At 64.3% G+C, this 40574-nt stretch carries 34 protein-coding genes and 3 pseudogenes; 11 read left to right on the forward strand and 26 right to left on the reverse strand.

The features are described 5' to 3' along the window. Both VOI29_RS02210 and VOI29_RS02215 read left to right on the forward strand, forming a co-directional pair. A partial coding sequence (locus tag VOI29_RS02210; RefSeq protein WP_323775813.1) for an AAA family ATPase occupies positions 1-1196 on the forward strand: 1196 nt, incomplete at its 5' end. Further along, on the forward strand, positions 1196-2185 hold the full coding sequence (locus tag VOI29_RS02215) for a M23 family metallopeptidase (RefSeq protein WP_323775814.1): 990 nt from the start codon (positions 1196-1198) through the stop codon (positions 2183-2185). The genes VOI29_RS02210 and VOI29_RS02215, both read left to right, overlap by 1 nt. Positions 2186-2613: 428 nt before the next feature. Here the strand turns inward: VOI29_RS02215 and VOI29_RS02220 are convergent, their stop codons facing one another. The 3 genes from VOI29_RS02220 to VOI29_RS02230 form a co-directional block, all read right to left on the reverse strand. After that, complete coding sequence (locus VOI29_RS02220; RefSeq protein ID WP_323775815.1) at positions 2614-4455, reverse strand: peptidoglycan -binding protein; 1842 nt, start codon at positions 4453-4455, stop codon at positions 2614-2616. A 3-nt stretch (positions 4456-4458) separates the two neighbouring features. Continuing rightward, a complete protein-coding gene (locus VOI29_RS02225) occupies positions 4459-5649 on the reverse strand; it encodes a biopolymer transporter ExbB (protein ID WP_323775816.1) in 1191 nt (396 codons plus the stop codon). A gap of 76 nt (positions 5650-5725) precedes the next feature. Further along, positions 5726-6256: a gamma-glutamylcyclotransferase gene (locus tag VOI29_RS02230; RefSeq protein WP_323775817.1), complete on the reverse strand. Its 531-nt coding sequence runs from the start codon at positions 6254-6256 to the stop codon at positions 5726-5728. 67 nt (positions 6257-6323) lie between these two features. Here VOI29_RS02230 and VOI29_RS02235 point away from each other — a divergent pair, with 67 nt between their 5' ends. Beyond that, positions 6324-7322, forward strand: coding sequence for a DUF2125 domain-containing protein (locus VOI29_RS02235; protein ID WP_323775818.1), 999 nt, complete (start codon positions 6324-6326; stop codon positions 7320-7322). Between the two features lie 191 nt (positions 7323-7513). Here VOI29_RS02235 and VOI29_RS02240 read toward each other — a convergent pair whose 3' ends face one another. From VOI29_RS02240 to VOI29_RS02260, 5 genes are all read right to left on the reverse strand, one after another. Next, on the reverse strand, positions 7514-8335 hold the full coding sequence (locus VOI29_RS02240; RefSeq protein WP_323775819.1) for an extensin family protein: 822 nt from the start codon (positions 8333-8335) through the stop codon (positions 7514-7516). Continuing rightward, positions 8332-9264, reverse strand: coding sequence for a prephenate/arogenate dehydrogenase family protein (locus VOI29_RS02245; protein ID WP_323775820.1), 933 nt, complete (start codon positions 9262-9264; stop codon positions 8332-8334). Before VOI29_RS02245 ends, VOI29_RS02240 begins: the two co-directional genes overlap by 4 nt. Next, positions 9261-10346 (reverse strand): histidinol-phosphate transaminase, encoded by a 1086-nt coding sequence (gene hisC / locus VOI29_RS02250; protein ID WP_323775821.1) that lies wholly within the window; start codon positions 10344-10346, stop codon positions 9261-9263. The genes VOI29_RS02245 and hisC overlap by 4 nt, the downstream gene beginning before the upstream one ends. 126 nt (positions 10347-10472) lie before the next feature. Beyond that, positions 10473-12119, reverse strand: a complete 1647-nt coding sequence (locus VOI29_RS02255) for a peptidoglycan-binding protein (protein WP_323775822.1) — start codon at positions 12117-12119, stop codon at positions 10473-10475. Positions 12120-12316: 197 nt separating this feature from the next. Next, complete coding sequence (locus tag VOI29_RS02260; RefSeq protein WP_323775823.1) at positions 12317-13741, reverse strand: aminotransferase class V-fold PLP-dependent enzyme; 1425 nt, start codon at positions 13739-13741, stop codon at positions 12317-12319. 104 nt (positions 13742-13845) lie between these two features. Between VOI29_RS02260 and VOI29_RS02265 the strand changes: the two genes are divergently transcribed. Further along, a complete protein-coding gene (locus tag VOI29_RS02265; protein WP_323775824.1) occupies positions 13846-14307 on the forward strand; it encodes an Lrp/AsnC family transcriptional regulator in 462 nt (153 codons plus the stop codon). A gap of 85 nt (positions 14308-14392) precedes the next feature. Here the strand turns inward: VOI29_RS02265 and VOI29_RS02270 are convergent, their stop codons facing one another. The 4 genes from VOI29_RS02270 to VOI29_RS02285 all read right to left on the reverse strand — a co-directional run bounded on the left by VOI29_RS02270 (position 14393) and on the right by VOI29_RS02285 (position 18125). Next, positions 14393-14962 carry a PA14 domain-containing protein gene (locus VOI29_RS02270; protein WP_323775825.1) on the reverse strand — a complete coding sequence of 190 codons (570 nt, stop codon included), beginning with the start codon at positions 14960-14962 and terminating at the stop codon, positions 14393-14395. A 150-nt stretch (positions 14963-15112) separates the two neighbouring features. Then, positions 15113-15733, reverse strand: a complete 621-nt coding sequence (gene rpsD, locus VOI29_RS02275) for a 30S ribosomal protein S4 (protein WP_024089222.1) — start codon at positions 15731-15733, stop codon at positions 15113-15115. 216 nt (positions 15734-15949) lie between these two features. Continuing rightward, positions 15950-17011 carry a Hint domain-containing protein gene (locus VOI29_RS02280; RefSeq protein WP_323775826.1) on the reverse strand — a complete coding sequence of 354 codons (1062 nt, stop codon included), beginning with the start codon at positions 17009-17011 and terminating at the stop codon, positions 15950-15952. Between the two features lie 196 nt (positions 17012-17207). Beyond that, entirely contained in the window at positions 17208-18125 is a 918-nt protein-coding gene (locus VOI29_RS02285) for a LysR substrate-binding domain-containing protein (protein WP_323775827.1), read from the reverse strand. 208 nt (positions 18126-18333) lie between these two features. Between VOI29_RS02285 and katG the strand changes: the two genes are divergently transcribed. Next, on the forward strand, positions 18334-20541 hold the full coding sequence (gene katG, locus VOI29_RS02290; RefSeq protein WP_323775828.1) for a catalase/peroxidase HPI: 2208 nt from the start codon (positions 18334-18336) through the stop codon (positions 20539-20541). A gap of 112 nt (positions 20542-20653) precedes the next feature. Here katG and VOI29_RS02295 read toward each other — a convergent pair whose 3' ends face one another. The 6 genes from VOI29_RS02295 to VOI29_RS02320 all read right to left on the reverse strand — a co-directional run bounded on the left by VOI29_RS02295 (position 20654) and on the right by VOI29_RS02320 (position 27946). Then, the gene (locus VOI29_RS02295) at positions 20654-21031 is read right to left on the reverse strand and encodes a cytochrome C oxidase subunit IV family protein (RefSeq protein ID WP_323775829.1); all 378 of its coding nucleotides are present in this window, start codon (positions 21029-21031) and stop codon (positions 20654-20656) included. Between the two features lie 9 nt (positions 21032-21040). Next, positions 21041-21757 (reverse strand): heme-copper oxidase subunit III family protein, encoded by a 717-nt coding sequence (locus VOI29_RS02300; RefSeq protein WP_323775830.1) that lies wholly within the window; start codon positions 21755-21757, stop codon positions 21041-21043. A gap of 12 nt (positions 21758-21769) precedes the next feature. Continuing rightward, the gene (locus VOI29_RS02305; RefSeq protein ID WP_323775831.1) at positions 21770-22468 is read right to left on the reverse strand and encodes a cytochrome c oxidase subunit 3; all 699 of its coding nucleotides are present in this window, start codon (positions 22466-22468) and stop codon (positions 21770-21772) included. Continuing rightward, positions 22465-24237, reverse strand: a complete 1773-nt coding sequence (locus VOI29_RS02310) for a cytochrome c oxidase subunit I (RefSeq protein ID WP_323775832.1) — start codon at positions 24235-24237, stop codon at positions 22465-22467. The genes VOI29_RS02305 and VOI29_RS02310 overlap by 4 nt, the downstream gene beginning before the upstream one ends. Before the next feature lie 191 nt (positions 24238-24428). Further along, positions 24429-25262, reverse strand: a complete 834-nt coding sequence (locus VOI29_RS02315; RefSeq protein WP_323775833.1) for a cytochrome c oxidase subunit II — start codon at positions 25260-25262, stop codon at positions 24429-24431. Between the two features lie 218 nt (positions 25263-25480). Further along, positions 25481-27946 carry a CoA transferase gene (locus VOI29_RS02320; protein WP_323775834.1) on the reverse strand — a complete coding sequence of 822 codons (2466 nt, stop codon included), beginning with the start codon at positions 27944-27946 and terminating at the stop codon, positions 25481-25483. Positions 27947-28054: 108 nt separating this feature from the next. Here VOI29_RS02320 and VOI29_RS02325 point away from each other — a divergent pair, with 108 nt between their 5' ends. Continuing rightward, entirely contained in the window at positions 28055-28990 is a 936-nt protein-coding gene (locus VOI29_RS02325) for a LysR family transcriptional regulator (protein ID WP_323775835.1), read from the forward strand. Positions 28991-29051: 61 nt separating this feature from the next. On the opposite strand, the gene VOI29_RS02330 is transcribed toward VOI29_RS02325, so the two are convergent. From VOI29_RS02330 to VOI29_RS02355, 6 genes are all read right to left on the reverse strand, one after another. Further along, positions 29052-30881 carry a BCCT family transporter gene (locus VOI29_RS02330; RefSeq protein ID WP_323775836.1) on the reverse strand — a complete coding sequence of 610 codons (1830 nt, stop codon included), beginning with the start codon at positions 30879-30881 and terminating at the stop codon, positions 29052-29054. A 77-nt stretch (positions 30882-30958) separates the two neighbouring features. Then, positions 30959-31969 (reverse strand): Ldh family oxidoreductase, encoded by a 1011-nt coding sequence (locus tag VOI29_RS02335; RefSeq protein ID WP_323775837.1) that lies wholly within the window; start codon positions 31967-31969, stop codon positions 30959-30961. A 12-nt stretch (positions 31970-31981) separates the two neighbouring features. Then, the gene (locus VOI29_RS02340; protein WP_323775838.1) at positions 31982-32629 is read right to left on the reverse strand and encodes a DUF3726 domain-containing protein; all 648 of its coding nucleotides are present in this window, start codon (positions 32627-32629) and stop codon (positions 31982-31984) included. Next, positions 32626-34338, reverse strand: coding sequence for a hypothetical protein (locus VOI29_RS02345; protein ID WP_323775839.1), 1713 nt, complete (start codon positions 34336-34338; stop codon positions 32626-32628). Before VOI29_RS02345 ends, VOI29_RS02340 begins: the two co-directional genes overlap by 4 nt. 5 nt (positions 34339-34343) lie before the next feature. Next, positions 34344-35327 carry a membrane dipeptidase gene (locus VOI29_RS02350; protein ID WP_323775840.1) on the reverse strand — a complete coding sequence of 328 codons (984 nt, stop codon included), beginning with the start codon at positions 35325-35327 and terminating at the stop codon, positions 34344-34346. Between the two features lie 103 nt (positions 35328-35430). Further along, a complete protein-coding gene (locus tag VOI29_RS02355) occupies positions 35431-36876 on the reverse strand; it encodes an aldehyde dehydrogenase family protein (RefSeq protein ID WP_323775841.1) in 1446 nt (481 codons plus the stop codon). Positions 36877-36981: 105 nt separating this feature from the next. Here VOI29_RS02355 and VOI29_RS02360 point away from each other — a divergent pair, with 105 nt between their 5' ends. Beyond that, positions 36982-37869 carry a LysR family transcriptional regulator gene (locus tag VOI29_RS02360; RefSeq protein ID WP_323775842.1) on the forward strand — a complete coding sequence of 296 codons (888 nt, stop codon included), beginning with the start codon at positions 36982-36984 and terminating at the stop codon, positions 37867-37869. Positions 37870-37879: 10 nt separating this feature from the next. On the opposite strand, the gene VOI29_RS02365 is transcribed toward VOI29_RS02360, so the two are convergent. Continuing rightward, positions 37880-38170 carry a hypothetical protein gene (locus VOI29_RS02365; protein ID WP_323775845.1) on the reverse strand — a complete coding sequence of 97 codons (291 nt, stop codon included), beginning with the start codon at positions 38168-38170 and terminating at the stop codon, positions 37880-37882. A 220-nt stretch (positions 38171-38390) separates the two neighbouring features. Between VOI29_RS02365 and VOI29_RS02375 the strand changes: the two are divergent. From VOI29_RS02375 to VOI29_RS24530, 4 genes and pseudogenes are all read left to right on the forward strand, one after another. Beyond that, positions 38391-38847, forward strand: a pseudogene (locus VOI29_RS02375) (tripartite tricarboxylate transporter TctB family protein). Between the two features lie 8 nt (positions 38848-38855). Then, on the forward strand, positions 38856-38993 hold the full coding sequence (locus VOI29_RS02380; RefSeq protein ID WP_323775843.1) for a hypothetical protein: 138 nt from the start codon (positions 38856-38858) through the stop codon (positions 38991-38993). Between the two features lie 224 nt (positions 38994-39217). Continuing rightward, positions 39218-39463, forward strand: a pseudogene (locus VOI29_RS02385) (hypothetical protein); the annotation flags it as partial. Beyond that, on the forward strand, positions 39427-39750 hold the full coding sequence (locus VOI29_RS24530) for an AMP-binding enzyme (protein ID WP_416361471.1): 324 nt from the start codon (positions 39427-39429) through the stop codon (positions 39748-39750). The pseudogene VOI29_RS02385 and the gene VOI29_RS24530, both read left to right, overlap by 37 nt. A 440-nt stretch (positions 39751-40190) precedes the next feature. On the opposite strand, the pseudogene VOI29_RS24535 reads toward VOI29_RS24530, so the two are convergent. Then, positions 40191-40569: pseudogene (locus VOI29_RS24535) on the reverse strand (ABC transporter ATP-binding protein); the annotation flags it as partial. Between the last annotated feature and the right edge of the window lie 5 nt (positions 40570-40574).

Below are 40574 nucleotides of genomic sequence, written 5' to 3' on the forward strand. Positions count from 1 at the left end.
AGGAACATCACGGCATCAAGTTCACCGGCGATGCGATCAAGACCGCGGTGGAGCTGTCGGCCCGCTACATCAACGACCGCAAACTGCCCGACAAAGCCATCGACGTGATTGACGAGGCCGGCGCCGCGCAGCATCTGATCATCGAGAGCAAGCGGCGCAAGACCATCGGCGTCAAGGAGATCGAGGCGGTGGTCGCCAAGATCGCCCGCATCCCGCCGAAAAGCGTTTCCAAGGATGACGCCGAGGTGCTGAAGGACCTGGAGAAATCGCTGAAACGCGTGGTGTTCGGCCAGGATGATGCCATCTCCGCGCTGTCCAGCGCCATCAAACTGGCCCGCGCCGGCCTGCGCGAGCCGGAAAAACCGATCGGCAACTACCTGTTTGCAGGCCCTACCGGCGTCGGCAAGACCGAGGTGGCGAAACAGCTGGCAGACCAGCTGGGGGTGGAGCTGCTGCGGTTTGACATGTCGGAATACATGGAGAAACACGCGGTCTCCCGGCTGATCGGCGCGCCTCCGGGCTATGTCGGCTTTGACCAGGGCGGCCTGCTGACCGACGGCGTCGACCAGCACCCGCACTGCGTGCTGCTGCTTGACGAGATGGAAAAGGCGCATCCGGACGTCTACAACATCCTGCTGCAGGTGATGGACAACGGCCAGCTGACCGACCACAACGGCCGCACGGTGAATTTCCGCAACGTGGTGCTGATCATGACCTCCAACGCCGGCGCGTCGGAACAGGCAAAGGCCGCCATCGGCTTTGGCCGCGACCGCCGCGAGGGTGAGGATACCGCCGCGATCGAGCGCACCTTCACGCCGGAATTCCGCAACCGTCTGGATGCGGTGATCTCCTTCGCGCCGCTGGGCAAAGAGGTGATCCTGCAGGTGGTGGAGAAGTTCGTTCTGCAGCTGGAAGCCCAGCTGATGGACCGCAATGTCTCGATCGAACTGACCCGCAAGGCGGCGGAATGGCTCGCCGACAAAGGCTATGACGACCGTATGGGCGCGCGGCCTTTGGGCCGGGTGATCCAGGAGCACATCAAGAAGCCGCTCGCCGAAGAGCTGCTGTTCGGCAAGCTGACCAAGGGCGGCATCGTCAAGGTCGGCATCAAGGACGGCAAACTGGAGCTGCGCCTGGAAGGGCCAAGCAAGCCGCGGATCTCCGGCGACAAGCCGCCGCTGCTGACCGCAGACTGATGCGCCTTGCCGCGCTGGCAATCGCAATTCCGCTCGCCGCGCCCGCCGCGGCGGGCGATTTTCTTTTGCAGTTCCCGCTGGACTGCACCCTGGGCAGCAGCTGCCATATCCAGCAGTTCGTAGACCATGATCCCGGCCCCGGCGCCACGGATTTCACCTGCGGCGCGCTGAGTTATGATGGCCACAAGGGCACAGATATCGCCCTGCCGTACCTGTCGGACATGCAGGCAGGCGTATTGGTGCGTGCTGCGGCAGGCGGTGTTGTCCTTGGCACCCGCAACGGCATGGCGGACCAATATGCCACCGGCGGCAATGCCGCGGAAATCGACGGCAAGGAATGCGGCAACGGGGTGGTCTTGCGCCACGGCAACGGATGGGAAACCCAGTATTGCCACATGAAGCGCGGCTCGGTCCGGGTGGAAAGCGGCATGAAGGTCAAGCCTGGCGATATCCTGGGCGAGGCCGGTCTCTCCGGCAAGACCCAGTTCCCGCATTTGCATCTGTCTGTGCGCAAGGATGGCGCGGTGGTGGATCCCTTCGCCCCGGACAGCCTGGGCACCTGCGGCGGCCCTGCGGCCAGGACACTCTGGGCGGATCCGCCGGCCTATCAGCCGGGCGGGCTGCTGGGGGCCGGTTTCAGCGCCGCAGTCCCCCAGTACAGTGCGATCAAGGCGGGCAGTGCGGACGCCGCACCGCTGGCTGCGGATGCGCCTGCGTTTGTGTTCTGGGCCTTTGCCTTTGGCGGCCTGGCAGGCGACCAGCTTGACCTGACGGTGACCGGACCAGACGGCGAACTTTTCTCCCGCCGCGAAAGGCTCGATAAAAACCAGGCACAGTTTTTCCGTGCCGCCGGGCGCCGCCTGCGCGGCGGGCAATGGCCGCAGGGCAGCTATACCGGTACCGCCCGCCTGTTGCGGGATGGCCGGCAGGTAGACAGTTTCACCCGCAGCATGGTGATCGCACCGCCGGAAAACCCTGCCTCCCAGTAGCCCGCCTCAACATGCCCGGCCACGCCGCCTCCCGCCTCCCCGTTTCCCGCCCCGCGGTGGCCGGTCTCAAAGGAGCAGGCCCTGTGAAGCTGCGCCGCCGCAGCGGCCGGGGCGCAAGCTCTGGCCGCTGCCGGGCCCAACGGGTGCGGCTGCCCTTGCGGCGGCCGGCGCCGGGCGGGAGCCGCCGCCTGCGGTTTCCCAGGCCGGGCCCGTGCCGCATGTTCCGGGGCCGGAATTTGATAACTCCCGAATTTGCAATAGATTTAAAGGGGCCCTGCTGCCCGGCGGGGCCGCAACCCGTGCGTAGCTAGTAGCTTGTCTCCATTGGTGAAGCGGGTTGCACCCTGCCGGGAGCGGTTTTGCCGGCAACGACGCGCAGATGACCGGCCGCAGCCGCCGCGGCGCATGCCCCGCAACCGCAGTCCCGCTTATTTTTCCGTGAACTTCAGCTCAATCCGCCGGTTCTGGGCACGCGCCGCGGGGGTGTCCGCAGGGTTCACCGGCTGATACTCGCCAAACCCATTCGCCGCCAGCCGCGACGGCGGCACGCCAAGCGCCTCCACCATATAACGCACCACCGACAGCGCCCGGCCCTGGCTGAGCTCCCAGTTGTCGGAGAATTTCGAGTGTCGCAGCAGCGGCGAGGTATCGGTGTGGCCATCCACCCGGATGATCCAGTTGATCTCCTGCGGGATCGCTGCCACCACGCTTTGCAAAATTGAAACCACCTTGGCAATTTCCACCTGCCCCGCAGGTGACAGGGTTGCACTGCCCGGTGCAAACAGCACCTCGGAGGCAAAGACAAAGCGGTCGCCCTGGATGCGCACACCCTCCTGATTGCCCAGCAGATCCCGCAACCGGCCAAAGAACTCCGAGCGGTAGCGCTCCAGATCCTGCGCCTTGCTGGCCAGCTCCGCAGCCTCTGCTTCCAGCCTCTTGCGCTCCTGCTCTTCCAGCAAGCGGCGCTTGCGCTCCTCCGAGGCCGCACGCGCCAGTGCCGCATTCAGATCCTGGCCCAGGTTTTGCAACTGCACCTGCTGGGCGGTGTCGCGGGACTGATAGTCATCCAGAATGGCCTGCAGCCCGCCGAGCTGTTCGCGCAGCGCCGCAACCTGCTGGTTCAGCAGAGCGGTTTCGCGGCGGGCCTCTTCGGAAATGGCCTGTTCCTGCGACAGGGAGGCCCGCGCCTGCGCCAGCAGAGCCGCGCGTTCTTCGGCGAGGCTCAGCCGGTCCGCGGCGCTGGCCTCGGCGGTTTCCTGTGCCGTCACCGCAGCCAGCAGCCGCTGGCGCAGCACGTCCAGCTCGCCTGCCTGGATCTTCGCTGCTGCCAGGGCGGCCCTGGCTTCGGCCAGCTCTGCCGCCAGCTTGCCGGCCTCCGCATCGGATCCGGCGCGGGCGGCCTCCAGTTCTGACAGCTGCGCATCCAGCTGCTTTTTCGCAGCCTTGGCTGCCGCCAGCAGGGTCAGCGTATCCTCCGCCTCCTGGCGCTGCGCCTCCAGGGCCAGTGTCATAGCGGTGAGTTCGGCATCGGCATTCTGCAGTTTGTTTCGCAGGGCTTCGGCTGCCGCGGCCTCGGCCAGGCGGGCGGATTCCTCGGCGCTAAGCTGCTCTTGCAGTTCGGAAATCCGGGCGGTCCGTTCGCTGCCTTCCGCCTCCAGACCTGCGATCAGCGCCTCCATTGCTTCGCGCTGTGCCGCCGCAAGCCGGGCGGCCTCCATCTGCAGATCAATCTCGCCGCGGGCTTGCGCCAGGGCGAGAGTCAGGGCCTCCTGTTCGCTCAGCAGTTCGGCGCGCGCGGCCTCCAGGCTTTCGCGTTCGGCGCTCAGATCCGCAACCCGCGTCTCGGCGGCATTGCGGCTGGCGATCAGGGCCGCCACCTGCGCCTCAAATCCAGTGATCCGGTCGGCAGCCTCGGCCAGTTCACCTGCCTGCCGGTCGCGCTCTGCGGTCAGGGATGTGATCAGGCTGCGGGCCTGATCCAGATTCTGCTCAGCCGTGTTGAGGGTGGACGTCAGCGCCCCAAGCCGGGCCGTCAGCTGGTTGTTCTCGCGCTCCTCCAGCCCCAGCGCCGAGGCCAGCGCGCTGACCTCTTCCGACAGCTCATCCAGCTGGCTTTCCTGGCCGGTGATCGTCTCGCGCAGCACAAATTGCACCACCATGAAAATGGTCAGCACAAACATCAGCACCAGCAGAAGCCCGGTCATCGCATCGACAAACCCCGGCCAAATCGAGGCCTGGAACCGCTGTCCTGTGCGCCGGGAGAGGGCCATTGGTTATTCCTCCGCCTCGCGGCCGGATCGACCGCCGCGGGACAATCCGCGCGGGCGGGCAAAGGCCCTGACCATAAGGTCGATATCCTTGCGCAGCTCGCTCAGGCTTTCCTGGCGGCCGGCCGAGATTTCCTCGAGAATGCGCAGCATCTGCACGTCGATCGAGCGCAGCCGCATCCGGCTTTCGGCGTCGATGCCGCCCTGTTCGCTATGGGCGCGCAGGATCTCGGTCAGGGCTTCCTGCCCGACGGCCACCCGGTCAAGCGCCGCGATGACGGTGCCGGTCCGCTCCTGGCGGCGGTTCATTTCCTGAATGGTTTCCACCAGGTCGCCCAGCTTTTGATCCACCGCCGCGCGGCCTTCGGAGGTTTCGGCAAACATTGTCTGCAGCGCGTCCATCTGCTCGGCCATATTGTCGAGCACCTGAGAGACCACGCCGCTGTCGCCGGCGCCATCCTCGCCCGAGGAGAAGCTGACGCGGGTGATCGAGGACAGCCATTCCTCCAGCTCGCGGTAGAACCGGTTCTGGCCGTGGCCCGCAAACAGCTCAAGCAAGCCGACAATCAGCGAGCCGGCCAGGCCAAGGAGAGATGAGGCAAACGCCACGCCCATGCCGCCCAGCTGCGCCTCCAGCCCGGTCATCAGGCGGTTGAAAACGGTGATACCTTCCTCGCCCTCCTGCGGGGCCAGGCTGCGGATGGTGTCGACCACAGCGGGAACGGTGGTGGCCAGGCCATAGAATGTACCCAGAAGACCGAGGAAAATCAGCAGGTTGACGATATACCGGGTAATCTCGCGGTCTTCATCGATGCGGTTGGCGACCGAGTCCAGAATGGAGCGGGTGGAGGCCGACCCAAGCTGCATCCGCGCACTGCGCGACCCCAGCAGCGAAGCCAGCGGCGCCAGCATCGACGGCGGGCGGCGGTGCTCCTGGCTGTCGCCGGAGGCAAAGCGTTCGATCCAGCGCACCGAGCCGATCAGCTGCACCACCTGCCAGAAACAGGCCAGCACCCCGATCACAAAGACAAAGACGATAAAGCCGTTCAGCCAGGGGTTGGCCTCGAACACCGGCAGCACCCGCGGCAAGGCCACAAAGGCGCCAAAGGCTGACAGCGCCAATGCGATCAGCATCATGATGATCTGCCGCACCGGCTGGGAAAACTGCGGCCGGGTTTTGCGGTCTGGCTGCGCCATATTGCTTGGCTCCTGACACGTTGACTGCTCTTATTGGGTCGCAGCCTATAAGCAAAGTGTCAAAAGCGCCAAGGCTTTATGCGGTGATTTCCCGCACCCGGCTTGCCAGCCAATCCAGATCCTGGTCATGCAGGCCGATCTCGGCCAGATGGCTGGCAGTGTTATATAGATATTCGCTATTGGGACCGCGCCCGCCCACCGCATGGGCAATCATCTGCGCCTGTTTCTCCAGGCTGAGGCCGCCGCAATACTGCACATGGTGCGGGTCGATCACATAGGTGACGGCGGTGACAATGCTGCCATCCGCCAGTTCCACCTCCAGATCACGCTCAAGATACGCCGAGGAGATCAGCTCGCGCGCGCGCAGTTCAGCCAGGGTCTGTTCTTCGTGGCCGGGCTCAACCGACAGGGCCAGCCCCTTGCAGTGGGCGCCTTCGGTCTCGTCCAGCGCCAGCACCAGGCCGGGGTGGTCCTCGGTGCCGCGGTGATGGATCGAGGTCATGCAGAAGGACCGCGCATAGCGATGCAGCACCGCCACCTCGCGGCGTGCCACCGGGAAACCCGGGTTCCAAAGAAGCGATCCGTATCCGAATACCCACATGGTCATGTCGTCTGGCCCTTTCTGCTGCCCCTCTATAAACAGCAAACCTGATCCGGACAAAAGAGGCTAACCGATGCGCCTGGCAAAACTGGTGATTGCCGCCCTGATGGTCTGGAGCCTTTATTGGGCGGCGGCGGCCTGGGGGCTGCGCAGCGGCGTTGCATCCTGGTTTTCCGAACAGGAGCGCCGGGGCTGGCAGGCTGAATTTTCCGCGCTGGAGACCAGTGGCTATCCGTTCCGCCATATGACCCGGATCCTCCGGCCCGTGCTGGCCGATCCCGGCACCGGCGCAGCCTGGCGGGCGGATTGGCTGGAACTGGCAAGCCCTGCTGCCTGGCCCGGCAAGCTGGACCTGCACTTTCCGGCCACAGCACAAAGGCTGTCCTATTTCGACCGAACGGCGGTGATCACCGCGCGGGGCCAGCAAGCCAGCCTGCATCTGGCGCCAGGAGCGGCGCTGGAGTTGCGGGGGCTGTCGCTGGCTGCGGGGCCCTGGCAGATCGCCCGGAGCGGCGAGACGGTGCTGAGCGGCGCGGCGCTGGATCTGCGCATGGTGCAATCAGACAGGCCCGAGATCTACCGGGTTACGGCAGAAGCTGCCGGGTTTGCCCCGCACGCCGCCTGGCGGCGTCTGCTGGCGGCCAGTTCGGCGCTGCCGGACCGGTTTGACACGCTGGCGCTGGAGCTGACGGTGGCGTTTGATGCGCCCTGGGACCGGGCCGCGCTGGAGCAACGGCGGCCGCAGCCGCGCCGGATCGATCTGAAACTGGCCGAGGCCCGCTGGGGCGATCTGCGGCTGAAGGCCGCCGGAGCGCTGACGGTGGACGCCCAGGGCCTGCCGGAGGGCGAGATTGCGCTGCAGGCGGAAAACTGGCGCGGGCTGGTGCTGATGGCAGAGCGCAGCGGCGTGCTTGCACCCAGCCTGCGCGGCACGGTTGAGCGGGTGCTGGGCCTTTTGGCCGAGACAAGCGGCAATCCGCGGAACCTGGATATCACGCTGGGGTTCTCCGATGGCTACGTGACGCTTGGCCCCCTGCCCCTGGGCCGCGCCCCGCAGCTGGTCATCCGCTGAAACGGCCCGCGCGCGCAGCGCGCCCGGCCCAAGGCTGTAATGTGCCCTTGGGCACCTTCAGGCACGGGAGCACGGCTGCGCATGTGCCCGGCTTCGTTTTCAGCAAGCGGGCTGTGCGAGGCTTTGCCGCGCGCTCCGGGATAATCTCCGGCCTGAAGCAAGGAAGGCGATACCGCATCCGGCTGATGGCTTCAGCGGCAATAAGATCCGCCGCGGTGCCGGGCCACGTCCAGGTGGAAGTGGTCGCGGTGATAGCGGTCCGCCTCCGGCCCCAGCACGGTTCCAAAGGGACCGCAGGCTGCGCGCCAGACTTTTTTCAAGGTCTTGCGGGTCTTGCGGGTCTGCCAGCCTTTCAGCACCGTCACTGTCTCGCCGCTGGCCAGGGTGAAACCGGAGATATCGATGGCCCGCCCCTTGCCATGCTCCGAAATCCTGGCACCGGGGCGGTTGTTGCGGGTGCGGCACGCATAATGCGCGGCCACCCGCAGGGAGACTACCTTGTTGCGGCGGCCGAAAGCGGTTTCCACCTCGCGGTTGATCCATGTCTTCAGCGCGCGGGCCGTGTTGCAGGTCATCAGCGCGGCCTGGCTAAGCCGCACCCCGGCAATTTCGCGCACCCGCACCGCATCCTTGGCGCCGCAGCCGGGCAGCGTGCCGGAGACATGGCCAACGCTGTCGCCCTGGATATCAAGATCGCCGCAGACCGATCCCTTGCGCCGCTTGCGGCGCTTGAACAGGGCCTGCTCTGCCAGGCTGTCCGGCCGCGCAAAAGGCAGCAGCGAGGCGTCCGGCCCCAGCAACGGCAGACCTGAGGGGCGCACCGCTGCCGCCAGGATCTGTTCGGATTGCGGACGCGCGGCCGGGCGGCTGCCGGGCGCGGGGGCAGTGGCGGAAATCCCGGCGCCTGGCGCTGCCGCCGGACGCGCGGCGGGGTGCAGCGATGTTTCCGGTGCTGCGGCCGGCGCGGCCCCGCCCAGCAGTGTTGCCAGCAGCAGGGTGCCCGCGCGGATCATTTCTTCTGGCCCCGGCCGAAGTCCGGCGCATCGGTATCCTGGCCGGCCTCGATGATGCCGCGCCGGATGGCGCGGGTGCGGGTGAAGTAATCGTGCAGATGCGCGCCATCGCCGGTGCGGATGGCGCGCTGCAGGGCAAACAGCTCCTCGGTGAAGCGGCCGAGGATTTCCAGCGTGGCGTCCTTGTTGGTCAGGAATACGTCGCGCCACATGGTCGGGTCCGAGGCGGCAATCCGGGTGAAGTCGCGGAAACCGGCAGCCGAATACTTGATCACCTCGCTGTCGGTCACCCGGCGCAGGTCATCGGCCACGCCCACCATGGTATAGGCAATCAGGTGCGGCGTGTGCGAGGTGACGGCCAGCACCAGGTCGTGGTGATCGGCGTCCATCTCGTCCACATTGGCGCCCATGCCTTCCCACAGCGCGCGCAGTCGGGCGGTGGCATCCGGGTCGGTGCCCTCAACCGGCACCAGCAGCGACCAGCGGTTGTCGAACAGCTCGGCAAAGCCGGATTCCGGGCCGGAATGCTCGGTGCCGGCCAGCGGGTGGGCGGGCACGAAATGCACGCCTTTGGGGATATGCGGCTGCACGGCGTCGATCACATGGCGCTTGACCGAACCGACGTCCGACACCGTGGCGCCGGGTTTCAGCAGCGGCGCGATGTCTTTCATCACCGGGCCCATGGCGCCGACCGGCACGCAAAGCACCACCAGATCGGCGTCCTGCACCGCCTCCTGCGCGCTGTCGCAGACGCGGTCGCACAGACCGATGCGGCGGGCGGTTGTGCGGGTTTCTGCGCTGCGGGCATAGCCGGTGACCTCAGCTGCCAGCCCAGCGCGTTTCATTGCCCAGAACATCGAGGAGGCAATCAGGCCCAGCCCGATCAGCGCCACGCGGCCATAGACCGGCCCGTTATTCTGGCCGCTCATGCCTGCCGCTCTTTGAATGCTTTGACCGCCTGCGCCAGGCGGCGGCAGGCGTCTTCGTCGCCGATGGTGATGCGCAGTGCGTTCGGCAGGTTGTAGCCCGCCACCCGGCGCACGATCAGACCCTGCGACTGCAGGTAGCTGTCGCAGGCTTCGGCCTCGGCCTGGCTGGCAAAGCGCGCGAGGATGAAATTGGTGCTGGAGACATCCGAAGGCACGCCCAATTCACCCAGCGCATTGGCCAGCCATGTGCGCCATTTGGCGTTTTCTGCCCGGCACTGTGCGACGTAATCCGTATCCCGCACCGAGGCTTCCGCGCCGGCCAGCGCGGTGCTGGAGACGTTGAACGGCCCGCGCACCCGGTTCAGAACGCTGATGATCTCTTTGGGGCCATACCCCCAGCCGATCCGCGCACCGCCCAGACCGTAGATCTTGGAGAAGGTGCGGGTCATGAAGACGTTGCTGCGCGCGCCTGCCGCTGCAGCGCCGGCATCAAACCCTTCGACATATTCCGCATAAGCGCCATCCAGCACCAACAACGCGCCTGCCGGAATGCCTTCGGCCAGCCGGGCCACCTCAGCCTCGCTGATCATGGTGCCGGTGGGGTTGTTCGGATTGGCGATGAACACCAGCTTGGTCCTGGCGGTGCAGCCTGCCAGCAGCGCGTCCACATCGGTCACCCGCTCGCGTTCTTTGACCTCTACCGGTGTGGCCCCGGCTGCCAGCGCGCTGATGCGGTACATGGCAAAACCGTGTTCGGTATAGAGCACCTCGTCGCCCGGACCGGCATAGGCCTGGCACAGGAAGGCGATGATCTCGTCACTGCCTGCGCCGCAGATGATCTGCTCCGGCGCCAGCCCGTGCACCTCGCCGATTGCCTGCCGCAGTGCCGCGTGATCCGAGCTGGGATAGCGGTGCATGCCGGCCGCCGCGTCCTGCATCGCCTGGATGGCGCGCGGGCTGGGGCCAAAGGGATTCTCGTTCGAGGAGAGCTTCACAACATTGCTCACCCCTTTCACATGGGCAGCCCCGCCCTGATAAAGAGCAATGTCCATGATACCGGGCTGCGGTGTGAGTTGGGTCATAATACGGGCTCCTTAATTCCTGCCCGTTCTAGCGGCCCAAAGGCTTGTGGGGAAGCGCCAAGATGACGCTTCCCCCGTGCTGCCGTCCCCCCCGGGCAGCAGCCCCCAATGACGGAGCAGCCGGCGTTAATGCGCCGCTGCCGACTTGGGCATCTTGCGTTTGGCTTCGGCCATGATGATTTTCTGGATCTTCTTGCGCAGCTCCATGTCCTTGCGCATCGCCTCATTGGCCTGCTTCTGCATGGTCGAGGCCGATTGCGAGCCGTCCGAGCTGGTCAGCACCTCGCCTGCGTATTTGCTGAATGACTTGCCGGAGATCTGCTTGGCAATCTCGCCATAGATCGCGTCGCCGTGCAGCTTGATGAAATCCTCGGTCGCCTTGGTGCCGTATTTGGCGATCAGATCCTTCTTGACCGCGCCCTCCATGGCAGCGGGTGCCAGTTTGGTCTTGAGGAATTTTTCGGCCGCACCGGTGAAGCCCGAGGAGAATTTGTCCAATGCCTTGCCTGCACCTGCCGACATGATGCCCGCGGTCAGGATCTTGGCAACGCTTTCCTTGATCTCCTTGGTGTTCGGCGGACGGCCCTTTTCGATCAAGGGCTTGGCCAGGCCGATGGTTTCCTTCAGCGCCTCGGTCACCATGGCCTCGCCGGCCTTGGATTTCAGGAACTTCTCGAAGAAAACCTTTACCGCCTTTTTCGGGAATTCGCGCGAGAGTTTCGAGGCTGCGGCCTTGGCCAGATCGTCGGCAAGCCCTGCCGACAGCTTGGCGGTCAGCTTGCCGCCGGCAGCCCCCGCAAGACCGGCAATGAAACTGTCGATGAAGACTTTCTTGGCCGCCCCGTCCCAGGTCACCTTGTTGCCCGCCAGATGCTCGCCCAGCTGGCCGGCGCTGGATTTCAGTCCCTCGGTGCTGGCCGCGGCGATGGCGTGGGCCTTGGCCGGGGACATGCCCTTGGTCGCCACCAGACGGGCCGTCATATAGGTTTCGACGACGGCAAAGGAGACCTCGCGCACCACCTCCAGCTTCCAGACGATGCCGCCGGCCGTGGCGATCCGCTGATCGATGAATTTCTTGAAGGCCTTGCCGCCGGTGTTATAGGCTTTGGAAGCCTTAACATCCTGTTTATAGACTTTTTTCCAGTCCGGCTTCTTTTTGCTTACAAATGTTTTCAGCAGGCTGGATTCAGACCGCGCGTTCAAGATCGGCGTCCAGGGCGGGTCGGTCTTGTCGTTGACCACGCTGACCGCGAATTCCGTCAGCGCGTTCAGGAAGGTATCGTTGCCCTGGCGGGTGCTTTCGACCTCGTTGCAGAAATCAACCCAGGATTCCGCCTGGCCGTACATCATGTTGGCCTTGGCCAGCAGCTTGCGCCGCAGCTCCTCCTGCCCGGCTTCGAACTCGGCCACGGTGATCAGCTTGGTCTTGCCGTTCTCGACAACTTCAATCCGCTCCACCTTGGTGTCGGCGGAATGCTGCGCCGCCAGTTTTGGCAGGCCCGCATTCCAGGTGCGCATGCCGGGGTCGACAATGCCGTCGGGCTTTTTGAAACCCAGCTTCTTTTTCTGAAAATCCTTGATCGTGCTGATCAGCCCGGCGTCGCATTTGGTGCTGACTTCAATGGAATAGCCGTTTGCCTTAAGCATCAGGCGGACCAGCTCGACATCTGCGGGGGCGTTTTTGACCGGCTTGAATTTGCTCTCGCCGGTCTTGGGGTCTGGTTTGGTGATCCGTTTCTTGTCACCAACCGGGGCGGAAAGCTTAAGGGCCATAACAGTGCTCCAATCAATAAAGTACGGTTTCAGCGTGCCACGCATCCGTCCGCGCCGTCGCGGGGGATTTGACCTGCATATTCCCCTTTAATAACTGCGAGTCGATACCTACGTATTAACGGCATGCGAGGAGCTTTCCTGACCCGGGAAAGCACCCCGTTTGTTCGGGCCCAGGCGGCCAGCCCGTGTGTTTGAACCTAGGCGACCAGCGCCTGGAACCGCGCGGTTTCCGGATCGGCATCGTAGCGGGCGGCAAGCGCCCCTGCCCTTTGGGTCAGATCGTTGACGCAATCAATAACGTATTGCGCGGTCTCCTCCTCCATCAGATATGAGAAGTTGAGCCGGACCCAGCCGGGTTTCTTCATTTCCTCGCCGGCCTTCAGATCAGCAAACAGCCTTTCCGATTCCGGCCGGCCAATGCCCAGCAACCGGTGTGCATAGGGTCCTGCACAGGCGCAGCCGCCGCGGGCCTGGATGCCGTAGACGTCGCTCAGCATCCGGGTGAACAGCTGCTGGTGCAGCGGCCTGCCCGCCCCGTCCGAAACCAGGAAGGAGAAGATCGGCAGCCGGTGCGCATCGCGGTGGCCCAGGATTTGCAGCTGCGGATTGCCGGACCAGCCCGCCCAGGCCATGTCAGCGAACTTGGCTTCACGGGCTTCGATCTGCTCCTGGCCGACGGCCTCTTTCACCAGAAAGGCCAGCGCTGCGCGGATGTCGCCGATCACATTCGGCGTGCCGGCCTCTTCGCGGGTCGCCAGGTCCAGGCTGTATTCATGCTGCCACGGCGACACAAAGCTGACGGTGCCGCCGCCCGGCCAGGACGGGCAGCGGCGGCGCACTGCGCCTGCGTTGACCACCAGCACACCCGAGGCACCGGGGCCGCCCGGAAACTTGTGCGGCGAGACCACAACGGCGTCTTTGCGCGCCGCCCCGCCCTGCCCCATGTCGATTGGCAGATACGGCCCGCCGCCGGCATAGTCCCAGACCGCCAGTGCGCCATGCGCGTGCAGCAGGCGGCTGATGGGATCGGGATCGGTCAGGATGCCGGTGACGTTGGAGGCAGCCGAGAAACTGCCGATTTTGAGGTCGCTGTCCGCGTGCTGTTTCAGGGCGCGTTCCAGAGCTGCCAGATCCGCGCCGCCCGCGGCGGCCTCGGGGATTTCCACCACCTCCGCCTTGCTTTCGCGCCAGGGCAGGATGTTGGAATGGTGTTCATAGGGGCCGATGAAGACAACCGGGCGGACGGCCTCGTTCACGCCGAACAGGCTGACCAGCCGGTTGAGCCCCGCGGTGGCGCCCGATCCGGTGAAAATCACCGCATCCTCCGCGGTGGCACCGGTCATGCGGGCGATCTCGCTGCGGGCCTCGCGGCGCAGGCGGGTCATCCGGGTGCCGCAATAAGACGCCTCGGTATGGGAATTGGCATAAAAGGGCAGCACCTGGCCTGCCACATATTCCTCGACCTGGCGCAGCGCCCGGCCGGAGGCGACATAGTCGGCATAGACCAGCGGCACCTCGCCATCGAGACCGGAAATCATCACCCCGTCGCCGATCACGCTGCGGCCCAGGGCGCCGCTTTGGGCCGCCTGCCGGATGGTGGTTTTGAATGCTGCCAGGGTCATATCGCGCCTCCGTAATCTGTTGAGGCATAATGAACTGGCTTTAGCGGATAAACTTAATCATTCACTGAATTGCTTTCGTAATTTTTGTGTCATATGATCACCATATGAGAAAAAAATCAGATCAGATTGACATCGCCATCCTGCGCGCGCTGCAGCAGGACGCCAGCCTGTCGCAGCGGGAATTGGCCGACCGGGTGGGGCTGTCGCAGAACGCCTGCTGGCGGCGGCTGAAGGCCCTGAACGACAGCGGGCTGCTGAAGGGGTCCACCGCGCGGCTGGACCGCAAGCAGCTGGGGCTGGATCTGGTGGTCTTCGTTCTGCTGCGCACCCGGCATCATTCGGCGGACTGGCTGCAAAAGTTCCGCCGCCATGTGCTGACGATTCCCGAGGTGGTGGATTTTCACCGTATCGGCGGCGACTACGACTACCAGCTGAAAGTGGTGACCGAGGATATGGCCAGTTATGACAGGGTGTATCAGCAGCTGATTTCAGGGGTCGAACTGGACAGCGTGACCTCTTATTTTGCTATGGAGGCGATTGCCGAAGGGCGGCCGCTGCCGCTTTAGCCCGCGGGCCGGACAAGGGGGCGCTGCCCCCCTCAGCCTGCGGCTTCCCCCGGAGCATTTCAAACCAGAAAGACGCGGCGGCCGGTCAGTGCCCGAAGGCGCTGTCCTTCATCCATTTCGGCCGCTTGCCGTCCGGCCCCATGCGCATGTGCAGGCAGGCGGTGCCAAGGCGCTGGAAGTAAAGAATGTCCACCGGGTACCAGCCTGCCGAGGGCACCTCCACTTCGGTCAGGATGGTGCTGTCGCAGGACTGGCGGCCATCGAATTCGCCCACCACCTGGCCGCCGACCCTGGCGCGCAGCCCGTCATTGGTGAGAAAGTCGATAGTGTGGATGCCCGGCTGGTCGATCTTCACATAGCCGGTGATCCGGGCCACCACGTTCAGCGCCTGTTTGGAGGTAAGCGTTTTCTGCCCCTCTTGCGTGTCGCGGTTGTCGAGGCCCGCAAGGGGCCGGCCCGGCTCGCTGGAGATTTTCAGTGCCGAGGACGCCTCGGCCAAGGTTTTCACATCGTTCGGATAGGCATAGACGACGGCCAGCCCCGGCGTGACACTGGCGGGCTGCGGCTCTGCCGGCGTCAGCTTCAGCGGTGCAGCGCCTGCGGCGGCGGCGGTCAATACGGCAATCGCAGCGGCGGCTTTCAGATAGGTTTTCATCACTCACTCCCTGTCGCTTCACAGGCAGGATAGTGGCCGGCGGCGCGCAGGGCTACCGGGTTTCACCAAAACGGGCGCCGGGCCGGGGGAAACGGAAAAGGACTGCCCCGCAGGACAGCCCTTCCGCCATGTGCCGTGACGGCAGCAGGCTTAGTTTTTGGCGTAGAATTCGACGACCAGGTTCGGCTCCATCAGAACCGGGTACGGCACGTCGCCCAGGGCGGGGGTGCGCACGAAGGTTGCCTTCAGCTTGGAGTGGTCGGCTTCGATGTAATCGGGAACGTCGCGCTCGGCCAGCTGGGTGGCTTCCAGAACGGCAACCATCTGCTTGGACTTGTCGCGGACTTCGATCACGTCGCCCTCTTTCACCCGGTAGGAGGGGATGTTGACGCGCTTGCCGTTCACGGTCACGTGGCCGTGGTTCACGAACTGGCGGGCCGCAAAGACGGTTGCAACAAACTTGGCACGGTAGACAACGGCGTCCAGGCGGCGCTCGAGCAGGCCGATCAGGTTTTCACCGGTGTCGCCGTTCACACGCACGGCTTCGCCGTAGATGCGGCGGAACTGTTTTTCGGTCAGGTCGCCGTAGTAGCCCTTGAGCTTCTGCTTGGCGCGCAGCTGGATGCCGAAGTCGGACAGTTTGCCCTTGCGGCGCTGGCCGTGCTGGCCGGGGCCGTAGTCGCGGCGGTTGACCGGGGACTTCGGACGGCCCCAGATGTTTTCGCCCATGCGGCGGTCGATCTTGTACTTGGCAGACGTGCGTTTGGTCACGGCTGATCTCCTTCGTTTATAGTTTCGAAGGGCGTTGTCCTCTTGCCTTGCGGCATGACAGGAAACCCCTTGCGGGGTCCACCAACACCAATGAAGCCGCGCTTATATAGGGGGAGGGGGCAGAGTCAACATGGCTTGGGCGGGTCAGGTGTGAAAACTTGCACCCAGAGCGGCTCCAGGCCTGAAATAGCGCTTAGGCCCCCTGCGGCCAAGGGCTCAGGCTGCCTCGCAGCCCAGAATCGCAGCCTCGGAGGCGCTGAGGTTGCGGCGGGCATAAGCGCCGTAGGCGAGCGGGTTGCGTTCCAGCCCGGGGTGCAGATGGAACAGCCGCGCCCGGTCGCTGCTGCTGAGCGCCGTCAGGGCTGCATTGGAGGGGTGGAAGCTTTCGGTTTCGACCCCATTGGCCCAAAGCACCTGGTGGTTCGCCAGCATGATGTGGATATAGGTTGCCTGCCGCACCGAGGCATCGGGCAGGATTGTGCGGCCATTGACCAGATCGCCGGCCGCCACCAGAACTTCGGGGGTGTTGAACAGCGCCCGCACCCGGTCGCCGCGCAAGAGCATCCGGTGATCCGGCGAGACCAGCAGCTCCTGTTCCGGCCGGTCGATGCCCAGGGCGCCGGCATGAATGCGGATCGGGCGCAGCCGCGGCATCACATACAACCGGGCGCCGCTGATCCGGCGGGAGCCGATCCACAGGATTTCCTGAGCGCCGTTGTCGCGGGTCTGCACCTTTTCACCCTCGCGCAGCGCCTCGACCCGTTTCGGGCCGCCAGGCGTTGCAATCAGGGTGCCTGGGGTAAAGCAGACCACACCGGTTTCGCCTTGCGGACGGTCCGCGCCGGCGGTGCTCAGCGAATGATGCACCACCCACAGGTCAGTGCCGCGCGGCGGCAGGGCGCCGACGAACATCAGCAGCGGCGGTTGACCCGGCCCCGCCTCTATCAGTGTCACGGTGAAACTTTGGACCCCGTTGGTCACGGTAAAGCTGCTGTCCATCAGCGGCTCGTCCACCTCGGCCGCATCGGCATCGGTCCGGTTTTGGACCGCCGCACCGACCAGCCGCCGCACCGAGCGCGCTGCCCGGCGGCGCAAATCTGCCTCGCCATCTGCAATCTCCAGCCGCAACAGCTCTGACGCCCCGTCCACCCGCACAGCATCGCCATGCCAGGACCAAACTGCCCCCACATCAAGAGCCTCAACCGGTGCCGCCGGAAGGCCGTCAATCTCGGTTTGCGACCAGGAAACGACAAACGTGCCACCAAAGCCCGTCTTCATCTGCCTGCCTGCCTATGTTCACCTTTATTAACGAAGGATTAACAACGCATCTTCCGGCCTGAAACAGCAGTGCCGTAAAATGGCTGTGAACGTGCCCTTTACGCACCAATCCTCATCCGGGAACGGCGGATTTGACGGTGCTCAATTGTTGGAAAACGGGGCGGATGTTTACCCTCGAACGCGCGACAAAGCGGTTTCAGATCAGCGGGCTATAGCTGGAGCGCAAGGCCTGCGCGGCCTGGCGCACCACCTCTGCCACCTGCTGCAGCTGCCGCGCAAGCGGGTTGCTGCGGCGCCAGATCATGCCAATGCTGCGGGCCGGCTGAGGGTCCTGGAAGCGCGCGACCGAGACAACGGCAGAGCGGGTCTCGACCGGGACGGCCATTTCGGGAATCAGCGTGACGCCGATTCCGGCGCTGACCATCTGCACCAGAGTCGACAGCGAGCTGCCGTCCAGCAGCTCGCGCGGGGCCGCCGATTGCATGTTGCAGAACGACAGCGCCTGATCCCGGAAGCAATGCCCCTCCTCCAGCAGCAGCAGGCGCATTTCGCGCAACCCCTCGGGTCCGGGAACCGGTTTGCCGCTGTCCTCGCCCGGGCGCACCAGCACAAAGTCCTCCTCGAACAGCGCGACTTCCTCAAAGGCGGGTTCGGAAACCGGCAGCGCCACGATCGCGGTATCCAGCCGCCCCTCGCCCAGTTCCTCGAGCAGTTTCGGTGTCACGGTTTCGCGCACACGGATGTCAGCCTCCGGGTACTGGCGGGTCAGGTTGGCGACGATGGACGGCAGCAGATACGGCGCGATGGTGGGAATCACCCCGATCCGCAGCCGCCCCGCCAGCCCGTCGCGGGACGCCCGCGCCAGCTCGCCCAGCTCATCCACCGAGCGCAGGACACCGCGCACCCGCACCGCCAGATCCTCGCCCAGGCTGGTGAGCCGCACCTGGCGGGCGCCGCGCTCGACCAGCTGCACCCCCAGCGCTTCCTCCAATTCCTTGATCTGAACCGACAAAGCGGGCTGCGACACGGCGCAGGCATCTGCCGCGCGGCCGAAATGGCGGTGCTGGGCCAGCGATTCGAAATAACGCATCTGGCGAAGGGTCACGTTTATCATAGGATTTCATTATCACTGCGATGAATAAATGCAACTTAATCCAATGGGATTTCCCTGCTAGCCTCCTCTGCAGGAAGACAGGGAATCCCGGCAACTGCAGACTTGGCGCCAAATGTATTTGCAGGCGGCGCGCCGGCTGCTGGAGCGATCCGGGAACGTTACTGCCGCGAGGCAGTTCAACAATTTGAAGCCACGATCGGAGACACAAATGGACGGAAATACACCTGCAGGAAAATGCCCGGTGTTTCACGGCGCAGCCGCAGCCGGCGGCACCAACAACAAACATTGGTGGCCGAACCTGCTGAATCTGAATGTGCTGCACCAGCATGCGCCCAAGTCGAACCCGATGGGGGCTGATTTCAACTACGCCGAGGAATTCCAGAAGCTGGATCTGAAGGCGGTGAAACAGGATCTTTTCGCGCTGATGACCGACAGCCAGGATTGGTGGCCCGCAGATTACGGCCATTACGGGCCGCTGTTCATCCGCATGGCCTGGCACAGCGCCGGCACCTACCGCAGCGCCGATGGCCGCGGCGGCGGCGGCACCGGCAACCAGCGCTTTGCGCCGCTGAACAGCTGGCCGGACAATGGCAACCTCGACAAGGCCCGCCGCCTGCTGTGGCCGGTGAAGCAGAAATACGGCAACAAGATCTCCTGGGGGGATCTGATGATCCTGGCCGGCAACTGCGCCATTGAATCAATGGGCGGTCCGGTGTTCGGCTTTGGCGGCGGCCGCGAAGACGTTTGGGAGCCGGAGGAAGATGTCTACTGGGGCTCTGAAACTGAATGGCTGGCGACCAGCGATCAGCCGAACAGCCGCTATTCCGGCGAGCGGGATCTGGAAAATCCGCTGGCGGCGGTGCAGATGGGGCTGATCTACGTGAACCCGGAAGGCCCTGACGGCAATCCGGACCCGATCGCCTCGGGCGTGGATGTGCGCGAGACCTTTGCCCGCATGGGGATGAACGACGAGGAAACCGTGGCGCTGGTTGCAGGCGGCCATACCTTCGGCAAGGCGCATGGCGCCGGCGATCCCGAGCTGGTCAGCGTTGAGCCGGAAGGCGCGGATATCGAACACATGGGGCTTGGCTGGCTGAACTCGCACGGCAAGGGCAATGCGGCCGATACCACCACCAGCGGCATCGAAGGCGCCTGGAAGCCGAACCCCACCAGCTGGGATATGGGCTATTTCGACGTGCTGTTCGGCTATGAGTGGAAGCTGGTCAAAAGCCCGGCGGGCGCCAATCAGTGGCAGGCGCAGGACGTGAAGCCCGAGCATATGGTGGCCGACGCCCATGAGCCCGGCAAGACGCACCCGCCGATGATGACCACCGCCGACATGTCACTGCGCATGGACCCGGTCTATGAGAAGATCTCCCGCGGTTTCCACGCCAATCCGGAAAAATTCGCCGACGCCTTTGCCCGGGCCTGGTTCAAGCTGTGCCACCGCGACATGGGGCCGAAATCGCGCTATCTGGGCAGCGAGGTGCCCGCTGAAGACCTGATCTGGCAGGATCCGCTGCCGCCGGTGGATCACGCGCTGGTGGACGAACAGGATACCTCGCAGCTGAAGGCGAATATCCTGGCAACCGGGCTGTCGGTTGCTGAGCTGGTCTCCACCGCCTGGGCCTCGGCCTCGACCTTCCGCAGCTCGGACAAGCGCGGCGGGGCCAATGGCGGCCGCATCCGCCTGGCGCCGCAAAAGGACTGGGAGGTGAACCAGCCGGAGCAGCTGGCCAAGGTGCTGAACACCCTGGAAGGCGTCCAGTCCGAGTTCAACGCAAGCGCAGCCGGCGGCAAAAAGATCTCGATGGCGGATCTGATCGTGCTGGCGGGCGGCGCCGGCGTGGAGGAGGCTGCCAAAGCGGCAGGCCACCCGGTTTCGGTGCCGTTCACACCGGGCCGTACAGACGCATCCCAGGAGCAGACCGACGCCGAGGGCTTTGCCGTGCTGGAGCCGGAGGCCGATGGTTTCCGCAACTACCAGAAGGCCGCCTATAGCGTCCCGGCTGAGAAGATGCTGGTGGACCGGGCGCAGCTTCTGACCCTTGGCGCGCCGGAAATGACCGCGCTGATCGGCGGCCTGCGGGTGCTGGGTGCCAATCACGGCGGCTCCGGGCACGGCGTGTTCACTGACCGGGCCGGCGTGCTCAGCACCGACTTCTTCACCACTATTGTCGATATGGGTGTGGAGTGGAAACCGGCAGAGGACGGCACCTATGAAGGCCGTGATCGCGCCAGCGGGGCGGTGAAATGGACCGGCACCAGGGCCGATCTGGTGTTCGGCTCCAACTCGCAGCTGCGGGCATTGTCGGAGGTTTATGCCCAGGCGGATGGCGAAGCCGCCTTTGTGCAGGACTTTGTGGCGGCCTGGGTCAAGGTGATGAATGCGGACCGGTTTGATCTGGCTGCGTAAGCCGGTTCATGGTTAGGAAATCAGGCGCTCCGGGAAACCGGGGCGCCATTTTCGTTGCCATCTCTTGAACACAGAACGGAGGGCAGCGCCTGAGCTTGGCCGGGCGGTTCAATTACTCTTCTGCAGCAGGGACCGCCCCCTGCCCGAATTCGATCACCCGGGTTTGAGCCGTATAGTCCGACTCGATGATCAATATCGCCAGCAGCCCGATCACCGCCAGCGGCGGCAGCAGGATTGCATAGATCAGCGCCAGACGCTCCCAGGCCATATGCATGAAGACGGCAATGATCAGCCCTGCCTTCAGCGTCATGAAGATCAGGATCAGACTCCAGCGCAGCAACCCCTGCAGCTGGGCATAATCCACCCAGTAGGAGGCGGCGCTGAGGACGAACAGCAGCCCCCAGACAACGAAGTAGAGTTTGATGGGATGCTGCTGGCCTTCGTCGTGCGCCATCTCTCCGGCCTCGATGGTTTGCGGTGAATGTGTCATGGCTGCCCCCTACCACAGATAGAAGAATGCAAAGATGAAGACCCAGACCAGGTCGACGAAGTGCCAGTAAAGCCCCATGATCTCCACCGCCTCGTAATCGCCGTTGCCTGCCGACATCCAGCTGCGCTGGTCGCGGTCGAAATCGCCGCGCCAGACCCGGCGGGCGACGATGATCAGGAAGACCACCCCGATGGTGACATGGGTGCCGTGAAAGCCGGTGATCATGAAGAAACTGGCGCCGAATTGCTCGGCCCCCCAGGGGTTGCCCCAGGGGCGCACGCCTTCGGAGATCAGCTTGGACCATTCAAACGCCTGCATGCCGACAAAGGCCGCCCCCAGCGCGGCGGTGGCCAGCATCAGCACGGCGGTGGCCTTGCGCGCCTTGCGGTAGGCGCAATTGACCGCCATCGCCATGGTGCCGGAGGAGGAGATCAGCACAAAGGTCATGATGGCAATCAGGATCAGCGGCAGGTTCGCACCGCCAATATGCAGCGCAAACACCTCGCTGGCGTTGGGCCACTCCACGGTGGTGGAATTTCGGGCGTTCAGATAGGCGACAAGGAAGCAGGCGAATATGAAAGTATCGCTAAGCAGCAGGATCCACATCATCGCCTTGCCCCAGGAGACCTTCTTGAAGGCGCGCTGGTCCGACCCCCAATCGGCGGCAAAGCCGCTATGGCCCTGCTGCTGCAGCGTCTGGTCCTGGCCTTGCAATGGGTGTTCCATCGGTTTCCCTCCTCAACTCACAACCGCGCGGCACAGCGCCAGAAACGCATTGCCCCAGCCCTGCAGCAGCGCAAACAGCATCAGCCAGAAGGCCAGCAGCGCGTGCCAGTAAAGCGCGCAAAGCCGGACTCCCGGCAGCAGCGCCCTGACGTTGCCGGTCCCGGCATGGCGCGCGCAGATCACCGCCAGCGCAATGATACCGCCCAGCATGTGCAGCCCGTGCAAGCCGGTGATCAGATAAAAGAAGCTCGCCGCCGGGGTGCCATCCAGCGGGTAGCCGCCATCGGTCAAGGTGATCCACACCTGCACCTGACCCGCCAGAAAGGCGACTGTGGCGATACTGGCGGCAATCAGGCTGCCGCGCAGCCAGCGCTGCGTGCCTGCCCGCGCAGCAATCACCACAAATTGCAGGCACAGGCTGGCCAGCAGCAGCAGCGCAGTGTTCAGCCAGACCCGGCCCGGCAGCGGCACCAGCTCCCACGGGGTTTCTTCGATCTGCATGACAAAGGCGCTGCCCAGCATGGCAAACAGCCCGCCGATCACCGTTACAAAGACCGCGATGAAAATGATGCCCGGCGCCCGGCCCGGACCATGGCCCGCCAAGGGCGCAATTCCGGTTTCCAGCCAGGGCTTGGAGGCCAGGTGCTGCTGCGACAGCCATAGCCCCGCGGCCAGCGCCACCAGCGCCAGGAAGGCAAGGATGACCGTCACAGCCGCCGCCCCGCGCCATCCGGCACCCAGGGATCATTCTGGGCAACATAATCCTCGGCCGCGCCGGGTACGCTGTAGTCATAGGCCCAGCGGTAGACATTGGGCAGCTCGTCCCAATTGCCATGCCTGGGCGGGGTTTCAGGGGTATGCCATTCCAGCGAGGTCGCCCGCCAGGGGTTGCCGCCAGAGACGCGCCCGTGGCGCAGGCTCCACAGGATGTTGAACAGGAACAGCAGCTGCACCGCGCCGACAATCAGCGCGGCGGAGGAGATGAAGGCATTCAGCCCCCCCACCGGCGCGGTGAGGAACTCCGGCTCGCCGATCTCAAAATAGCGCCGCGGCACGCCGACAAGGCCGACATAATGCATCGGAAAGAAGATTGCATAGGCGCCGATGAAGGTGACCCAGAAATGGATCTGCCCCATTGCCTGGTTCAGCAGCCGGCCGGTCATAAGCGGATACCAGTGATAGATCGCACCGAAGATCACCATGATCGGCGCCACCCCCATCACCATGTGGAAATGGGCCACCACAAACATCGTGTCCGACAGCGGCACATCAACCACCACATTGCCCAGGAACAGCCCCGTCAGCCCGCCGTTCACGAAGGTCACGATAAAGCCCAGCGCAAACAGCATCGGGACGGTCAGATGGATGTCGCCCTTCCACAGGGTCAGCACCCAGTTGTAGACCTTGATCGCAGTTGGAATGGCGATGATCAGCGTGGTGGTGGCAAAGAAGAAACCGAACCACGGGTGCATGCCGCTGACATACATATGATGCGCCCAGACGATAAAGCTGAGCGCCCCGATGATCACGATCGCCCAGACCATCATCCGGTAGCCGAACACAGTCTTGCGCGCATGCACGGCAATCAGATCGGAGACGATGCCAAAGGCGGGCAGCGCGACGATGTAAACCTCGGGGTGGCCGAAAAACCAGAACAGATGCTGAAAGGCGATCGGGCTGCCGCCGCCGTAGCTGAGCTTTTCGCCCAGCTCCACCAGCGTCGGCATGAAAAACGACGTGCCCAGAAGCCGGTCGAACAGCATCATGACACAGGCGACAAACAGCGCCGGAAACGCCAGCAGCGCCATCACGGTTGCGGTGAAGATCCCCCAGACCGTCAGCGGCAGCCGCATCATCGTCATGCCGCGGGTGCGGGCCTGCAGCACGGTGACCGCATAGTTCAGCCCGCCCATGGTGAAGCCGATGATGAACAGGATCAGCGAAAGCAGCATCAGGATGATGCCGCCCTGCGCCCCGCCCGGAGTGCCGGACAGCACCGCCTGCGGCGGGTACAGCGTCCAGCCCGCGCCGGTGGGGCCGCCGGGGACAAAGAAGCTGGCCACCAGCACCAGCACCGCCAGCAGGTAGATCCAGTAGCTGAGCATATTGACGAAGGGAAACACCATGTCCCGCGCGCCGACCATCAGAGGGATCAGGTAGTTGCCGAACCCGCCTAGAAAGATCGCAGTCAGCAGATAGACCACCATGATCATCCCGTGCATGGTGACAAACTGGTAATAGGCCTCGGGCGTGATGAAATCGAACACGCCGGGAAAACCCAGCTGCAGCCGCATCAACCAGGACAGCACCAGCGCCACCATGCCGATTGCAATGGCGGTGCCGGAGTATTGGATGGCGATGTATTTGGCATCCTGCGAAAAGACGTACTTGCCGATCCAGCTGTGCGCATGCGGCGGCATCACATCGGCAACTTCACGCGGCGGCAGATTGCTGTCTGGCTCAGGCAAGTAGTCGGTCATTGCGGTCCTCCCGGGGCGTTCAGGTCAATTCCGTGCAATCCTTGTATCGTTCCATCCGGCGGCACACCGGGCCGCGCCCGTCCGCCCCGTCAAACCGGAGGGTTGCCTCCGGCACACCGAAGCGGGCGCTTTGCTTCCGGCCGCGGTCTGCCCCCGCCCTCAACCCATCCAGGCCTGTTCGGCCTTGGCATCTATTGGCGTTGCGCAACGCGGGTTGTTTCCATGCCCTGCGCAGTGTTTGCGTATTCTTCAAAAGTCAGCTGCTCCTGCAGCCACTCCTGATATTCCCCCTCCTCCACAACGCTCACATAGCCGCGCATGAAGGGATGCGCCGTGCCGCAGTATTCGGCGCAAAGCACTTCGAACGCGCCGGTTCGGGTGGGGGTGAGCCAGATGTAGGTGACCATGCCCGGAACCATGTCCATCTTGGCGCGGAACTCGGGCACGTAGAAATTGTGCAGCACATCAATCGAGCGCAGCAGCAGTTTCACCGGTTTGCCGACCGGCAGGTAAACCTCGCCGCCCTCGATGATGAGGTCATCCTTGCCGAAACGGTCATGCGGATTGACGCCCAAGGGGTTTTCGCCGTTCACCCATTCCGCATCGGCGGTGCCCAGCACCCCGTCAGCGCCGGGCAGCCGGTAGGCCCAATTCCATTGCTGGCCGAAAACTTCAAGTTCAGTGGCGTCTTCGGGCACGGTTACGAACTGCTTCCACACAAACAGCCCGGGCACCAGCATCGCGGCCACACCCACAGCGGTCACCCCGGTCAGCCACAGCTCCAGCCGCTTGTTTTCCGGGTCGAATTCCGCCTTGTGCCCGGGCCGGTGGCGGAATTTCCAGACGCAATAGGCCATGAACAGGACCACCGCGGCAAACACCGCGCCGGTGATCCAGAAGGTTATAACCAGCGTATCGTCGATATAGTCCCAATTCGACGCGATCGGCGTCCACCACCACGGACTTAACAGGTGGAACGCAACAGATCCCGCCACGATCAGCACAAGCACGACCGCAATCAGCATCCCGCCCCCTTTCCCCGCTGCCCGGACTTTTCCGCTGGCCCGGCACACAGGTTCATTTGGCATGAGAGGCCACTATATTACGGTTTCACAAATTAATCCAGAATCCGGTCGTTTTACGCCTTTTGCGGCAGAGGAATTCCATTTCCCCGCATTTCCGGCAGGGACAATGGGCGCCCGGCCCGGGCCCCCGATCCCCTGCAAGACCGCGGTTCCGGGGCCTATTCCGGCAGGTAATTTTCCGACCACGCCTGCCCCGCGGCACCGCAGGCAATCATCGCATCGGCTTGTTCGGGCCTGTATCCCAACCGCGCCAGCACGGCCCGGGTGTGCGCGCCGTATTTCGGCGCAGGCCCCGGAATGGTGATCCGGCCTGCGTGCGGGCGCACCGCATTCGGCGCCACCAGATCGCACCAGCGGCCCATCGGATGCCGGTCATGGCGAATCACCCGGAAGGTCGCCTGCTTCAGATCGATGCTGCCGGCGCTTTCCAGCTGCAGCGCCGCGTCGCGGGTCTCGTGCAGCGACGACAGCGGCACTGCGGCGGCAGAGGTTCCGGCAAAGGCTGCGCGCCAATAGGCCAGCGGCTGGGCGGCAAAGCGTTCGGACAAGGCGCCATGCAGCTGATCCTCCGGCAGCGCGGCCAAATCCGCCAGCTCTGCCACCCGCGCCAATGCGGCGCCGCGGTCAGTTGGAGCAGCAAAGAAGAACCAGCCGTCCGCAGCCTGATAGCAGTGATAGAACGGCCCCCAGCCCAGCGCCGCGCGGCCGGAGGGCTCGTCAAAGGGCGCCCTGCCCTCGTAATCATACATGAACGGCGCCTGAATCAGGTTGCCGGCCGCTGCCAGCGATGCCCGTGCCACCCCGCCCTTGCCGGTCCGCTTCAGCCGCAGCAGCGCGCCGCCAAGCGCCACGCAGGCGCAGAAACCTGTCAGAACATCGATGGTGCCGAAATGGGCGTGCTCCTCGGGCGTGTCCATACCGCCGCCAAAACGCAGCATCACGCCGGTTGCCGCCTGCGCCAGGTCGTCATAGCCCAGGTGATCCGATTTCGGCCCGCGCATGGGGCCGCCAAAGGCGTCGAGCTGCACCAGGATCAGGCGCGGGTTGATTGCGGCCAGCCGCGCCGGAGACAGGCCCAGCTTGTCCCGCTGCCCGTCCGTGCCATTCATGGTGATCACGTCAGCTCCGGCAATCAGCTTGGCCAGCGCCTCCTGCCCCTCGTCGGTGCGCAAGTTCAGCAGGATGCTCTCCTTGCCGCGCTGCGCGTGGATGCCGAAAACAACAGTGTTCCATGGATCGACCGACGGCTCCACCGGCTGCACCAGCGTCACCTCGGCGCCGAACCGCGCAAGCGTCGAGCCGATGGTCGGCCCGGCAATCACATTGGTGAGATCGACGACCTTCAATCCGTCGAGCCACCCCTTGCCCGCCCCGCCGATGCCATTGCCGCGCACAGGCTCCGCCAGCAGCGCCGCCAGATCAGCTGTGGCTGCGCCGGCCTTCTGCACCGCACCGGTGTCACCGGCCAGCCAGGCCACATTGCCCATCTGTTGCATAAGCCCGTGTTTTGCGTCCGCCACTTGCAGGATCAGCCCGGAGGCCAGCGCATGCGGGTCACAAAGCCATTCCCTGGTGAACCGCTGTGCCGTGGCAGGTGCCTTGGCGGCGCCAAACAGCTCTTCCCATTCATGCGACGGCTTCGTCAGGAAGGCGGCCTTCATTGCCGAAGACACCCGCGCGCGGTCAGACGGCCCCACCGGGTAATTGCGCATCGACCATTCTGCGGGCCAGTCCTTGGTATCCAAGTAAGCCGGGAAATCCGGCAGCTCGTCGGCCAGATCCTTCAGACCCAAAGTCTCCAGCACCCGCCGCGGGTGGGTGGCGACCGAGCCGGCCACCACATAGAACCCGCGCCCGTCGGCGCAAGTATAGGTACGGTAGAACGGGTCGAGGAACTCCGACAATTCCTCAAACTTCATGTTCATCGGCAGCCCTTCGGCCGTGCGGCGGTCCAGCTCCACCTCGCGCGGGGATTTGTAGCGTTCGGGATAGTCCTCGATCTGTTCGCAGTTATAAACCAGCCCTTCCAGCAGGGCGGCGGCCAGCGGCACCTCGATATGGTCGCCGCCGTTCTGTTCACGCGCGTTCAGGGCAAACAGCACCGACATAGCGCCAAAGCTGGCGCCGTAGGCCGAGGCCAGCGCCAGCGGCGAAAACGACGGGTTGATGCCCATCAGGCGGCGGTTCAGCCCCATGTCGGTGAACTGGCCGGTATAGGCGGCGATCACTGCCTCCCAGGCCGGCAGGTCCGCCAGGTCCGCATCGGTGGAGGCAAAGCCCGGCAGGGACAGATAGACCAGCTGATCATTGGCAGCCCGCAGCACCTCCGGCCCCAGGCCGAGACGGTCCATGACGCCGGGGCGGAAATTCTCGATCACCGCATCGGCGCGTTTGGCGAGCGCAATTGCGGTGGCGCGGCCCTCCTCCGATTTCAGGTCCAGCTCCAGCACCTGCTTGCCCCGTGACAGCATGTCGAAGGCCGGACCGTCAAATCCGGTGCCGCCGGGCGGGGTGATGCGGATCACCTCAGCCCCCATATCGGCAAGCATCATGCCGGTCAAAGGGCCGGCAAGATAGTGTCCGAAGTCGAGAACGCGGATATCGGAAAGGGGGCGCTGCGGCATGGGAGTAGTCTCTGTCTGTTACCGTTCGAATCTCTGTCCGCCACAGGTTATCTTTGCTCCGGCCTTTATCCACTGGCCAAAAACGCATGCACTCCCTAACAATTTCCTATGGAACGATCGATACGCCCCACGTCCGGTTCGCTGAACGCCCTGCTGGTGCTGGAGGTGGCCGTGCGCCATGCCAGCCTTTCGCGCGCGGCGGCTGAGCTGGGGCTGAGCCAGCCTGCGGTCTCGCGCCATATCACAACGCTGGAGGACCGGCTGCGCCAGCCGCTGTTCGAGCGCAACAACAACCGGATCACCCCCACCGCCAATGCGACCCGGCTGGCCGATGCGGTGGCGCTGGGGCTGGGCCATGTGGATCAGGCCTGGAGCGAGATTCTGGCAGCCCCCGACACGGATGAGGTGACACTGGCCTGCACCTTCGGCTTTGCCGATCAATGGCTGATGCCGCGTTATTCGGACCTGCGCGCCTGTTTGGGCGGCGGCCGGGTGCGGGTGGTAACCACCGATCAATTGGGTGACATCGACCTCAGCCGCTTGGATGCAGCGGTGGTCTGGGACCCGGCGCGGATGCCGGAGCGGCCGTATTTCCCGCTGATCGCGGCAGAAACCTTCCCGGTCTGCAGCCCCCGGTTTCTGGAGGCCCATCCGGAGACAGCGGCGGATATCACGCAGCTTCCGCCGGAGCTGTTTCTGCACTTCGACACCGGCAGCTCCGGTTTTTTGACCTGGGAGGGCTGGTTCGCCAAGGCCGGCCTGCCGCAGCCGCAGTTCGGCACGGCGGCAGAATTCGACGCCTACCCGTTCCTGCTGCAGTCGGTGCGCCGCGGCGAAGGCATCGGGCTGGGCTGGAGCGGCATCGCCGACCACGCGCTGGCCTGCGGCGAGGTGCTGCGGCTGGGGCCTGTGGTCTCGGACCGGCCGCACAGTTACTTCCTTCAGCACCGTGTGCCCGGTGCCACCGGCAGCGCGCTGGCGCGGATGCTGGAGTGGTTCAAGCAACAAGCGGATCCCCGTTACGTCCCGCCCGGAACGAACTGAAAAGGGCCGGAGGGATTTCTCCCCCCGGCCCCTTTACCACCTTGTTGGGCGGCTAAAGTTTTTACTCGGCAGGTGCGCGCTCTCCAGCGTTCTCACGCTGACCGTCACGGAACAGCGCCTTGGCCAGCGAAACACACATCAGGCCCATCACCATGGTGAACGGCAGGGCGCCGATGATCATCGCGCTTTTCAGCGCTTCCATCGGGTCGGCCCCGCTGTTCTGCTTGCCAGCAAACAGCAGCGTGCCGATCACAGCAGTCAGGATCAGGCCCCAAACGATCTTATGCTTGTTGCCGACGTTCTGGTCGCCGCCGGACATGATGGTGTTCATCACCAGGATGCCGGAGTCAGCCGAGGTGACCAGGAAGGTCATGATCAGCACCACGCACATGATGGTGATGCCCGACAGCAGGCCGCCGTCGATCATGCTCTGCAGGGTCACGAACAGCTTGGCCGTGTTGGAGGCACCGATGATTGCGCCTTCTGCCGCACCGTTCAGTTCCAGGTCGATGGCGGTGCCGCCGAGGATGGCCATCCAGGCAAAGCAGACCATCGCCGGTGCGAACACGCAGCCGATGATGAATTCACGCACCGAACGGCCGCGGGAAATGCGGGCCAGGAACAGGCCGACAAAGGGCGAGAACGCAATCCACCAGGCCCAGTAGAAGGTGGTCCAGCCTGCCTGCCAGCCGAATTGACGCTGCGGTTCGCCCGCTGCATAGGCTGCCGACAGAACGTCATCGGACAGCGCCGCCGCTTCGCCTTCAAGGCCGGACTTGAAGCCGTCGAAAGAGCCCCAGGCGTTGGTCGCACCGCCGCGCAATGCATCCGCATACGGGGCTGCCTCGGCAGGCAATGCCGCCGCGAACTCAGCTGCCGGCTGCGGGCCATAGGGACCGAAGCTGAGCGATGTGAAATGCAGGATGTAATCCACAAAGGCCGTCGCATAGGTGGTCATGGCAAACATGAACGAGCCGAACACCACGAAGGTCAGCAGCAGGACGATCGACAGCACCAGGTTCAGGTTCGACAGGTATTTCACGCCGCGGCCAACGCCGGAGACAGCCGAGATGATCGACAGGCCCATGATGGCAAAGAGACCTGCCAGCAGGCCGACAGTGCTTGGTGCCGGCGCGTCGCCGGTCATGTCCATCATCCATTCCATGCCGGTCACGGCATAGACGCCGTCAACAAACTGCGACACACCGAAGCCGATGGTCACGGAGACACCCAGGATGGTGGCAACCACGCCCAGCACGTCAACAACATGGCCCAGGAAGCCGTTCATCAGCTTGCCGAACAGCGGTGTCAGCGCGGTGCGGATGGTCAGCGGCATGTCGCGGGTATAGGCGTAATAGGCCAGCGACAGGCCGGTCACCACATAGATCGCCCAGGCATGGAATCCGTAATGCAGGAACGTGTAGCGGAAGCCGGACTGAATGGCTTCTTCGGTGTTCGGAACCACGTTCTGCGCCAGCACTTCCGGGTTCGAGCCCCAAAGGCCAAGCGGCTCGGCGGTGGCGAAAACCATCAGGCCGACACCCAGGCCGGCGCCGAACATCATCGAGAACCAGGAGAAGTCCGAGAACTCCTTGCCCTGGCCCGGCGTCCCCATGATCCGCTTACCGGTTTGCGGCAATGCGGCGACCACAAACAGGAAAAAGGCGAAGAAGCCGACGATGACGATATAGAAGGCGTTGAAGTCTTCCAGAATGCGCCAGTTCAGGCTGCCCAGAACGCCGGTGGCGTTTGCCGGCCAGACCAGTGCCCAGAGAACCAGAGCGACCATGATCCCCTTGCTGAGCAAGGCGATCTCAAGGCTGTGCCCCTTATAAAAGCCACCGTCGGAGGTCTTAATCTCCAGATCGGTGAACGGTTGCTTAATTGACATGCGTTTCCTCCCGTTTCGCACGTGCCGCACCGAAGTGCGGATTTTCCGGCGGTTCGCGCAACCGCCGGAGTCTGGCGTCAGCCCAGCAGGGCTTTGATCCTGTTCAGCGTTGCTACGCTGACCGCGACGCCATCTGTCCGGGCCTTGAGCCGCTTGCCGCGGCGCCCGTCGCCCGGCAGATGTGCGCCTGTCTGCGCGCGCACTGCTTCCACGATTCCGACCATTCCTGAACGGAAACTGTCATTTGAGGTGGCAACCGGGTCGATTGCGATGAACATTTGGCCGGTTTTGGGCGGTCCGCCTGCGGTGCCGGAAAACGGCGAGGCGTTGATACCCAGGGTCGCACCGGTCAGGGCGGCGGCCATGATTTCGGTCAGCAGCGCGACACCAACGCCCTTGTAGCCGCCCGACGGCGCCATCGAGCCCTTGAGGCCCGCATCCGGGTCGGTGGTCGGGTTGCCATCGGCGTCCAGCGCCCAGCCCAGCGGGATCGCCTTGCCTTCGCGGGCGTGTTTCATCACTTCGCTCTTGGCGATGCTGCTGGCGCTCTGATCGATCAGCAGCTCAGGCTCGCCATCTTCGCCCGGCACCGCCACCGAAAACGGATTGGTGCCGACAACCGGCCTGGCGCCGCCCGAAGGCGCAATCGAGGCCGGCGCGTTGGTGAAGCCCAGCCCCACCAGCCCGGCGCGGGCCAGGCGGGCGGTGTGATAGCCCAGCACGCCGCAGTTATAGCTGTTGCGGACTGCCAGAACTGCGGCACCCTGTTCGCGGGCCGCCGGCCTCAGCGCCTCGAACCCCAGGTCGATGGCGGAATGGGCAAAGCCGGTGGCGGCATCCACCGCCACCACACCGGGACGCGGGCGCGCCAGTGCCGGAACCGCCTGCCCGTCCACCTTGCCGCATTGAACATGCTCGGCATAGATCGGGATATAGGCCAGGCCGTGGCTGGCGACGCCATCCGCTTCGGTTGCCGCGGTAGCAACAGCCAGCGGCCGGGCGTTGGCCTCGGAGGTGCCGGCCGCCACCAGGGCGCGGAAGGACAGATCCTCGATCTCGGCAAGGGTCAGGGTTTTGGTTTCGGTCATAGCAGCGCCTTTTCAGTCGTTGTCGGACAGCCCGGCACCTGCGCCGCGCAGTCGCGAAGCTTCGGTGGCGGGCGCATAAGTGCGGTGGGCAAGAACGCCAAGGCGGTCCCAGGCCGCGGCCGGGGCGCTGCCGCGCAAGACCGGCTCCCGGCGTTCTGTCATTTCAGCAGGGGCAGTAAAGGCCACCTTCTCCGCCAGCATAGCGGTATAGGCATCCGGGGCGCCCTGGGCGCAGAGCTGGCGGCCATCCGTTGCCAAACGGGCACCGGCCCATTCCACGGCAACCGGCGTTTTCAGCCGCAAAGCGGCCCCCGCCGCAAAGGGAACCAGCAGCAGCGGCACGCAGACACGCTCCATTTCGATCCGGCCCGCGTCCATCAGCTGCACCGCGCAATCGCTCAAGGCGGCGCCGGCGATCAGCGGGCTCATCCGTCCCGAAGGCGCGCTCCACACGCCGGCCAGCGCCGAGGGGGCGAAATCGGCAGCCGGCAGCCGGTCGTTCAGCTCCAGCAGCGCGGCCAGCAGCTCCGCCCCCGGAAAGCCGAAGGCGGACAGCCAGCGTGTGCCTTTGGCGGCTTCCTCGGCCAGGCCCCAGGACAGGCCCGCGCCGCGGGCAGCGCGTTTGCACATCGCTTCGATTTCATTCAGCGAATGGTTCATGCCGGCGCCCCCTCTTCGAGCCTGGGATAAACCCAGAAATCCGCGTTTTCCTGCGAAAGATCCTGCGGATAGGGCGCGTTGCCGTACATGCAGATCCGGACCCAGCGGTCAGAGCGGGGATCAAACTGCGTGGCGCCGAAGAAGGCGAGCTTGCAGCGCAGCATGTCAATCGGCAGCACGTCATGCGCGATCGTGTTGTCGCGGATCTCGGCATAGGGTGCGCAGCCCGCGATCTGGGCGCGGCGTACCGTATGGCGGTACTCAGGGTGGCGCAGCAGAAACTCGGCGACGCGGGTGCCGTCCTGCCAATGCGCCAGCGCGTTGAACAGCGCCGCAGCATCCCGGCCGGGGGCCAGCGGCTGCTCGTATTCTTCCACCGGCTCCTCAAACCGTTCGCCCAGGCGCGGCTCCAGCTTTTCTTCCGACACATACCAGGCGCGGGCGCGGTTTTCCGGCTTTTGCCAATCCATGCCAATGGCCCATTCATAGACCCGCGTCAGAAGCCCGCGCAGTTCCTCAATGGTCATCGCCCCCGAGATACGGAACGCCGGCGTGTTATCCGCCGCCATGCCGCCGCTCAACCCGTCGATCAGGCTGCCATAGGGCTCCAGCATCAGCGACGCGAGCCATTCCTGGCCTTCCAGCGACAGCGTTTCCTCGGCCCAGCGGTGCATCTGATCCCATGGCTGGCTGACAGTCAGCACCTGCGGATCTGAAAGGTAGCTGTCGATCCTGTCCAGGTCACTGCGCAAATCAGCAAGCTTGCGCAGCTGAATCTCATGCTCGGACGTCCACAAGGCGACATTCTTCTTGCTGCGCTGCAAAAGCTGCAGGAACAGGGAGATGTCCTCATCAGACGCGCTGTCGAGACTGCGGACAGTCCGGATCGCTTCCTCGCGGGAGGCGATCCAGTTGTTGAACAGGACCGGGTGGTTCAGCAGGAACGGCGCCATGCCCAATCCGGTTGAATTGCCGATCCCCAGCGAACGGGCCAGCTCCGGGTCCAGCTGCGCCGCCGTGCGCCCTGCCGCCTTGGCGCGCAGGCCGGCCATATGCTGCACCAGATCGCGCACGAACCAGCGGGTCAGGAAAACCGACAGCATCTCGGCCTGGAAGGGAACCTGGAATTCCGGGCGTTTTGCGATCATCTCGCGGTCTGCGGCGCCCAGTTTACCCGAGCCATAAACGGCAGTGGTCCGCATCAGATAGCCAACGGCGTCAAGCTGGCCGGCATCCGGCTGACGGCCTTCGGACAGGGCATTGACCACATGTTCCCACAGGCGCACGGACCGGTTTGCCCGCGATACCGAAATCTCGCGTTCGCTGACCCGGCCGGCTTCCTGATAAGGGACATTTTTCGAAAGGCGTTCGATATCTTCGTCATCCGGGACGCCATCGAACAAGGCAAAAGTGGCATCCCAGGCAGTCGCAATCACTCGATCCGACCGCATTTCAGGCGGCAGATCGTGTGAAAAGGCGATCAGGGAATAGGTCCGCGCAGGGCCGGTGGCGGAGAAAACCGCAACGCCGACGCCGTTTTCATCAATATCGAACCTGGGGCGCGAAAAGCTCCAGTTTTCGCGGGCCATGCGCCGTGTCAGAATCCGCATAAAGCTGAGACGGCACTGGTGCAAAGAGCCGAGACGGCTCAGGCGCATGACCTGAGCCGGGTCCCGCAGTGATATTGATGTCTGCGCGGTTGTTTCCATTTAGGTTATCCTTTGGGGCCAAAGTTCTCGGCAAAGAACCGGTACCAGTTCCCGCCCATGATGCCGCTGACCTCATCATCGTTCATGCCCGTCGCGCGAAGGCCCTGTTCGATGTTTCCGAAGTCGCGGTTGTCCTTGAACCAGCCCGGCATTTCCGGGAAGCCCGGCGCGGCGGCTGATCCCTCGCCGTAGTCGATTTCCTTGCTCCAGCGGCCGACACGCATCCACTCAACCACGCTGTCGGGCTGATCCTGGCAAAGGTCGGTGCCTATGCCGAGATGCCCCACCCCGTATTTGTCGGCGGTGCGGGCAATCATCTCGCAGAAGCTTTGCAGGGTGCAGGCGCTCTTGTCTTTCAGGTGATGCGGATAGACCGAGAAGCCCAGCATGCCGCCGTGGCCGGTCACCGCGCGGATCACATCGTCCTTCTTGTTGCGCAGGGCGGGCGACCAGCCATGCGGGTTGGCATGGGTGATGGCGATCGGGCGGGTGGACAGCTCGGCCGCTTCAATGGTGGAGCGGTCGGCCGAATGGCTCATGTCGACCACCAGGCCGACGCGGTTCATCTCTTTGATCACCTGCTTGCCCATCCGGGTCAGCCCCATGTCCTCGGCCTCGTAACACCCCGTGGCCAGCAGCGACTGGTTGTTATAGCTGAGCTGCATGAAACGCGCACCCAGGGTGTGCAGGATCTCCACCAACCCGATGTCGTCCTCCATCGGCGAGGGGTTCTGGAAGCCGAAGAACACCGCGGTGCGTCCGGTTTCGCGGGCCTTGTCGATGTCGGAGGCCCACTGCCCCTTCATGATCAGGTCCGGGTACTGCTCGAACCAGCGGTTCCACTGCTCGAAGTTCAGAACCGTCTCGCGGAAGTTCTCGTGATAGGCAATGGTGACATGGATCGCGTCCACATTGCCTGTCCGCAGCTGGCGGAAAATCTTTTCCGACCAGTTGGCATATTGCAGGCAGTCGATACGGTATCCGGTCATTCTATCCCTCCAATTGCGCGGAACTGCGCCCGGCCCGTGGGGGCGGGACGGGTGCAGCTATCGGCGCTTGCGCCGATAGCTGCCAAGTTCTTCGGCCTTTGCATCAGACCGGCTTGCCGGCGCTGATGTAGGCGGTCTTGACGGTGGTATAGAATTCAGCCGCCGCCTTGCCCTGCTCGCGCGGACCATAGGAGCTGTCGCCGCGGCCGCCGAACGGCACGTGGTAGTCGGTGCCTGCGGTCGGCAGGTTGACGGTGACAACACCGGTGCGCGCATTGCGGCGGAAGTGGGTGGCGCGGGCGAGGCTCGGGGTGACGATGCCCGAGGTCAGGCCGAAGTTGGTGTCGTTCACCACGCTCAGCGCCTCGTCATAGCTGCCGACCTTGATCACCGATGTCAGCGGCGCAAACATTTCCTCGCGGTTGATCCGCATGGCGTTGGTAGTGTTCAGGAACACGCCGGGGGACATGTAAAAGCCCTCGTGCGGCATCTCCAGACGCTGGCCGCCGCAGGCAAGTTCCGCGCCTTCGGATTTGCCCAGATCGGCATAGGCCAGGTTCTCGTTCAGCTGCTGCTCGCTGACCACCGGGCCCATCTGCACGCCCTCTTCCAGTGCGTGGCCCACTTTCATCGCCTGTGCACCGGCCACCAGTTTTTCAACAAAGGCGTCGTGGATGGCGTCCTGCACCACCAGCCGCGAGGAGGCGGTGCATTTCTGACCGGTGCCGCCAAAGGCGCCGCCCAGCGCCAGCGAAACCGCCAGATCCAGATCAGCGTCGTCCATCACCGCCAGCGCGTTCTTGGAACCCATTTCCATCTGCACCTTGGTCAGGTTCTGGATCGCCGCCGCCGCAATGCCCTTGCCCACCGGCACCGAGCCGGTGAAGGAAATGGCGTTCACCTTGGGGCTTTCGACCAGACGCTGGCCGATCGAGCGGCCCGAACCCATAACCAGCGAGAACAGGCCCTTGGGGATGTCCTGACGCGCGATGATCTCGGTCAGCGCCACGGCAGAGGCCGGGGTGATGTTGGCCGGTTTCCACACCACCGCGTTACCATAGCAAAGCGCCGGGGCGATTTTCCAGGACGCGGTTGCGGTCGGGAAGTTCCAGGGGCTGATGATCGCCACCACGCCAACCGCCTCGCGGCGCACGTCCACCTCGATGTCGGGGCGCACGGAGTCGGCGTTTTCACCGATCTGGCGCAGGCATTCGGCGGCGTAATAGGTGAAGAACTGGCCGGCGCGGAACACTTCGCCCTTGCCCTCGGCCAGCGGCTTGCCTTCCTCGCGCGACAAGAGCGTGCCCAGCTCCTCGGCGCGGGCCATCAGCTCGTTGCCGATGTTCATCAGAACCGCCTGCTTGCGCTCCAGCCCGTAAGCCGCCCACTCGGCTTGCGCAACCTGTGCCTGGTCCAGCGTTGCCTCCAGCTGATCGGCGCTGGCCTGGGCAAACATGCCGACCAGATCGCTCAGATCCGAAGGGTTGCGGTTTTCGATTTCGCTTTCGCCAGCCAGCCATTCGCCGGCAATCAGGTTCAGTTTGGTCACGGAGAAGCCCCAGATGCTGATTTTCAGGTTTACGGCAGGATGGACTTCCGGGTTCGCATCAGTCAAACTCAATTAACTGAACTTAACTACAGAAAACTTGAAGTCGTGGCGCTGAAAATCGAAATGCTGCGCGCCTTTTGCACCGTGGCGCAGACCGGGAACCTGTCAGAAGCGGCCAACCGGCTGGGCCGCACCCAGTCGGCTGTTTCCATGACGCTGAAACAGATGGAGGAGCATCTGGGCAAGAAGCTGTTCGAGGGCGAACGCAAGAACCAGCTGTCGCCGCTGGGGGAGCAAGTCTTTGACCTGGCCCAGAAACAGGTGCGCCAGTTTGACCAAACGGTGCAGAGCATCGAGATGGCGGCGGAGGCGCTCCACGGTCTGATCCGCATCGTCTCGGTGCCGTCGGTGGCTGCGCTGGTGTTCCCGCCGGTGCTGGAGCACATGACAACCCGTTATCCCGGCATAAAGGTTGAACTGCGCGACACCGACACCCAGCAGGTGCTGGACGCGCTGGCCGAAGGAAAGGCGGATATCGGCATCGCCTCAGGCTATCATCCGCTGAACGGGGTCAAGGCGGTGCCGCTGTTCGAGGACCGCTTCGGCCTGGTCTGCTCAGCCGGGCACCCGTTGGTCCAGCAGGACAGCCCGCCCTCCATCGCGGATGTCACCGGCGCCGGATTTGTCCGCAATGCGCTGTGCGATCTGATCCGCAATGAGCGTTTTGTCGAGGCCAGCAGCGGTGCCGATGTGACAATCCACAACACCCATTCGCTGATCACCATGGTGCGCACCGGCAAATGGGTCACGGTGCTGCCGCAGACGGTGGCCCGCTTCATGCCGGAAACCACGGCCTTCCGCCCGATTGCAGATCTGCCGGACAGGCGCGAGGTCTACCTGTACCAGCGCGACCGCTCCCGCTTTGCGGCGCTGTCCGAGGAATGCTGCGCCTTTATCCGGGCCTGCGACCTGTCCAACCGCCTGCCCGGCTGAACAAAGCCGCCTAGGCCGGCCCGGCCAGCAGGTCCAAGGCCGCCTGCTTGGCCTGCGCCACGCTATAGGGCGCTTTGGATGTTCTGTCCTGCGGCACGGTGATGCCTGCAGCTTCATGGGTTTCCAGAACCTCCGACAGCCGGTGCCGCGCCCGGTCATTGCCATCTGTGACGGGAAAGATCAGGCCGATGTCGCGGTGCCCCAGCGTCAGCAGATGCTCCGCCGCCACCCGGCCGGTCTGCCTGTTGTCAGCCCCGGTACAAGGCCACGCCGCATCCTCTGCATAATTCCAGATTGCCATCGCCGGCATTTCCTGCTGCTTCTGGGCGGCACGGTCGGCGGGCTGATCCTGGGGGCAGCCCCGGGGGTTTCCCCGCAATGGCGGTGGCGCTGCTGATCTCCTTCACCTGCCATCTGGAGGCGGTGCAGGGCCTGATCCTTTTGGGGGCGGCCTCCATCGCCTATTCGGCCTGGATGGAACTCCGCAGCCGCCGCTGCACCACCAAAGAGGAGGCACAGGCATGCACCAGTCTCAGCACATCTTCGGCTCCGGCGTGGTTTTTGCGGCCGGCATCCGGGTCGCCTGGATCAGCTATACTCAAGCCCCTGCCGAGGTCTTGCTGTTCCTGCGCCTGATCGGCTCCGTTTTTGTGGTGCTGGCAGGCTGGACCTTCGGCAAGGCGGTGCTTGGTCTCAGCAAGGCCGGCTCGGGTATTTCCCGCTCGATGTTCCTGAACATACTGCCCGGACTGGCGGTGATGCTGATCTATGTCTTCCGCGCCGCCAAGGCGCTGGGGTTCTATACCGCGACCGCCATTGCCTTTATTATTCTGCTGTCGCTTTACTGCCCCGCGCCGCATTCCAAAACCAGGACCTGGGTTAAAACGCGCGCTGACCACCGCCTGCTTTTTTGTGGTCATGTACGGTCTCTTTGCGCATTTGCTGAGCGTCTACACACCGCGTGAAATTCTGTTCTGACCGCTGGAATGCGGATCGGAACCCTAAGGGAAGAGAAGAAGATGCAGACCGGCGGCTCACCCATGCACATCATGACCCCCGACGAGGTCAAGGCGATGCGGGCCGCCCGCGAACAGGCGCTCAAGGAACCTCTGGCCGGGCTCTGATCCCGCGCGCCCTGGCCGAAACTCTCCGGGGCAGCGTCCCTGCCCCGGACAATCAATCAAGGTAAGACATGACCGCTCAGGACGCACTCGCCTCCGGCATCGCCGAGGTGGAACAGATCGTGGCGCGCGCACGCACCGTCCACCGCACTCAGTCCTGCGGCACTCCTGCGGTGGCGGTGGGCGCCGGCAATGTGACCGTGATCATGGGCGAAACCGCGGACCTGGCCGATGCGGCGGCCATCGGCGGCGCCTTTACCAATGGCATGCCGTTTTCCCTGTCGATGGGCTGCGGCAACTGGGGCGGCAATTCGGTCGGCACCAACCTCAACTGGCGCCACTTTGTGCAAACCACCAAAATCCTGCGCGAAATCCCGCCCCGCGAACCGGCACTAAGCGGCATCTTTTCCGCTTACTGGGCAGAGGCAGGTGAAAGATGCAACCGCCTAAGGGAACTGTTCGCGACTGGCTGAACAAACGCGCCGGGGACGGCGGCACCGGTTTTGTCTTCCCAGATGGCGCGCCGGACCATTCGTGGCCCGAACTGCGCTGCACCGCCGAGGCCAGCGCCCGCTCACTGGCCGCGGTCAAGATCCGCGATGGCTCCAGCCTGACGCCGCTGGAGCTGATCGGAATCTGCCGCTCCATGCTGGGCCGGTTCAAATCGCCGGACGAGATCCACATCCTGCCGGATCTGCCCAAGGGGCCGTCAGGAAAGATCCAGCGCAACAACATCCTTGCAGAGCTCCCCGGCGGCTGAGCTTCGTAAGGGCCGTCATCCGCCAGTTCACATGAAGGTCAGCCCTTTTGACCCAATGTTTCGCGCGCGAAACATCCGGTCAGCATTGCTGACCGGTTCGCCGCGCTGCGGCGCGGCGCCGGGCCCAACGGGCGCCGGCTGACCGTCAGGGCATCCGGCAACGGGCGGGAGTGTCCGGTTGCACAGGTGTCAGCGCAGATGAAAGGACAGGAACGGCTCTGCCTCTTGCGCGTCACGGATCCAGCGGACCGCGATCCCGAAGATCTCCGCAACCGTGTCCGGGTTCAACGCCTGCTGCGGCGGGCCCAGCGCCACCAGGCGTCCGCCCGACAGCACCGCCACCCGGTCGCATGTCAGCGCTTGGTTCAGATCGTGCAGCGCCACCACGGTGGTCACCTTCAGGTTCCGGATGCAGTTCAGGATCGACAGCTGATGGTGAATATCCAGATGGTTTGTCGGCTCGTCCAGCAGCAGCAGCCCGGGCCGCTGCGCAAGCGCGCGGGCGATGTGCAGCCGCTGCCGCTCGCCGCCGGACAAGGTGGTCCATTCGCGGCTGGCAAAAGCTTCCATTTCCACTGTCTTCAGCGCGTTATCCACATGCAGGCTGTCTTCGCCGCTCCAGGGTCTCAAGGCTGACAGCCAGGGTGTCCGCCCCAGTTCCACCACCGAGCGCGCGGTGATGCGCTCCGCGGTGTCGGCCTGCTGTTCAACAATCGCGGTCCGCTGGGCAACCTCTCTGCGCGTCAGCTGCGCCAAGGGTTTCTCTGCCAGCAGAACCGCCCCCTGCGAGGGGCGCACCAGTCCCGCCAGAAGCCGCATCAGAG

It is taken from the genome of Leisingera sp., assembly GCF_034669605.1.
Taxonomy (GTDB): Bacteria; Pseudomonadota; Alphaproteobacteria; order Rhodobacterales; family Rhodobacteraceae; genus Leisingera.

Bases quoted from the DNA above. Each gene is read 5' to 3' on its own strand.
- VOI29_RS24530 (WP_416361471.1), top strand. From the start codon at position 39,427: ATGCAACCGCCTAAGGGAACTGTTCGCGACTGGCTGAACAAACGCGCC.
- VOI29_RS02235 (WP_323775818.1), top strand. From the start codon at position 6,324: ATGCGCCTGGCAAAACTGGTGATTGCCGCCCTGATGGTCTGGAGCCTT.
- VOI29_RS02285 (WP_323775827.1), bottom strand. From the start codon at position 18,125: ATGATAAACGTGACCCTTCGCCAGATGCGTTATTTCGAATCGCTGGCC.
- VOI29_RS02240 (WP_323775819.1), bottom strand. From the start codon at position 8,335: ATGATCCGCGCGGGCACCCTGCTGCTGGCAACACTGCTGGGCGGGGCC.
- VOI29_RS02330 (WP_323775836.1), bottom strand. From the start codon at position 30,881: ATGTCAATTAAGCAACCGTTCACCGATCTGGAGATTAAGACCTCCGAC.
- VOI29_RS02220 (WP_323775815.1), bottom strand. From the start codon at position 4,455: ATGGCCCTCTCCCGGCGCACAGGACAGCGGTTCCAGGCCTCGATTTGG.
- VOI29_RS02310 (WP_323775832.1), bottom strand. From the start codon at position 24,237: ATGACCGACTACTTGCCTGAGCCAGACAGCAATCTGCCGCCGCGTGAA.
- VOI29_RS02335 (WP_323775837.1), bottom strand. From the start codon at position 31,969: ATGACCGAAACCAAAACCCTGACCCTTGCCGAGATCGAGGATCTGTCC.
- katG (WP_323775828.1), top strand. From the start codon at position 18,334: ATGGACGGAAATACACCTGCAGGAAAATGCCCGGTGTTTCACGGCGCA.
- VOI29_RS02245 (WP_323775820.1), bottom strand. From the start codon at position 9,264: ATGAGCGGCCAGAATAACGGGCCGGTCTATGGCCGCGTGGCGCTGATC.
- VOI29_RS02320 (WP_323775834.1), bottom strand. From the start codon at position 27,946: ATGCCGCAGCGCCCCCTTTCCGATATCCGCGTTCTCGACTTCGGACAC.
- VOI29_RS02270 (WP_323775825.1), bottom strand. From the start codon at position 14,962: ATGAAAACCTATCTGAAAGCCGCCGCTGCGATTGCCGTATTGACCGCC.
- VOI29_RS02230 (WP_323775817.1), bottom strand. From the start codon at position 6,256: ATGACCATGTGGGTATTCGGATACGGATCGCTTCTTTGGAACCCGGGT.
- VOI29_RS02350 (WP_323775840.1), bottom strand. From the start codon at position 35,327: ATGACCGGATACCGTATCGACTGCCTGCAATATGCCAACTGGTCGGAA.
- VOI29_RS02255 (WP_323775822.1), bottom strand. From the start codon at position 12,119: ATGGCCCTTAAGCTTTCCGCCCCGGTTGGTGACAAGAAACGGATCACC.
- hisC (WP_323775821.1), bottom strand. From the start codon at position 10,346: ATGACCCAACTCACACCGCAGCCCGGTATCATGGACATTGCTCTTTAT.
- VOI29_RS02380 (WP_323775843.1), top strand. From the start codon at position 38,856: ATGCGGATCGGAACCCTAAGGGAAGAGAAGAAGATGCAGACCGGCGGC.
- VOI29_RS02225 (WP_323775816.1), bottom strand. From the start codon at position 5,649: ATGGCGCAGCCAGACCGCAAAACCCGGCCGCAGTTTTCCCAGCCGGTG.
- VOI29_RS02315 (WP_323775833.1), bottom strand. From the start codon at position 25,262: ATGCTGATTGCGGTCGTGCTTGTGCTGATCGTGGCGGGATCTGTTGCG.
- VOI29_RS02215 (WP_323775814.1), top strand. From the start codon at position 1,196: ATGCGCCTTGCCGCGCTGGCAATCGCAATTCCGCTCGCCGCGCCCGCC.
- VOI29_RS02280 (WP_323775826.1), bottom strand. From the start codon at position 17,011: ATGAAGACGGGCTTTGGTGGCACGTTTGTCGTTTCCTGGTCGCAAACC.
- VOI29_RS02340 (WP_323775838.1), bottom strand. From the start codon at position 32,629: ATGAACCATTCGCTGAATGAAATCGAAGCGATGTGCAAACGCGCTGCC.
- VOI29_RS02260 (WP_323775823.1), bottom strand. From the start codon at position 13,741: ATGACCCTGGCAGCATTCAAAACCACCATCCGGCAGGCGGCCCAAAGC.
- VOI29_RS02295 (WP_323775829.1), bottom strand. From the start codon at position 21,031: ATGACACATTCACCGCAAACCATCGAGGCCGGAGAGATGGCGCACGAC.
- VOI29_RS02365 (WP_323775845.1), bottom strand. From the start codon at position 38,170: ATGGCAATCTGGAATTATGCAGAGGATGCGGCGTGGCCTTGTACCGGG.
- VOI29_RS02325 (WP_323775835.1), top strand. From the start codon at position 28,055: ATGGAACGATCGATACGCCCCACGTCCGGTTCGCTGAACGCCCTGCTG.
- VOI29_RS02265 (WP_323775824.1), top strand. From the start codon at position 13,846: ATGAGAAAAAAATCAGATCAGATTGACATCGCCATCCTGCGCGCGCTG.
- VOI29_RS02300 (WP_323775830.1), bottom strand. From the start codon at position 21,757: ATGGAACACCCATTGCAAGGCCAGGACCAGACGCTGCAGCAGCAGGGC.
- VOI29_RS02345 (WP_323775839.1), bottom strand. From the start codon at position 34,338: ATGGAAACAACCGCGCAGACATCAATATCACTGCGGGACCCGGCTCAG.